51 protein-coding genes and 2 riboswitches (1 of these 53 only partly in view) are annotated in these 57,671 nt (G+C 38.1%); of the genes, 29 read left to right on the top strand and 22 right to left on the bottom strand.

Features of this window, described 5'->3' with window-relative positions:
- From PTQ27_RS10590 to PTQ27_RS10560, 7 genes are all read left to right on the top strand, one after another.
- Positions 1-460 carry the 3' portion of a LysE/ArgO family amino acid transporter gene (locus PTQ27_RS10590; protein ID WP_273748703.1) on the top strand. The gene continues 170 nt to the left of window position 1, outside the view, so the window shows 460 of its 630 coding nt (coding positions 171-630); the start codon falls outside the window, past its left edge; its stop codon occupies positions 458-460.
- Positions 461-574: 114 nt separating this feature from the next.
- Positions 575-1,627 carry a rod shape-determining protein gene (locus PTQ27_RS10585; RefSeq protein WP_273748704.1) on the top strand — a complete coding sequence of 351 codons (1,053 nt, stop codon included), beginning with the start codon at positions 575-577 and terminating at the stop codon, positions 1,625-1,627.
- Positions 1,628-1,730: 103 nt separating this feature from the next.
- Entirely contained in the window at positions 1,731-2,786 is a 1,056-nt protein-coding gene (gene mreC, locus PTQ27_RS10580; RefSeq protein ID WP_273748705.1) for a rod shape-determining protein MreC, read from the top strand.
- Positions 2,786-3,274: a rod shape-determining protein MreD gene (gene mreD / locus PTQ27_RS10575; protein WP_273748706.1), complete on the top strand. Its 489-nt coding sequence runs from the start codon at positions 2,786-2,788 to the stop codon at positions 3,272-3,274. Before mreC ends, mreD begins: the two co-directional genes overlap by 1 nt.
- A 19-nt stretch (positions 3,275-3,293) precedes the next feature.
- Positions 3,294-4,631, top strand: coding sequence for a replication-associated recombination protein A (locus PTQ27_RS10570; RefSeq protein ID WP_273748707.1), 1,338 nt, complete (start codon positions 3,294-3,296; stop codon positions 4,629-4,631).
- A gap of 83 nt (positions 4,632-4,714) precedes the next feature.
- Complete coding sequence (znuB, locus tag PTQ27_RS10565) at positions 4,715-5,500, top strand: zinc ABC transporter permease subunit ZnuB (protein ID WP_273748708.1); 786 nt, start codon at positions 4,715-4,717, stop codon at positions 5,498-5,500.
- 134 nt (positions 5,501-5,634) lie between these two features.
- Positions 5,635-6,435 carry a class II glutamine amidotransferase gene (locus tag PTQ27_RS10560; RefSeq protein WP_273748709.1) on the top strand — a complete coding sequence of 267 codons (801 nt, stop codon included), beginning with the start codon at positions 5,635-5,637 and terminating at the stop codon, positions 6,433-6,435.
- A 48-nt stretch (positions 6,436-6,483) separates the two neighbouring features.
- Here PTQ27_RS10560 and PTQ27_RS10555 read toward each other — a convergent pair whose 3' ends face one another.
- The 3 genes from PTQ27_RS10555 to efeO are packed head-to-tail and all read right to left on the bottom strand — an operon-like array spanning position 6,484 to position 9,135.
- On the bottom strand, positions 6,484-7,104 hold the full coding sequence (locus PTQ27_RS10555; RefSeq protein WP_273748710.1) for a Fe2+/Pb2+ permease: 621 nt from the start codon (positions 7,102-7,104) through the stop codon (positions 6,484-6,486).
- A gap of 7 nt (positions 7,105-7,111) precedes the next feature.
- On the bottom strand, positions 7,112-8,308 hold the full coding sequence (efeB, locus tag PTQ27_RS10550) for an iron uptake transporter deferrochelatase/peroxidase subunit (RefSeq protein WP_273748711.1): 1,197 nt from the start codon (positions 8,306-8,308) through the stop codon (positions 7,112-7,114).
- Between the two features lie 14 nt (positions 8,309-8,322).
- A complete protein-coding gene (efeO, locus tag PTQ27_RS10545) occupies positions 8,323-9,135 on the bottom strand; it encodes an iron uptake system protein EfeO (protein ID WP_273748712.1) in 813 nt (270 codons plus the stop codon).
- A gap of 176 nt (positions 9,136-9,311) precedes the next feature.
- On the opposite strand from efeO, the gene uvrB reads away from it, so the two are divergent.
- Positions 9,312-11,330: an excinuclease ABC subunit UvrB gene (gene uvrB, locus PTQ27_RS10540; RefSeq protein ID WP_273748713.1), complete on the top strand. Its 2,019-nt coding sequence runs from the start codon at positions 9,312-9,314 to the stop codon at positions 11,328-11,330.
- A gap of 98 nt (positions 11,331-11,428) precedes the next feature.
- On the opposite strand, the gene PTQ27_RS10535 is transcribed toward uvrB, so the two are convergent.
- Both PTQ27_RS10535 and zapB read right to left on the bottom strand, forming a co-directional pair.
- Entirely contained in the window at positions 11,429-12,010 is a 582-nt protein-coding gene (locus PTQ27_RS10535) for a thymidine kinase (RefSeq protein WP_273748714.1), read from the bottom strand.
- Positions 12,011-12,062: 52 nt separating this feature from the next.
- A complete protein-coding gene (gene zapB / locus PTQ27_RS10530) occupies positions 12,063-12,281 on the bottom strand; it encodes a cell division protein ZapB (RefSeq protein ID WP_273748715.1) in 219 nt (72 codons plus the stop codon).
- Positions 12,282-12,476: 195 nt separating this feature from the next.
- Here zapB and glpX point away from each other — a divergent pair, with 195 nt between their 5' ends.
- Complete coding sequence (gene glpX, locus PTQ27_RS10525; protein WP_273748716.1) at positions 12,477-13,496, top strand: class II fructose-bisphosphatase; 1,020 nt, start codon at positions 12,477-12,479, stop codon at positions 13,494-13,496.
- A 67-nt stretch (positions 13,497-13,563) separates the two neighbouring features.
- On the opposite strand, the gene PTQ27_RS10520 is transcribed toward glpX, so the two are convergent.
- Positions 13,564-13,887, bottom strand: coding sequence for a helix-turn-helix domain-containing protein (locus tag PTQ27_RS10520; protein WP_273748717.1), 324 nt, complete (start codon positions 13,885-13,887; stop codon positions 13,564-13,566).
- A gap of 218 nt (positions 13,888-14,105) precedes the next feature.
- Here PTQ27_RS10520 and pepP point away from each other — a divergent pair, with 218 nt between their 5' ends.
- From pepP to argA, 4 genes are all read left to right on the top strand, one after another.
- Positions 14,106-15,425 carry a Xaa-Pro aminopeptidase gene (pepP, locus tag PTQ27_RS10515; RefSeq protein WP_273748718.1) on the top strand — a complete coding sequence of 440 codons (1,320 nt, stop codon included), beginning with the start codon at positions 14,106-14,108 and terminating at the stop codon, positions 15,423-15,425.
- Between the two features lie 109 nt (positions 15,426-15,534).
- Complete coding sequence (locus tag PTQ27_RS10510) at positions 15,535-15,759, top strand: EexN family lipoprotein (RefSeq protein WP_273748719.1); 225 nt, start codon at positions 15,535-15,537, stop codon at positions 15,757-15,759.
- 57 nt (positions 15,760-15,816) lie between these two features.
- Complete coding sequence (locus PTQ27_RS10505) at positions 15,817-16,002, top strand: YegP family protein (RefSeq protein WP_273748720.1); 186 nt, start codon at positions 15,817-15,819, stop codon at positions 16,000-16,002.
- A gap of 144 nt (positions 16,003-16,146) precedes the next feature.
- On the top strand, positions 16,147-17,460 hold the full coding sequence (gene argA / locus PTQ27_RS10500) for an amino-acid N-acetyltransferase (protein ID WP_273748721.1): 1,314 nt from the start codon (positions 16,147-16,149) through the stop codon (positions 17,458-17,460).
- Positions 17,461-17,547: 87 nt separating this feature from the next.
- Here the strand turns inward: argA and ilvN are convergent, their stop codons facing one another.
- The 8 genes from ilvN to mazG form a co-directional block, all read right to left on the bottom strand.
- The gene (gene ilvN / locus PTQ27_RS10495; RefSeq protein WP_273748722.1) at positions 17,548-18,039 is read right to left on the bottom strand and encodes an acetolactate synthase small subunit; all 492 of its coding nucleotides are present in this window, start codon (positions 18,037-18,039) and stop codon (positions 17,548-17,550) included.
- Positions 18,032-19,753 carry an acetolactate synthase 3 large subunit gene (locus tag PTQ27_RS10490; RefSeq protein WP_273748723.1) on the bottom strand — a complete coding sequence of 574 codons (1,722 nt, stop codon included), beginning with the start codon at positions 19,751-19,753 and terminating at the stop codon, positions 18,032-18,034. Before PTQ27_RS10490 ends, ilvN begins: the two co-directional genes overlap by 8 nt.
- A 316-nt stretch (positions 19,754-20,069) precedes the next feature.
- A complete protein-coding gene (gene can / locus PTQ27_RS10485) occupies positions 20,070-20,750 on the bottom strand; it encodes a carbonate dehydratase (protein WP_273748724.1) in 681 nt (226 codons plus the stop codon).
- A 76-nt stretch (positions 20,751-20,826) separates the two neighbouring features.
- On the bottom strand, positions 20,827-21,600 hold the full coding sequence (locus PTQ27_RS10480) for a Nif3-like dinuclear metal center hexameric protein (RefSeq protein ID WP_273748725.1): 774 nt from the start codon (positions 21,598-21,600) through the stop codon (positions 20,827-20,829).
- 98 nt (positions 21,601-21,698) lie between these two features.
- Positions 21,699-23,621, bottom strand: coding sequence for a MacB family efflux pump subunit (locus tag PTQ27_RS10475; protein ID WP_273748726.1), 1,923 nt, complete (start codon positions 23,619-23,621; stop codon positions 21,699-21,701).
- A 53-nt stretch (positions 23,622-23,674) separates the two neighbouring features.
- Positions 23,675-25,072: an envelope stress sensor histidine kinase CpxA gene (gene cpxA / locus PTQ27_RS10470; protein WP_273771138.1), complete on the bottom strand. Its 1,398-nt coding sequence runs from the start codon at positions 25,070-25,072 to the stop codon at positions 23,675-23,677.
- A 58-nt stretch (positions 25,073-25,130) separates the two neighbouring features.
- Positions 25,131-25,871: a response regulator gene (locus PTQ27_RS10465; RefSeq protein WP_273771137.1), complete on the bottom strand. Its 741-nt coding sequence runs from the start codon at positions 25,869-25,871 to the stop codon at positions 25,131-25,133.
- A gap of 84 nt (positions 25,872-25,955) precedes the next feature.
- Entirely contained in the window at positions 25,956-26,738 is a 783-nt protein-coding gene (mazG, locus tag PTQ27_RS10460; protein ID WP_273748729.1) for a nucleoside triphosphate pyrophosphohydrolase, read from the bottom strand.
- Between the two features lie 303 nt (positions 26,739-27,041).
- Between mazG and accD the strand changes: the two genes are divergently transcribed.
- Together accD and folC are read left to right on the top strand one after the other, a co-directional pair.
- A complete protein-coding gene (accD, locus tag PTQ27_RS10455; RefSeq protein ID WP_273748730.1) occupies positions 27,042-27,953 on the top strand; it encodes an acetyl-CoA carboxylase, carboxyltransferase subunit beta in 912 nt (303 codons plus the stop codon).
- Positions 27,954-27,964: 11 nt separating this feature from the next.
- Positions 27,965-29,266 (top strand): bifunctional tetrahydrofolate synthase/dihydrofolate synthase, encoded by a 1,302-nt coding sequence (gene folC / locus PTQ27_RS10450; RefSeq protein ID WP_273748731.1) that lies wholly within the window; start codon positions 27,965-27,967, stop codon positions 29,264-29,266.
- Positions 29,267-29,334: 68 nt separating this feature from the next.
- On the opposite strand, the gene PTQ27_RS10445 is transcribed toward folC, so the two are convergent.
- The 7 genes from PTQ27_RS10445 to moaA form a co-directional block, all read right to left on the bottom strand.
- On the bottom strand, positions 29,335-30,531 hold the full coding sequence (locus tag PTQ27_RS10445; protein WP_273748732.1) for an amino acid aminotransferase: 1,197 nt from the start codon (positions 30,529-30,531) through the stop codon (positions 29,335-29,337).
- Between the two features lie 106 nt (positions 30,532-30,637).
- Positions 30,638-32,464 carry a tRNA(Met) cytidine acetyltransferase TmcA domain-containing protein gene (locus tag PTQ27_RS10440; protein ID WP_273748733.1) on the bottom strand — a complete coding sequence of 609 codons (1,827 nt, stop codon included), beginning with the start codon at positions 32,462-32,464 and terminating at the stop codon, positions 30,638-30,640.
- 6 nt (positions 32,465-32,470) lie between these two features.
- Entirely contained in the window at positions 32,471-32,953 is a 483-nt protein-coding gene (gene ybeY / locus PTQ27_RS10435; RefSeq protein WP_273748734.1) for an rRNA maturation RNase YbeY, read from the bottom strand.
- A 78-nt stretch (positions 32,954-33,031) separates the two neighbouring features.
- Positions 33,032-33,487 (bottom strand): molybdopterin synthase catalytic subunit MoaE, encoded by a 456-nt coding sequence (gene moaE / locus PTQ27_RS10430; RefSeq protein ID WP_273748735.1) that lies wholly within the window; start codon positions 33,485-33,487, stop codon positions 33,032-33,034.
- A gap of 1 nt (position 33,488) precedes the next feature.
- Positions 33,489-33,734 (bottom strand): molybdopterin synthase sulfur carrier subunit, encoded by a 246-nt coding sequence (gene moaD / locus PTQ27_RS10425; protein ID WP_273748736.1) that lies wholly within the window; start codon positions 33,732-33,734, stop codon positions 33,489-33,491.
- On the bottom strand, positions 33,727-34,203 hold the full coding sequence (gene moaC, locus PTQ27_RS10420) for a cyclic pyranopterin monophosphate synthase MoaC (RefSeq protein ID WP_273748737.1): 477 nt from the start codon (positions 34,201-34,203) through the stop codon (positions 33,727-33,729). Before moaC ends, moaD begins: the two co-directional genes overlap by 8 nt.
- 484 nt (positions 34,204-34,687) lie before the next feature.
- On the bottom strand, positions 34,688-35,713 hold the full coding sequence (gene moaA / locus PTQ27_RS10415) for a GTP 3',8-cyclase MoaA (protein ID WP_273748738.1): 1,026 nt from the start codon (positions 35,711-35,713) through the stop codon (positions 34,688-34,690).
- A riboswitch (molybdenum cofactor riboswitch) is annotated at positions 35,702-35,860 on the bottom strand. It overlaps the preceding gene by 12 nt.
- A gap of 165 nt (positions 35,861-36,025) precedes the next feature.
- Here moaA and PTQ27_RS10410 point away from each other — a divergent pair.
- The 3 genes from PTQ27_RS10410 to PTQ27_RS10400 all read left to right on the top strand — a co-directional run bounded on the left by PTQ27_RS10410 (position 36,026) and on the right by PTQ27_RS10400 (position 41,835).
- Positions 36,026-37,765, top strand: coding sequence for a LuxR C-terminal-related transcriptional regulator (locus PTQ27_RS10410; protein WP_273748739.1), 1,740 nt, complete (start codon positions 36,026-36,028; stop codon positions 37,763-37,765).
- A gap of 204 nt (positions 37,766-37,969) precedes the next feature.
- Positions 37,970-39,085, top strand: coding sequence for a NapC/NirT family cytochrome c (locus tag PTQ27_RS10405; protein ID WP_273748740.1), 1,116 nt, complete (start codon positions 37,970-37,972; stop codon positions 39,083-39,085).
- A 74-nt stretch (positions 39,086-39,159) separates the two neighbouring features.
- Positions 39,160-39,299, top strand: a riboswitch (molybdenum cofactor riboswitch).
- A gap of 49 nt (positions 39,300-39,348) precedes the next feature.
- Positions 39,349-41,835, top strand: a complete 2,487-nt coding sequence (locus PTQ27_RS10400; RefSeq protein WP_273748741.1) for a molybdopterin guanine dinucleotide-containing S/N-oxide reductase — start codon at positions 39,349-39,351, stop codon at positions 41,833-41,835.
- A 109-nt stretch (positions 41,836-41,944) separates the two neighbouring features.
- On the opposite strand, the gene PTQ27_RS10395 is transcribed toward PTQ27_RS10400, so the two are convergent.
- Positions 41,945-43,225, bottom strand: a complete 1,281-nt coding sequence (locus PTQ27_RS10395; RefSeq protein WP_273748742.1) for a citrate synthase — start codon at positions 43,223-43,225, stop codon at positions 41,945-41,947.
- 202 nt (positions 43,226-43,427) lie between these two features.
- On the opposite strand from PTQ27_RS10395, the gene icd reads away from it, so the two are divergent.
- The 11 genes from icd (at position 43,428) to PTQ27_RS10340 (ending at position 57,500) form a co-directional block, all read left to right on the top strand.
- Complete coding sequence (gene icd / locus PTQ27_RS10390; protein ID WP_273748743.1) at positions 43,428-44,675, top strand: NADP-dependent isocitrate dehydrogenase; 1,248 nt, start codon at positions 43,428-43,430, stop codon at positions 44,673-44,675.
- Positions 44,676-44,700: 25 nt separating this feature from the next.
- On the top strand, positions 44,701-47,307 hold the full coding sequence (gene acnB / locus PTQ27_RS10385) for a bifunctional aconitate hydratase 2/2-methylisocitrate dehydratase (RefSeq protein ID WP_273748744.1): 2,607 nt from the start codon (positions 44,701-44,703) through the stop codon (positions 47,305-47,307).
- A gap of 146 nt (positions 47,308-47,453) precedes the next feature.
- Complete coding sequence (locus tag PTQ27_RS10380) at positions 47,454-49,814, top strand: molybdopterin guanine dinucleotide-containing S/N-oxide reductase (RefSeq protein WP_273771136.1); 2,361 nt, start codon at positions 47,454-47,456, stop codon at positions 49,812-49,814.
- Positions 49,815-49,905: 91 nt separating this feature from the next.
- A complete protein-coding gene (locus tag PTQ27_RS10375) occupies positions 49,906-50,166 on the top strand; it encodes a DMT family transporter (RefSeq protein ID WP_353617599.1) in 261 nt (86 codons plus the stop codon).
- A 171-nt stretch (positions 50,167-50,337) separates the two neighbouring features.
- Complete coding sequence (locus PTQ27_RS10370) at positions 50,338-51,702, top strand: NtaA/DmoA family FMN-dependent monooxygenase (RefSeq protein ID WP_273748746.1); 1,365 nt, start codon at positions 50,338-50,340, stop codon at positions 51,700-51,702.
- 14 nt (positions 51,703-51,716) lie between these two features.
- Complete coding sequence (locus PTQ27_RS10365; protein WP_273748747.1) at positions 51,717-52,487, top strand: SDR family NAD(P)-dependent oxidoreductase; 771 nt, start codon at positions 51,717-51,719, stop codon at positions 52,485-52,487.
- 350 nt (positions 52,488-52,837) lie between these two features.
- Positions 52,838-53,803 (top strand): alpha/beta hydrolase, encoded by a 966-nt coding sequence (locus tag PTQ27_RS10360; RefSeq protein ID WP_273748748.1) that lies wholly within the window; start codon positions 52,838-52,840, stop codon positions 53,801-53,803.
- 114 nt (positions 53,804-53,917) lie between these two features.
- Complete coding sequence (locus PTQ27_RS10355; protein ID WP_273748749.1) at positions 53,918-54,319, top strand: DUF423 domain-containing protein; 402 nt, start codon at positions 53,918-53,920, stop codon at positions 54,317-54,319.
- Positions 54,309-55,403, top strand: a complete 1,095-nt coding sequence (gene rlmM, locus PTQ27_RS10350) for a 23S rRNA (cytidine(2498)-2'-O)-methyltransferase RlmM (RefSeq protein ID WP_273748750.1) — start codon at positions 54,309-54,311, stop codon at positions 55,401-55,403. The genes PTQ27_RS10355 and rlmM overlap by 11 nt, the downstream gene beginning before the upstream one ends.
- A gap of 91 nt (positions 55,404-55,494) precedes the next feature.
- Positions 55,495-56,307 carry a 4-hydroxy-tetrahydrodipicolinate reductase gene (dapB, locus tag PTQ27_RS10345; protein WP_273748751.1) on the top strand — a complete coding sequence of 271 codons (813 nt, stop codon included), beginning with the start codon at positions 55,495-55,497 and terminating at the stop codon, positions 56,305-56,307.
- 59 nt (positions 56,308-56,366) lie between these two features.
- Positions 56,367-57,500 carry a methionine biosynthesis PLP-dependent protein gene (locus tag PTQ27_RS10340; RefSeq protein WP_273748752.1) on the top strand — a complete coding sequence of 378 codons (1,134 nt, stop codon included), beginning with the start codon at positions 56,367-56,369 and terminating at the stop codon, positions 57,498-57,500.
- The last annotated feature ends 171 nt before the right edge of the window (positions 57,501-57,671 follow it).

The following is a 57,671-nucleotide window of genomic DNA, read 5'->3' as shown; positions in this document are numbered from 1 at the left end:
AGGAACGCTTATTGCAGAGTTACCTATTCTTAGCTTAGTAATATCGCTATTAGGGGCTATTTTTTTGCTGACTTATGGAAGCCGTTCTTTTATTAGTGTTTTTCGTAGTGAAGGGTACTTAAGTGCAGAAGGAGAAAATGCCTCCACACTAAAAAAAGCATTAATGATTACCTTTGCAATTACTTTTTTAAATCCTCACGTCTATATTGATACTGTCGTGATTGTCGGTAGTATCGGCGGAAAACTCAATTTTGATGAGAAAATGTATTTTTTAGCAGGAGCCTTAATTTGCTCATTTATTTGGTTTTTTGGTGTTGGATATGGTGCAGGTTTGTTGTCGCCTTATTTTGCAAAGCGTAGAACGTGGCAAATTTTAGATGCGATAACAGGTTTTATTATGTATTTTATTGCATTTAGCCTGCTTATTTATGCATATCAGTTAAGTCAGCAAATTTTCTAATACAACTTAAATTTTCATTGCTGAGCAGGGGCTTTTTTTGCTATATTTAACGACAATATTTTCGCACGAAAACGTGCTGATTTAATTGAACAATTTATTTTGACGGATTCTTTTATGTTTAAAAAATTTTTAGGGTTATTTTCAAACGATCTATCTATCGATCTCGGAACAGCAAACACATTAGTATATGTAAAAGGGCAGGGAATTGTTTTAGATGAGCCATCTGTTGTAGCGGTTCGTCAAGACCGTATGGGATCATTAAAAAGTATTGCTGCAGTCGGTTCACACGCAAAATCAATGTTAGGTCGTACACCTAAAAGCATTATGGCAATCCGTCCAATGAAAGATGGTGTTATTGCGGACTTTTTTGTAACTGAAAAAATGCTTCAACATTTTATTAAGCAAGTTCACAGTAATAATTTTATGCGTCCAAGCCCTCGAGTATTAGTTTGTGTGCCAGCAGGAGCAACACAAGTAGAACGCCGAGCAATTAAAGAATCAGCTATTGGTGCAGGTGCACGTGAAGTATATTTAATTGAAGAACCAATGGCAGCTGCTATTGGTGCGGGTTTACCCGTTCACGAAGCAATGGGTTCAATGGTTATTGATATTGGTGGCGGTACAACAGAGGTTGCAGTGCTTTCATTAAATGGTATTGTACATTCAACATCTGTTCGTATTGGTGGCGATAAACTTGATGAAGCAATCATTGCTTATGTTCGCCGTCATTTTGGTTCTGCTATTGGTGAAGCAACAGCAGAACGTATTAAACAAGAAATCGCAAGTGCAAAAATTGAATCTGATGAAGATATTAAAACAATGGAAGTGCACGGTCATAACCTTGCAGAAGGTGCTCCTCGTACATTTGAGCTTAATTCAAAACACGTATTAGAGGCAATAGAACAGCCTCTAAATGGTATTGTGGATGCGGTGAAAGCAGTATTAGAGCAATGCCCACCTGAACTTGCAGCAGATATTTTTGAGCGTGGAATGGTACTAACAGGTGGTGGTGCATTATTACACAATCTTGACCGTTTGCTTTCAGACTCAACAGGGGTTCAGGTTATTGTTGCTGAAGAACCTTTAACTTGCGTAGCTCGTGGTGGTGGTAAGGCATTAGAAATGATCGATATGCACGGCGGCGATGTGTTTAGTAATGATGAATAATTATAGCTTTTAATCAAATATTAAAATGAAGGTTGGCAATGGAGAAACTCTATTGTCAATTTTCATTATATATTCCTAATAAATTTCATATTATATTTCTCTAATGAAACCTATTTTTGCTAAATCGCCTTCGTTAGGCACACGTCTTATTATTGCGATTATACTTTCAATTATACTCATTATATCTGATGGGCGTAGTTCAGCAATGATTCAAGCACGCAATATGATGGAAACTGCAATAAGTGGATTATATTATTTTGCTAATACACCTCGTTCAATCTTAGATGGTGTCAGTGGTAATTTCATTGATAATAATAAATTACAGCTTGAAAATAACTTATTAAAAGAGCAGTTAAGAGAAAAAAATGCAGATTTGCTGTTGCTTGATCAACTCAAAGTAGAAAACCAACGCTTAAGACTCTTACTAAGTTCACCTTTACGTCAAGATGAATATAAGAAAATTGCCGAAGTATTGGCTGCTGAAATGAATGTATATCGCCAACAAGTCATTATTAACCAAGGTAGGCTAGACGGTGCATTTGTTGGACAACCTATTATTGATGAAAAAGGCGTTGTCGGTCAGGTTATTTCTGTTGGTGAAAAATCTAGCAGAGTGTTGCTATTAACAGATGTTACACACGCTATTCCGGTGCAGGTACTGCGTAATGATGTTCGAGGCATTATTAATGGAACAGGAGTAAATAATGAATTAGTTGTTGATAATTTACCTCGCTCAATAGATGTGGTTAAAGGCGATGTTTTAGTTACTTCTGGTCTAGGTGGACGTTTCCCTGAAGGTTACCCTGTAGCAGTAGTTGAAACTGTAGAAAATGATACAAAAAGTCAATTTGCTCGCATTGTTGCTCGACCATTAGCATCTTTTGATCGCTTACGTTACTTACTTCTACTTTGGCCGACTTCGGAAGAAAAAAGTTACACTCAAAGTTTATCGCCAGAGCAAGTTCGAGAAGTGGTAGAAGAACGTCGTAATAGTATGAATCCGTTTGAACGATTAAGACAAATGTCAAATAAGAAAACAGAAGTACAATTAGAATCAAAAGAAGAGATAATTGAAGCTGAGGATCCAACAGAAAATCCTGCAACGCATCCGGATGCGGAAATGAATGAAAGCTACCACATTGAGCAAGGAGCTGAATAATGAGAACAAATCCTATTTTTCAGCTACTTGTGCTAATTGCTATTTTTATGATTTCTTTTGTACTGGAAATTATGCCTTGGCCAATAGGATTTCAAGGGTTGCGTCCAACGTGGGTAGTGCTTGTTTTAATCTACTGGGCTTTGGCATTACCGAATAGGGTTAGTGTTGGCACCGCATTTATTGCAGGCATAGTATGGGATTTAATATTAGGTTCTATTTTAGGCATACACGCACTGGTTCTTTCTCTTGCCATCTATTTTGTTGCAAAATATCACCTTATTTTGCGTAACTTATCACTTTGGTTACAAAGTCTATTGGTAATAGCTTACATTATATTAATTCGTTTCTTAATTTTTGTAGTTGAATATCTACTACATAGTGCAGAATTTAATACTCAAGAAATACTTGGTGCGGTAATAAGCGGTGTATTATGGCCTTGGATTTTCTTATTAATGCGTCAAATTCGCCGTCAATTACGTTTACGTTAAAAAGTCAGCTGGAGATGAAATGAGCAGCCTATCTTTTGATTTTTCTGAAGATTTTCGACCGCTTGCAGCAAGAATGCGACCGCAGAATTTAAATGAATATATCGGTCAAACTCATCTACTTGCTGAAGGCAAACCGCTTCGTAGAGCGATTGAATTAGGCCATAGTCACTCAATGATTTTTTGGGGCCCTCCAGGCACTGGGAAAACAACCTTAGCAGAGATCATCGCTCACCATCTTGATGCAGAAGTAGAACGCATTTCTGCAGTAACCAGTGGAATAAAAGAAATTCGAGAAGCTGTAGAAAAAGCCAAATTAAATCGTCAATCTGGAAGACGAACTTTATTATTTGTTGATGAGGTTCATCGCTTTAACAAAAGCCAACAAGACGCTTTTTTACCTCATATTGAAGATGGCACAATTATTTTCATTGGTGCAACAACAGAAAATCCATCTTTTGAATTAAATAATGCGTTACTCTCACGAGCGAGAATTTATATTCTAAAACCACTGCAATCTATTGAAATAGAAAAAGTATTACAGTCAGCATTAACAGATAACACTCGAGGGTTAGGTAATGAAACACTGATTCTTGAAGATGATGTATTAAAGTTACTTGCCGATTATGTTAATGGCGATGCTAGATTTGCCCTAAACTGCCTAGAATTAATGGTGGATATGGCAGATGCTACAAAGCAAGGGAAAGTGCTTAATAAAGCATTATTGACAGAGGTTTTAGGCGAACGACAAGCTCGGTTTGATAAAGGTGGCGATCGTTATTACGATCTTATTTCAGCACTGCATAAATCCATTCGAGGCTCATCGCCAGATGGGGCATTATATTGGTATGCTCGCATTTTAACTGCAGGTGGCGACCCGCTTTATGTAGCAAGGCGGTTACTGGCAATCGCCTCTGAAGATATTGGTAATGCTGATCCTAGAGCAATGCAAATTGCTATAGCTGCTTGGGACTGTTTTACTAGGGTTGGGGCTTATGAGGGCGAACGAGCCATTGCACAAGCTATCATTTATCTTGCGGTTGCACCGAAGAGTAATGCGGTTTACCAAGCATTTAATGAAGCTAAGCATTTAGCAAAAGAAGCGAAAGATTATGATGTCCCAGAGCATTTACGCAATGCACCGACTAATTTAATGAAATCTCTAGGTTATGGAGAAGAATATCGGTACGCTCATAATGAGCCAAATGCTTATTCGGCAGGGGAGAACTACTTTCCGCCAGAACTCAAAGACACTCGTTTCTATTTCCCAAGTGAGAGAGGAATGGAAAAACAGATTAAAGAAAAAATGGCGTGGCTAACAACCCAAGATGAATTAAGTTCGGTTCAACGCTACAAATAATTTGCACAAGCGGTTAAATGTCACTATTTTTTTGCAAAATTTTCCAGAAAAACAACCGCTTGTTAGTTTAAGGTTAGTAATTTATGTTTGATATTTTATTTCCAGCTTGGTTAGCTGGTGTTTGCCTTGCTTTTATTACAGCTCCGTTAGGGGCTTTTGTTGTATGGCGAAAGATGGCATATTTTGGGGATACACTTTCTCATTCCGCTTTACTTGGTGTTGCACTAGGTATTTTTTTACAAATTGACCCTTATCTTGCCGTTATTGTAATGACAATAGTATTAGCATTGTTATTGGTTTGGCTAGAGCAAAAGACCAGTTACTCGGTTGATACGGTGCTAGGCATTATTGCACACAGTAGCCTCTCTTTAGGGGTAATTACTATCAGTTTGCTAGATAATGTACGAGTAGATCTAATGTCTTATCTTTTTGGCGATTTATTAGCAATTAATTTTAATGATGTGATTTTTATTGCAATAGGTGCAATCGCTATTCTATTTATTTTGACGATATTTTGGAAGCGATTGCTTTCAATGACGATTAGCCCTGAACTTGCTCAAATTGAAGGGCTAAATGTGGCTCGTTTGCGGTTATTATTAATGATTTTAACGGCATTGACTATTGCTCTGAGTATGAAATTTGTTGGTGCTTTAATTATTACTTCGCTTTTGATTATTCCATCAGCAACCGCAAGAAGATTTGCTAAAACACCAGAGAAAATGGTGCTGATTGCAATATTATTTAGTATTATTGCAGTTACGACAGGCTTGCTATTATCGGCTTGGAAAGATACACCAGCAGGGCCTTCTGTGGTGATTTGTTCAGGTGCTTTATTTTTATTATCTTTAATCAAAAAGGAAAATGCCTAAAAATAAAAAAGATATATATTATACAAATAAAGCATAATATTTGATTCAATTCCCATTGAAATTAAATCTCAAACTGTTTAAATTTAATTATTATTTTTTATTACCTCTATTATTTAAGAATTTAAGAAATTACTATGTGTCAATTACTTGGAATGAATTGTAATACTCCAACGGATATTACCTTTTCTTTTGATGGTTTTCGTCGCCGAGCAGGTGTAACAGATCATCATACAGATGGATTTGGAATTGCTTTTTTTGAAGGAAAAGGCGTACGTATTTTTCGAGATAACCGTCCTGGTGCATCATCACCAATGGCGGATTTAGTTGGGCAATATCATATCAAATCGCTCAATGTTATTTCTCATATTCGTAAAGCAACACGAGGCGATGTAAATTTAGAAAATACTCATCCTTTCATTCGTGAATTATGGGGCGAAAATTGGGTTTTTGCACATAATGGTACGGTGGAAGGCATTGAAATCTGTAAAAACTGTCACTATCAACCTATTGGTACAACAGACTCAGAAGCTGCATTTTGCCGTATGGTTTCTGAATTAAAAGCACTGCATCCAACAAAACCAAGTGAAAAAGAAATTTTTGATGCAGTAGTGAAAATTACCTCAAAAATTGCAGAACACGGTGTATTTAATTTTATTTTATCTAACGGGCATTGGATGATCGCACGTTGTACTACAAATTTACATTATGTATGTCGTAAAGCACCCTTTGGTAAAGCATTGCGAGATGATGATGTCTCTATTGATTTTAGCCAATATACGACTATTAACGATAAAGTGACTATCATCACCACCCAACCATTAACCAAAAATGAGAATTGGACGAAAATGAAAAATGGTGGTTATGTTTTCTTCAAAGATGGCGACTTACTATTTGAAATTGAGGGAACGCTACCAGAAGCTAAACCTCACGTATAACTTCCAAATTAAAATACCTAGCATCTGCTAGGTATTTTTTATGGCAGCCTATTTGATAACGAATTGACTGAATTCTTGCATAATATTGCCTAATTCAGTAACTCTCTCCTCAATTTTCAATAAGTCTGGCTTTTCAGCTGTTACTACAATTCGCATTAAGCCGAGAATACGTTCAAATTGTCCATAATGTGTTAGGCTCATTTCTCGTACCGACTTCTCATATTTCGCCCAGTTTTTACCAAAGTTACGAGCCGCTTGTTTGATCTTATCTATCTCTTTTGTTTGAGTTGCAAGATTTAGCTCAACATAAAGCGGTGTCATTTTCTCGATGAATTCTTGCTGTTTTTTCCGATAATCGACAGGGTTTTGCTCTTTTTCAAAAGCATATAAATTTTTAGCAAGCGTTTCTAAATTATCAGCATTGGGAGTTTTTATCGCTTTATCTAATGCTTCTTTAACCAGTACTCCTGCTGTAGAATCATTCTGTTCTATATTCAAAAAACTTTGCTCTAAAGCGGTCAAATTTTGCTGAGATTTTGCAAATTCGCCTTTTTTCATTTCTGCCATTGCATCGGAAAGTTGAATAAATAGTGGGCTAACATCCACTTTGGCAAAAGTGGTTGCTGAAGAAAAGAGTAGCGGAATAAGCCATAATTTTTTTAATTTCATTTTTACCTCACTCAACTAAGTCAAATAATGCCTTACCAAGGTAATCATTTTCATCTTTTACCCCAGCAAAACAAGCAAATAACCCACTGCCGATATGGGTGATGTATTCGTTCATTTTATCAATATTACCTAACGCATTTTGAATTTTAATAAATTGCTCCGGGCTTTGTTGAAATGAAATAAATAACAAGCCGGAATCAAATTGCCCTTTATCATCAATACCGCTGGAATAAGAGAACGAGCGGCGGAGCATTTTAACACCGGTGTTATGGGCTAGATGAGTATGGGAAATTTCCGGCATTATCGGGTTGCCTTTTTCATCTTTTTTAGTGAGATCGAGTTTTTCAAATTCGGTTTTATGCCCAAGCCCGGCTCCCGAATCACGGTATCTACCAAAGGTTTCTTCTTGAGATTGTAAGTGAGTACGATCCCAGGTTTCTAAAAACATTTTAATACGGCGAACGGCTAAATAAGAACCGCCTTTCAGCCAACCGTCTTGCTGAACCCAAACGACATTATCTTGATCTTTCAGGCTATCGGCATTTGCCGTTCCATCTTTAAAGGCAAATAAATTGCGTGGTGTATCATTATTTAAAAAGGAATTAAAGCCCATTTGCGACCATTTCATTTTCACTTCGCCACGGGCAACTCGCACTAAATTTCGTACTGCGTGAAATGCAACTTGCGGGTCATCGGCACAGGCTTGAATACAAATATCGCCACCGGTATATTCAGCTTGAAGTTGATCTCGTGGGAAGTGTGGCAAGTCTTGTAATTCCGTAGGCTTCAAATGTTCAATACCAAGCTTAGTAAAGAAACTTGGGCTAACTCCAAAAGTTAGGGTAAGATCAAAGGCATCTAAACTATCCGCTTCGCCTGTATCAGCAGGGGGAACATAGGCATTTTTACCATAAGGTTTAACATTTTTGCCTAGGGTTAAATTTTTGCTATATGCCGTCCAGTTTTTAAAGGTTTCTTTAATTTTTGAAATATCCGTTGTATCTAAATCAAGCACCAAAAAATAGATATGTTTTTGAGCCGGGGTCGTAATTCCTGTCTGATGTTTACCGTAAAAATCATATTGATTTTGAGATTTAGGTGTGAGTTGGCGTGATTCCAATCCAAAAGCAGGAGCAGACAATAAGCCTGCTCCTACTAATGCGGTATGCTTTAAGAAATCACGGCGAGAAGTTGTTTCTGCCATTGTTCTGCTCCAATCTATTTATCTAAAAGAACACCTAATTGTGCTAATGGTTCACCTAGTTGATTTACCGCTTCTGCTAAGGCTTTAATTTCATCTTTAGATAGTTTGTCGTAACCGATATAATCATAACCTTCTTTTGCTTGGTTGTGCTTATCTAACAACGCATTAACAGCAGCAAAGCGAGAAGCAATTTCTGCAGAAAGTTTTGCATCTACTTTTTCTAATTGAGGCTTAAAGAGCTCATAAATTTTTTCCGCCCCTTCAATATTCGCTTTGAAATCATAAAGGTCTGTTTTAGAGAAAATTTCTTCTTCACCGGTTACTTTAGTGGTGGAAACTTCATTTAATAAATCTACCGCCCCTGTAATCATCAATTCTGGTGTAACTTCAGCCGTTGGAATTTTTGCACGCAGTTCTTTTACATCTTTTAATAATTGGTCAGCAGTTTCTTTTGTGCCTTTGGTGGTATTTTGCTCCCACAATACTTTTTCAATTTTATGGAAGCCGGACCAATCATCTTCGGTTTTACCTTCTTCGGTTAAATCGGCAAGGCGGGCATCAATGCGAGGGTCTAAATCGCCAAAACTTTCGGCAATAGGCTCAGAACGCTCAAAATACATACGTGCAAGCGGGTAAATTTGTTTTGCTTTTTGCACATCGCCAGCTTCTAAATACCCGACAAATTTTTCGGTGTCTGTAACTAATTGGTCAATTTGTTCAACCACAAATTGTTTATAAGCTTCAGTTTCTTTTGTTAAATCTAACGCTGAAACTTGTGCCGCTAAGAAAAGAGAAGAGAGAGTAAAAGCAAGTTTTGTTAAACGCATAGCGATTTCCTTTTATCATAAAAACTGTGAGCAAATAATATTCTTATTGGGAATTGTTCTCAAACGCAATAATTTAATTTTGTGATCTTATTCACATTTTATTTTGCAAAATTCCACTAAAAACCGACCGCTTGCTTGTGCTAGAATGGAGTGATTTTAAAAAATTAGGATTTTATATGAGCAAGCAAGGCAAACCCTTTATTCTTCACAGCCCTTTTAAACCCTCGGGCGATCAACCGTCAGCAATCGCAAAGCTAACCGAAGGCTTAAACGATGGTTTAGCCCATCAAACGCTTTTAGGGGTAACTGGCTCAGGTAAAACTTTTACCATTGCCAATGTGATTGCCGAGCTTAACCGCCCGGCAATGGTGCTTGCCCCGAATAAAACCCTTGCAGCTCAGCTTTATGCGGAAATGAAAGCCTTTTTCCCAGAAAATGCGGTGGAGTATTTCGTCTCTTACTACGATTACTACCAACCCGAGGCTTATGTGCCTGCCAGCGATACCTTTATTGAAAAAGATGCTTCCATTAACGAGCAGATTGAGCAAATGCGACTTTCTGCCACCAAATCTTTCCTAGAACGCAGAGATACCATCGTAGTTGCATCGGTTTCTGCCATTTATGGTTTGGGAGATGTTGATGCCTATATGCAAATGATGTTGCATTTACAAGTAGGAGCAATTATCAACCAGCGAGAAATTCTGGCTCGGCTTGCGGAATTGCAATATACCCGTAACGACCAAGCCTTTCAGCGTTCGACCTTCCGAGTAAGAGGGGAAGTGATTGATATTTTCCCTGCCGAATCGGACGAAATAGCTCTTCGAGTCGAGTTATTTGATGATGAAATTGAAAACCTTTCATTATTCGACCCACTGACAGGGCATAGTTTAGGGCGAGTACCACGTTATACCATTTATCCGAAAACCCACTATGTTACGCCACGTGAGCGAATTTTAGAGGCGATTGAAAATATCAAACAAGAGTTGGTGGAGCGCAGAGAATATTTCATCAAAGAAAATAAATTGTTGGAAGAACAACGTATTACCCAACGAACTCAATTTGATATTGAGATGATGAATGAGCTAGGTTATTGCTCTGGCATTGAAAACTATTCACGCTACCTTTCGGGCAGAAAAGAGGGCGAACCGCCACCGACGTTATTTGACTATATGCCGTCAGACGGTATTTTAGTGATTGATGAAAGTCACGTGACTGTGCCGCAAATCAGAGGAATGTATCGAGGTGACCGAGCCAGAAAAGAAACCCTAGTGCAATATGGTTTCCGCCTGCCATCAGCATTAGATAACCGCCCGTTACGATTTGAAGAATTTGAACGATTAGCTCCGCAAACTATTTATGTTTCGGCCACCCCGGGGGCTTATGAACTAGAGAAAAATCCTGATGTGATAGACCAAGTAGTTCGCCCAACTGGTTTGCTTGACCCGATTATTGAAGTTCGCCCTGTGGCGACGCAAGTGGACGATTTATTATCTGAAATTCACAAACGGGTAGAAGTGAATGAGCGAGTGTTAGTTACCACGCTAACTAAAAAAATGGCGGAAGATCTTACCGATTATCTTGATGAACACGGTGTGCGAGTACGCTATTTGCACAGCGATATTGATACGGTGGAAAGGGTGGAGATTATCCACGATCTACGAATGGGAATGTTTGATGTGCTGGTTGGCATCAACTTATTGCGTGAAGGTTTGGATATGCCGGAAGTTTCACTTGTGGCGATTTTAGATGCCGATAAAGAAGGCTTTTTACGCTCGGAACGCTCACTTATCCAAACAATTGGACGAGCAGCCCGAAATCTAAACGGAAAAGCGATTTTATATGGTGATCGCATTACAAACTCAATGCAAAAAGCGATTCAAGAAACAGAACGTCGCCGTGAAAAGCAGATGGAATACAATCGCCAAAATGGTATTACACCACAAGCCTTAAACAAAAAAGTGGGTGAATTGCTGGATATTGGTCAATCTGATAAGCCAAAACGTGGCAAACAAGCGGTTAAAAAATCGGATAATTTTGCAAACGACTACAAACCGAAATCCCGTAAAGAGCTAGAAAAAGAATTGAAAGTATTAGAACAACAAATGCGAGATTTCGCCAAAGATTTAGAGTTTGAAAAAGCTGCGGCAACAAGGGATAAATTGCAACAACTAAAAGCCATTTTACTGGAAATTTAGTTAGGAAATTGGTTTTGATATAAACTGATGTAGCAAGGACAAGCGGTTATTTTCGTATTGAATTTTGCAAATATTCAAAGAAATATAACCGCTTATTTTTATAATTTACCGAGCTTTTCTTTATAGTGATAACGACAAACAGAGAGGTATCTATCATTGCCACCAATTTGGATCTGTTCTCCATCTTTAATGGCTTCACCTTTTTCATTTAGTCGAACAACGAAAAGAGCTTTCCTGCCACAGTCGCAGATAGTCTTAAGTTCTTCTAGCTCATCTGCCCAAGCGAGCAGGTAACGGCTTCCTTCAAATAATTCGGACTGAAAGTCGGTTCTTAATCCATAACAAAGTACAGGGATTTTTAATTTATCAACCACATCAGTAAGTTGATAAACCTGTGATTTTGTTAAAAATTGAGCTTCATCAATTAAGATACAGTGTAACGTTTTTTCTTTGTGAGCAATTTTTATTTCTTCAAATAAATCAGTTTCAGCATTAAATAAATTCGCTGCTTGAGAAATACCAATACGAGAACTAACTTTACCAACACCAAAGCGATCATCAATCGCTGCGGTATAAACAAGGGTATTCATTCCTCGCTCTTGGTAGTTATAAGAAGATTGAAGCAGAGTAGTGGATTTACCTGCATTCATTGATGAATAGTAAAAATAGAGCTTTGCCATATTTGATTTAAATAAAAACGGCTAAAATAGTTAGCCGTTTATAGTGAAGGGATTAAACGTTGTCGATTTGACCTAAAAGTGAACGTAAACGCTCTTGGAAGTTTTGTTGTTCAACTTTTAATTGTTCGTGTTCTGCACGTAATGTTTCATTTTCTTGACGAGCTGCGTCATTTTTACCTTTTAATTCTTCAACTTCTAATTGAAGTAATTGGATTGTTTCAACAGCTTGTTTAATTTTTTCTTCTAATTGGTCTAACACAGATAAAGACATAGTAAATTACCTCTAAAATAAGTATGAAAGTTGTAACGATTATACCTTAAATCTGACCTACTTTTTATAAAAAAGTTTGGATATTTGTACATTTTTATTCAAATGACTAATTTTTAGTAACGCACAGCTTAAGTTACTGATAAAATAGGGTTCTCTTCTTTTAAAGTTTTTCTTTCAAGAAACTAAGGAACAAAAATGAAACGAACTCTTTCTTTTGAATTTTCTCGGGTTACAGAGGCTGCTGCACTTGCAGCTTATTCTTGGCTTGGTCGTGGCGATAAAAATGCAGCTGACGAGGCTGCAGTAAAAGCAATGCGTTTTATGCTAAATCAGATGGAAATCCGTGGTGAAGTTGTTATTGGCGAAGGCGAGATTGATGAAGCACCAATGCTTTATATTGGCGAAAAAATTGGTTTATCTCGACTAGAAGATGAAGAAATAAGCATTGCGGTTGATCCTATTGACGGCACAAGAATGACGGCAATGGGGCAAGCCAATGCATTATCTGTGCTTGCAGCTGGTGGAAAAGAGACATTCCTAAAAGCACCTGATATGTATATGGAAAAGCTAGTTGTTGGGCCAGAAGGCAAAGGAATGATCGATTTGAATTTGCCATTAGAGCAGAATTTACGTCGGGTAGCGTCTAAAAAAGGAAAATTACTCTCACAATTAACCATCGCAATTCTTGCAAAACCTCGTCATACGCAAATTATTGCTGATGTACAAAAATTAGGAGTAAGAGTAATGGCGATTCCTGATGGCGATGTGGCTGCAGCGGTTCAATGTTGTTTGCCTGATGCCGAATTAGATTTATTGTATGGCATCGGTGGGGCACCAGAAGGTGTTGTTGCAGGTGCTGCCGTTCGTGCTTTAGGTGGAGATATGCAAGCTCGTTTAATTCCACGCAATCAGGTAAAAGGAAATAGCCACGAACATTTAACGGCAACAGAAAAGGAACTTTCTCGTTGCAATGAAATGAATGTACCAGTTAATACGGTACTTAAGCTTGAAGATTTAGTGCGTGATGATAACCTTGTTTTTGTTGCAACAGGTATTACAACAGGGGATTTACTAAAAGGTATTAGCCGTAAAGGAAATATGGCAAGTACAGAAACTTTGGTAATTCGTGGACGTTCTAGAACCATCCGTAAAATTCAATCCTACCATTATATTGATCGTAAAGATAACGAGCTTCTTTCCTTATTGGATTTATAACATTATGAGTTAATCGGGCAAATGCCCGATTTTTTTATATTCAAACTTAAATCAATACACTGTAACGTTAGTTGTTTTGTTGAGTATTTACAACGCATAAATTAAAGCCTAAGGTTTCTGCTACGGTACAAATTGTTTGAAATTTTACTTGGCTTGGATCTTTAAACAAACGTTTGAGAGTAGAAGTCGAAATTCCTGTTTGCATTTCTAGTGTTGCTAATTCAATCCCTAATGTTTTTCTTTGTACATTGAGCTGTTTTCCAAATTCTTCCAAATTATCTAATTTACTTCTTTCAAATAATTTTCGCTCTTCTTGCTCTTGTTTTAGTGCCTGTTTTCTTAATTGATTCAGCTGGTTAATCTGATTTTGTAATTCGACTGAAAGCTTCATATGATTACCTTTGAGCCTTTTGTGATTATTTTTTATTAAAATGGATTATATATAACCCAAATGCAGTGATGTAGGTTATATATAATCTTAGTTGGTTTTATTTTTATAATCAAGATCTCAAATATAAACCTTGTTGAGTTTTGCTTTGAGTAATATTCAAAAATTATCTGTGATAAAATAAATAAACTAAGAATAACTAGAGAGAAAATGAGGAAATTATGGATTTGGCTTATTTGGCTAAAATGCCACAGCAAGAATTTACGAATCGTCGTGAAAGCGTGTTTGAGCAGATGCAAGATAATTCGGCATTGCTTATTTTTACAGAGACAGAAAAACGTCGTAATAGTGACTCTGAGTATTTATTCAGACCAGATAGCCATTTTTGGTATTTAACTGGTTTTGCAGAGCCAAAATCAGCAATGCTTTTAGTGAAAAAAGAGGGGAAAACAGAGAGTATTATTTTTGTCCGTAAAAAAGACCCTCTAATGGAAACTTGGAATGGCAGACGCTTAGGTATTGAAAATGCTCCTAATGCGTTACAGTTTAACGCTGCATTTGATATTGATGATATTCAACATATACTTGCAAAAAAATTAGAAAATTTAACCGCTTGTTATTATGCAAGAGGGCTTCAAAGCTGGGGAGATAATATTCTTTTCTCTACTTTTGATAATATGGTTGAAAATCGCAAAAAAGTACCAAATACTTTAATTGATTGGCAGCCGATGTTATCTGAAATGCGGTTGATTAAATCAGAATTAGAGATTGCGTTGATTCAGCAGGCTTGTCATATTTCATCTATGGCACATATTAGGGCGATGAAACAAACTCGTCCGAATCGCTATGAATTGGAAATTGAAGGCGAAATTCAGTATGAATTCAGCCGTTTTGGAGCAAGATTCCCCGCTTATAATTCGATTGTGGCAGGTGGCGAGAATGCTTGTATTTTACATTACAATGAAAATGATCAACCGTTAAAAGAGGGCGATTTACTGCTTATTGATGCAGGGGCGGAATTTGCCTATTATGCTGGCGATATTACCCGCACTTTCCCGGTTAGTGGTAAATTTTCAACGCCACAAAAAGAGCTATATGACTTAACACTAAAAATGCAAACAGAGGCAATAAAATTATTGGTGCCGAATAGTTCTATTAAAGCAGCGAATGATAAAGCCGTTCAAATCTTAACGGAAGGTTTAGTCGAATTAGGTATTCTAAAGGGAAATGTAGAAGAGTTAATTGAGCAAAAAGCTTATCGCCAATTTTATATGCACGGTTTAGGGCATTGGTTAGGCTTAGATGTTCACGATGTAGGCGATTATGGAAATGAACGGGATAGACCACTACAAATCGGAATGGTATTAACTGTTGAGCCGGGTATTTATATTCCCAAAGATGCCGATGTGCCTGAACAATATAAAGGCATTGGTATTCGTATTGAAGATAATTTGTTAATTACCGAATATGGTAATAAAAATTTAACCAGCGGCTGCCCGAAAGAAATTGAAGATATTGAGCAAATTATGCAATCTGCTTAAGATTCATTAATTCGTAAAATTTTTGTAAAAAATAACCGCTTGTTTTGAATTTTTGCTGAATTTAACGTAAGCTTAGCTAAATTAAACAACATCAAGTTGAGGAGTAAATATGAAAAAAATAATTTTGTTATGTTTTAGCTTTATTTTTTTGAGTGCGTGTAATGAAAAGACACACACAGTTGATGAATTTATGAAAGATGAAAACTTAAGAAATTCATTTTTAGCAAAATGTGATAATGGTGAATTACATAATCAGGATTTAAATTGCCTCAATTCAAGAAAAGCTGAGCAAAATAAAACTATGCTAGACAGTTTAACTGACGATAAACTCTAACTTTATTGATAAAGTTACTTTTATTCATATTTTTATCACACACTAAGGAGTGTTAATATGTATTTTGAAATTTATAAAGATGCTAAAGGTGAATTCCGTTGGCGTTTAAAAGCCGGTAATCACGAGATTATCGCAACCAGCCAAGCTTATACAACAAAGCAAGGTTGCCAAAAAGGTGTTGATGCTGTTAAAAAAGTAACTCCTGAAACAGAAGTAAAAGATTTAACTAAAGTAGAAACATAATCGTTAAGCCCTAATTATTGAAATTAGGGCTTAATTTTGTATTTGGTTAAATAATTATGCATAATAAATGATTATTTATTCAATTAAATGGTTGCTAATTCCAATAAAAAGGATAATATAGAATCAAATTATAACGAGGATATTATGCACAACACAGAATTAGCGTTAGCTCAGTGGTTTAGACAATCTACTCCCTATGTTAATATGCATAGGGGCAAAACCTTTGTCATTATGCTAGATGGCGATGTTATTGAAAGCCCGAATTTTGTCAATATCATCAATGATATCAGTCTATTACATAGCTTAAATATTAAGTTGGTCATTATTTTTGGTGCGAGACCTCAAATTAATCGACTTTTAGCAGATAACCATATTGAGCCTGAATACTATAACCATATTCGTGTAACTAACCAGCAATCATTTGATTATGTCAAACAAGCTGTTGGTAAAGTCCATTATGATTTATTTGCTCGTCTATCGTTACGTTTACCGCATTCAGAAGTGATTAATGTAGTGAGCGGTAATATGATTTTAGCCCAACCGATTGGTGTGGTCGATGGGGTAGATTATGCATTAAGCGGTAGAATCCGCCGTATTAATATTGAAACTATTAAAAAACAGCTTGAACAAAATTCTATTGTTTTGTTAGGCCCTATTGCCCCTTCAGTAACCGGCGAGATGTTCAATTTACCCTTTGAAGATATTGCAACCCAAGTTGCAATTAAACTTCGTGCCGATAAATTAATCGGTTTTTGTGAAGAGCAGGGGATATTAGACGAAAATAGACAGGTTATTTCGGATATTTTACCGCAAGATGCTCAAAAACATCTGAGCACCTTGATTGAAGAGGGAAAATATCATACAGCTAAAGCTCGTTTCCTACAAGCAGCTATTAGTGTATGCCGAGAAGGAATTAAACGAGCTCATTTGCTAAGCTATAAAGAAGATGGCTCATTACTGCAAGAATTATTCTCTCGTGATGGTATTGGTACGCAATTCTCAATGGAAAACTCTGAAAATGTACGCATTGCGAACTCGAGCGATATTCCTGGCTTATTAGATTTAATCCGCCCACTTGAACAACAAGGTATTTTAGTGAAGCGTTCTCGTGAGCAGTTAGAAATGGAAATTACCCACTATACGATTATTGAGCGAGATGGGGTTGTCATTGCTTGTGCTGCATTGAATACTTATGCTGATGAAAAAATGGCGGAAATGGCTTGCGTGGCCGTCCATCCTGATTATCGAGATTCTTCAAGAGGCGACGTGTTACTTGAGAACATCCGTAAACGAGCAGAGCAACTAGGTATGGAAAAACTGTTTGTGCTGACTACTCGTACTACGCAATGGTTCCAAGAAAGAGGCTTTAAACTTGCTGACGCTCAAGATTTACCTCGCTATAAACGAGAAAATTATAATCAACAACGTCGCTCTAAAGTCCTTATTTTACCACTTTAATCCTCTCATTCTCTGTAAGTAGAAAGCTATAAAAAAATCCCTTTAATTAATAAAGGGATTTGCAAAATTTATCAGAAATCTGACCGCTTACAGAATGTTTTTATCGCCACGAGATAAGCTAATTACACCAGAGCGAACAATTTCTACAATGGTTGTTTCTTCTTTTACAGATTCAATAAACGCATTGAGTTTTTCTGTCGAACCAGATAGCTGGATGGTATAAAGTTTCGGTGTTAAATCGACAATTTGCCCACGATAAATATCGACCATACGTTTTAATTCATCACGAGAAGAGCCGGTTGCACGCACCTTAACTAATAAAACCTCACGCTCTACGTGTTCACAAGAGCTTAAATTACTTACTTTAAACACATCAATTAGCTTATGTAATTGCTTTTCAATTTGCTCTAAAACTTGCTCCTCGCCTTGTGCAACAATGGTCATACGAGAAAGGCTAGGATCATCTGTTGGTGCAACGGTTAAACTTTCAATATTAAAGCCACGTTGTGAGAAAAGTGCCACTACACGAGATAACGCACCTGATTCATTTTCTAATAATACGGCTAATGTTCTACGCATCTGTTCTCTCCGTTTTGCTTAGCATCATTTCATTCATCGCACCACCACGTACCTGCATTGGGTAAACATGTTCGGTTTCATCAACAAGAATATCAACGAAAACTAATTTATCTTTAATTGAAAAGGCCTCTGTTAGTTTTGCTTCTAGTTCAGAAGGATGGTCAATTTGGATACCTACGTGTCCATAAGCTTCCGCTAATTTAGCAAAGTTTGGAAGCGAGTTCATATATACCTGTGAATGGCGGCCAGAATAAATAATATCTTGCCACTGTTTTACCATTCCTAAAAAGCGGTTATTAAGGCTTACGATTACAACAGGGGTATCATATTGTTTGGCAGTTGAAAGCTCTTGGATATTCATCTGAATACTGCCATCACCCGTTACACAAACAACAGTAGCATCAGGGTGTGCAAATTTTACCCCCATTGCCGCAGGTAAGCCAAAGCCCATTGTGCCAGCACCACCAGAGTTAATCCAGCGACGAGGTTTATCAAAACCATAATGTAATGCTGCAAACATTTGGTGTTGCCCTACATCAGACGCAACATAAGCATCGCCATTGGTAAGTTTGTGAATCATCTTAATAACTTGTTGAGGTTTAATGACATCATTACTTTCCTCAAATGCAAGGCAATTTCGAGCTTTCCAACCATCAATTTGTTTCCACCAAGCGGTCAAATCTGTTTGGCTTTTTGCAAGATTCTCTTCACTTAATAAAGAAAGAAATTCATCTAATACATTTTTTGCACTACCTACAATAGGAATATATGCAGGAACCGTTTTTGAAATTGAAGCTGGGTCAATATCAATATGGATAACTTTAGCGTGAGGGCAGTACTTAGCTAAATTATTTGTTGTACGATCATCAAAACGAACCCCGATACCTAAAATTAAATCACTTTCGTGCATTGTATTATTCGCTTCAAAAGTACCGTGCATACCAAGCATACCTAAGAATTGCTTATCCGAAGCAGGGTAGGCACCAAGCCCCATTAGTGATGATGTAACCGGAAGATTTAATTTTTGTGCAAACTCAACAACTTCTGCAGAACATTCTGCACTAATTACACCGCCACCAATATAAAGGACTGGACGTTTAGCGGTTAATAAAGCTTTAAGGGCTTTTTTGATCTGACCTTTATGCCCTTGCACCGTTGGATTATATGAACGCATAGAAATATCCGTAGGGTAAGTATAAGGGTATTTATTTAAAGGATTCACAACATCTTTTGGAATATCAATCACTACTGGGCCAGGGCGGCCTGTTGAAGCAATATAGAATGCTTTTTTGATGATTTCTGGAATTTCTTCCGTATTTTTCACCAAAAAACTATGTTTCACTACTGGGCGAGAAATACCAATCATATCGCATTCTTGGAAGGCATCGCTACCAATTAGGCTAGACGGCACTTGACCAGATAAAATAACTAAAGGTACTGAATCGGTATAAGCTGTTAAAATTCCAGTAATGGTATTTGTTGCCCCAGGGCCTGAGGTAACCAGTACGCAACCGACTTTACCTGTAGAGCGTGCATAACCATCAGCCATATGAACGGCTGCTTGTTCGTGACGAACAAGTACGTGATTTAAGCCAAGCGTGTGAATGGCATCATAAATATCAAGTACAGAACCACCAGGATAACCAAAAACGTATTCAACGCCTTCATCCTTTAAGGATTGCACAATCATTTCTGCACCGGAAAGTTTTTTCATTGAATCCTCCAACAAAATAAATGCTATGTTTGCTTTTTAATATAAATGGATTGTGCAGTAAAAAAGAGAGACTGTCTAGATATTATTTGAGGCGTGTTAGTGTAAAAATGTAGTTTTAAATTCTTTTTAATCTTTAAAATGCAAACTTTAATAAAGATAATACTGATCACATCAGTGATTTAAACAATAAAATCTATATTTTATACTTTTTGCAAAATTAAAAACTTTTTTGATGTGAGCGAAAAATGAGAACTAAAAACGGCTATTTTTCATTTTTACTTGCAAAAAGTGAGTCAAAAATAGCCGCTTGTAGCAGTTAATTATTTTCTATAGATTCAAGTTTCTCATTTGCATCTGTCGTAATTTTAGCGATAGCATTTCGGTAAGTAATTTCTAAGGTTTCTTTGCTTGTTGCAATCACTCCTTGATCATTTAAAAAGCCATCTTTAACATCATATACCCAACCGTGTAATGAAAGTTTTTTTCCTCTTTCCCAAGCGGATTTAACAATAGATGAACGACCTAAATTATATACTTGTTCAGCAACATTAAGGCGAGTAAGTACATTTGAGCGTTCTTCGTAGGGTAAATTGCCTAATAAATGGCTATGCTTAAACCAAATATCTCGAATATGTAATAGCCAGTTATTAATTAACCCTAACTCTTTTTGAGCCATTGCTGCATTAATACCACCACAATTTGTGTGGCCACAAATAATGATGTGTTCAATATCTAATACATCGACCGCATATTGCACTACTGATAAACAGTTTAGATCAGTATGAATAACCATATTTGCTACATTTCTATGCACGAATAACTCGCCAGGCCCTAAGCCTGTTAGCTTTTCTGCAGGTACACGACTGTCAGAACAACCAATCCATAAATATGTTGGTTTTTGATGTTCAGCGAGTTCTTTAAAGTAATTGGATTGCTCGTCTTTCATCTTGGTTGCCCAAGCGTGGTTGTTGGCAAATAAGCGTTCAATTTGTTCCATAAATCCTCCTTTTTGATACGGCGATTATATGCTGAAATAACAGAGTAGAATAGTTAAAAATACCACCGTTGCTTAATTAGGCAGGGTTATCAATATCAATAAACTCTACATCTAAGCCATACTCTCGAGCTAGCCATTCGCCTAATGTTTTTATGCCGTCTCGTTCTGTTGCGTGATGCCCGCAAGCAAAATAATAAATGCCTTGTTCACGAGCAGAGTGGGTTGTTTGCTCTGAAATTTCACCTGAAATAAAAGCGTCTAATCCTTTGCTGGCGGCTAAATCAATGTAACCTTGCCCGCCACCTGTGCAGATTCCTATCGTTTTAATAAGCTTTTGTGGGTAAGCAGAGTGGAAGTCTCCGCATAATGTTGGCTTGCGATTTAGCACATTTTGAATTCGCTGAGCAAGTTCTTCTGCAGAAATCGGAGTTTCAAACTCACCATACATAGGAATGGAGTTTGGTTTTTCTTCTAAACCTTGTAGATTAATAATGCCTAGATTTTTAGCTAATTGTGCGTTATTACCAAGTTCTGGATGAATATCCAAGGGTAAGTGGTAACCAAAAAGATTGATATCATTGGTTAATAATTGTTTAATTCTTTTGCCTTTCATTCCTCGAATGCAAGGGTTTTCGCTTTTCCAAAAATAGCCGTGATGAACTAAGATGGCATCGGCATTTTTTTCAATCGCTTGTTCAATAAGAGGCAATGTTGCGGTAACACCAGTGATAATTTTTTGGATCTCTCTTTTGCCTTCGACTTGTAAGCCGTTTGGGGCATAATCGCTAATCGCTTGACTATTGAGCTTCGTATCAATAATTTTTTCTAATTCTAAATTAGTGACTGACATATTGTCTCCTTATTATCTTTTTTAAAGATAAGCGGTAAAATTTAATTAAAAATTTACCGCTTGTAATATTATTTAATTTGAAACATTAGCACTGACTATTATTCTTGGGCTAGAGCTGTAATTGGGTTTAATTTTGAAGCATTTCGAGCAGGAACATACCCAAAAACAATACCAATTAATGTTGAGCAAACTACTGCCACAACAACAGATTCAGGCGATAGTACCATTTTAAAATCTGAACCTAGGGTATTAAATGCGGTAATAATAGCACCTGCTAATAGAATACCGATAAGACCACCAATTAAACAGATGAACATTGCTTCAATCAGAAATTGTTGCAATATATTTCGTTGTTTTGCACCAATGGCCATTCTAACACCAATTTCTTTAGTCCTCTCTGTGACAGAAACAAGCATAATATTCATCACCCCAATGCCACCTACAATAAGAGAAATTAAAGCAATAGAAGAGATGAGTAGCGTCATTGTATTAGTGGTACTGGTTATTGTCTGTTTGATGGTGTCGCTGTTCATAATAAAAAAGTCTTTTTTGCCGTGTCTTGCAATAAGTAACTCGGTAATACTTTTTTCGGCAGTTTGACTTTCTACATTATCTTTAATTTTAACGGTTAAAGCATCAATCTGTTTTGCACCAGAAATACGTTGCATAATAGTGGTATAAGGGGCCCAAAGCGTTAAACTGCTTTGGTTCATATTATTTGATTGTTGGGCAACACCAATAATACGTAGTGGTTTTTTATCGACTAAAATAATTTGCCCTTCAACAGGTTCATTTAAGCCTAAATCTTTTTTGGTATTAGGATCTATGACGATAACCTGAGCTACACGTTTGACTTCTTCATCAGTGAAAAAACGTCCAGAGAGCAATTTTAATCCTTTTACATCTATATATTGCTCCCCCACACCTCGTACAGAAGCCGTTACAGCAGAATTACCGTAAATAAGCGTTGTACTTATATTGCTAGAAGGCGTCGTACTTTCGACATAATTTTGTTGAGCTAGTGCGGCCGCATCGCTAATCGTTAAGTTCTTAGTGAGGTTTGCCCGTCTATCGCCAAAACCAGTACCATTATAAATATCCATTGTATTTGTGCCTAAGCTATTGATATTCGATAAAATACGCTCTTGCGACCCCCGCCCGAGAGCAACGACAGAAATAACCGAGGCAATGCCAATAATAATACCGAGCATTGTCAATATTGCTCGCATTTTGTGATCCATCACGGCACTAATGGCCATTTTAAAAGACTCTATAAGTTGGTCAAAAAAACGGGGTTTTTGATGTGCTGTTTTTGTAAGTTTTAAATCGGTAGAGTAAGCTTTTTGGCGTTCATCACGCACAATTTCGCCATCTTTAATTTCAATAATACGGCTGGCTTTGGCAGCAATATTCGGGTCGTGGGTAACCATAATAATAGTATGACCTTCTTGATGAAGATCTTCTAATATCTCCAGAACAGTATCGCCACTTTTAGAATCTAAAGCCCCGGTTGGTTCATCGGCTAGAATAATTTCGCCACCATTCATTAATGCTCGAGCAATACTGACACGTTGTTGTTGGCCACCAGATAATTCATTTGGTCGATTTGGGGTTTTATCGGCAAGTCCTAGTTTATCGAGTAATTCATCAGCTCGCTTTTTACGTGAAGAACTATCCATTCCTGCATAAATAGCAGGCAAAGCCACATTTTCATTGGCAGATAGAGCAGAAAGCAAGTTATAGCGTTGGAAAATAAAGCCAAATTTTCGTTGGCGTAAATCGGAAAGCTCATCAGCAGTCATTTGTTGCGTTTCTTTACCATCAATGCGACAAATGCCCGAACTTGCCGTATCTAAACAACCAATTATGTTCATTAGGGTAGATTTACCTGAACCAGATGCACCAATAATGGCAACAAAATCACCTTGTTCAATAGTAAGATCAATATCTTTTAAGATATGAGCTCGGTTTTCACCCGAGCCAAAATATTTATTTAGTTTTTCAATTTCAATTAATTTCATAAACAAGAGGTTATTTTCCGTTTTGAATTAAGGCTTCATAAGTTTCAGCAACGTTAGATTATTTCTTGTGTCCAAAGCGGAATACGTAATTCAACTTTTAGTCCACCAAGCTTACTTTTTTCTACGGCAATATTTCCTTTATGTTGCTGAATTGCATTATGTACAATAGCAAGCCCTAGTCCTGTTCCACCTGTTTCTCTCGCTCTTGCTTCATCTAAACGGTAAAAAGGTTTAAAAATATTGTCATATTCCAGTTCAGGAACACCATCTCCATCATCTTCAACGGTCATTATTAATGTTTCATCTTCAAGATTCATTGAAATGTATAATCTTTTTCGTGCATATTTTTGCCCATTGCGAATTAAATTTTCTAATGCACTGGCTAAAGTATCTAAATTACCATTAATAAAATAATTTTCTGGTTCTTTTATATTTTGATTGACGATAAGTAAAATATTTTTTTGAGATGTTTCAAATTTAGCATCATCAATAATATGGCTCCAAATTTCATTAATAGGGAAGATACATTTATTCATCTGGTAACTTAGTTGCTGACGAGAGATAGCAAGAAGATCCTGAATCATTTTATCTAATTTATGCACTTCATTTTCAATGCGTTTTATTTCATTTGTTTCGCCAGTCTTACGACGTAAAAGGGCGAGTGCTAGTTGTAATCTTGCTAAAGGTGTTTTTAATTCGTGCGAAATATCAGAAATCATTCTCTGCTGTTGGCGAGTTAATTCCTGTAAACTTGTTACCATATGGTTAAAGCTTCGGCCTACTTCTCGAATTTCATAAATCCCTTCTGTCTCAAGCTTTGGATTTACTACTAAATTACCTGATGCAATGGTATTTGCGGTAATAGCAAGCTCTCTTACCGGTTTTGTGATTTTAAATGATAGCCAGAATAAAAAGGGAGCACCAATCAACATTAGAAAGGCAATCATTACAAATGAGGAGTCTAGGATCATATTAAGCCATTCTTCCTGTGCATCAACCGCCTTGATAAAGTATTGGTTATAGGTATTATCAGAAGATTTAACCATAAATGGGCCATAGACTTCGCTATTTTCAAAGCGACGTTGTAACGGCTCTTCAGTACCTCTAGATTGATAAATAAAGGTTTGTAATACTCGTAGGTTACTTTGGTTTATTCCGCTTAAAATGCCTGAGTTTTTATCTTCAAGAATAACATCAAAGCCATTAGCTGTTTCGACAGATAAATTTCGCTCAAAGATTTCATCAAGATCTAAAGTCTGTTCGGTTTGTAGGCTTTCATTTTGGAAAAAGATTTGCTCTTTTAACGAAATTGGTGAAAATTCTCTTGCATCAAATTTAGAGAAATTAGAAGCTATTGTTGATAGTAATATCAATAAAAAGCCATAATAAGTAACTAATTTATATGCAAGACGTTTTCGTGGTATTAAGCGTTTTTTGAGTTGATTTGGCATAATTTGTTATTAAAAATATTAAAATCCCTAGTTGTGAGGAAGGGATTTTAATAAAGAGTTATTCTTCTGTGACTAATAAATAGCCCCTACCTCGTAATGTTTTAAACCAAGGTAGATTATCTTCTCTTGGTGGCAGTTTTTTACGAAGGTTTGAGATGTGCATATCAATAGCTCTATCATAAGGTGTTAAATATTTACCTAAGATTTCCATACTTAGACGTTCCCTAGATAATACTTCTCCAGGATGACGCATTAAAATGTGTAATAGAGAAAATTCGGTGCCCGTTAAATCTAATACTTCGCCTTCATAAACAACCTGCTGGCGTCCACTATATAGAGTTAGGCCACTAAATTGTAAGGTTGTTGATAAATTATCTTCAGTTTCTTCATTTTGTGGAGAGAAGCTAGATTCTTCATCTTGTATTAATACGGGCTGAGTAGCGGCTCTACGTAGAATTGCTTTGATTCTAGCGATAAGCTCCCTATCATTAAATGGCTTAGGTAAGTAATCATCTGCACCTAGTTCAAGCCCTAAAATACGGTCAATATGCTCGTCTCTGGCACTTAGCATTAAAACAGGAATAGAATATAGTTCTCTTAATTTTTTTAACGTTTCAGTTCCATTCATAATAGGCATCATTACATCTAATAACACTAAATCATAATGATTTGCCCCTAGCTCGTTTAATCCTTCTTGTCCATTATGGGCTACAGTTATCTGAAACCCTTTTAAAGTAAGTAATTCAGTCAGCAAGTCCGTGAACTCAATATCATCATCTATTAATAAGATTTTTGACATAATAAATTCCTATATAATAAAGTATTGCCGTTTTGAAGTGACATATAAATTTGAATTTTTCGATTATATATCAACCTTAATTCATTATTCTACTGTTTTTATTTGTGCCCAAATAGCATCTAATTCGACAAGGGAACAATCATTTACTGATTTCCCCGCATCTTTAACCGCTTGTTCGACTTTTCTAAAACGTTTCTCAAATTTTAAGTTGGCATTGCGTAAGTTTTCTTCCGCATCGGTTTGGTAATGGCGACATAAATTGACCGTTGCAAACAGCAAATCCCCTAATTCTTCCGCAAGTTCTGCTTTACGTGTAGGATATTGAGCCATTTCTGCTTTCACTTCGTCCAATTCTTCTTCTACTTTTGCTAAGACACCTTCGGGATTATCCCAATCAAAGCCGACTTTTGCACAACGCTTTTGTAATTTATTCGCTCGAGTTAAGGCTGGAAGAGCAAAAGGGAGGTCGTCTAAAATAGAATTGTGCTGTTGATGTTTGGCATCATTCGCTTTTTGGGCTTCCCAACTTTTTAATGCCTCTTCACTATTTTCCGCTTTTACATCGCCAAATACGTGAGGGTGGCGGTAAATGAGTTTATCGTGAATGTCACTGACAACATCATCAAAGGTGAAGGAACCTTCTTCTTTGGCTAATTGGCTTAAAAATGCCACTTGAAGTAATAAATCGCCTAGTTCTTCTCTTAATGCTGAGCGATCTTTCGTATGAATAGCTTCAGCCACTTCATAAGTTTCTTCTAATAAATGCGGTAACATTGAGTCGAAATCTTGTTTTAAATCCCACGGGCAACCGTGTTTGGGGTGGCGAAGTTGGTTCACTACTTCAAGAAATTGTTCAATCGTTGCCATATTTTATCCTTTTACAAGCGGTGATTTTTTGAGGAAATTTTGCAAATTCTAGCATATAAACCGCATTTTGCTTATAATAAGCCGTTTTAATCAAGAAGGTGTGAAAATGGCAGCAGAAAAATTAACCAAAAAACGTTTAATTCAAATTGTGGTAATGTTAGTCATTCTCTTGATTGCATTTTTTTATCGAACATATACACACGCTTAGAGATCTGATATGTCAATAAAACATATCCAAAGCAGGTAAATTATGCTTTAATAGCAAGAATTTGTTATCCCATACTCAATCCCAAAGGAAGAAAAATGAGCTGGTTAGAAAGAATTTTAGGTAGAGATTCATCCTCATCAAGTAGTACAAAATCTAAAGTACCAGAAGGTGTTTGGACAAAATGTACAAGTTGTGAACAAGTATTATATAGTGAAGAATTACAACGCAATCAGTATGTATGTCCAAAATGTGATCATCATATGCGTATTGATGCACGTACTCGTTTATTAAATTTATTGGATAAAGACAGTGCAGTTGAAATTGCCGCAGACTTAGAACCACAAGATGTATTAAAATTTAAAGATCTAAAAAAATATAAGGATCGTTTAAGTGCCGCTCAAAAACAAACGGGCGAGAAAGATTCTTTCATCGTCTTAGCAGGTAAATTATATGATATGCCTGTGGTAACTGCCTCATTTAACTTTGAATTTATGGGCGGTTCTATGGGTTCTGTTGTTGGGGCAAAATTTGTTAAAGCAGCAGAAAAAGCCTTAGCAGAAAAAATTCCATTTATCTGTTTTTCAGCATCTGGCGGGGCTCGTATGCAAGAGGCATTATTCTCACTAATGCAAATGGCAAAAACCAGTGCGGTATTGGCTAAAATGAAAGAGCAGGGTGTGCCGTTTATTTCGGTATTAACAGACCCAACTTTAGGTGGTGTTTCTGCAAGTCTTGCAATGTTAGGCGATATCAATATCGCTGAACCTAAAGCCTTAATCGGTTTTGCCGGCCCTCGTGTTATTGAACAAACCGTACGTGAAAAATTACCGGAAGGCTTCCAGCGAGCCGAATTCTTATTAGAACACGGTGCGATTGATATGATCGTTCCTCGTAAAGAGATGCGTGATACGTTAGCTCGTGTTTGTGCCAAATTAACTAATCAACCAACACCATTTAAAGTTGCAGAGTTAGTGGTTGAAGATGTTGAGCAAACTGAGCAAGCATAATTGAACATCTAATGAATACATTAATTACTCCTAAAGCCACGGATTCTTTGGAAACGTGGCTTTCCTATTTAGAGCAAGCTCATTCAAAGCCTATTGATATGGGCTTAGCACGTATAAAATCTGTTGCAAAAGCGTTAGATTTATTAACTCCTGCACCTTATGTTATTACTGTGGCAGGCACAAACGGTAAAGGCTCAACCTGCCGTTTGCTTGAAGTCGCTTTATTAAAAGCCGGCTTTAGTGTTGGTGTATATTCTTCCCCTCACTTAATTCGTTATAACGAGCGAGTAAGAATTAACGGTGAGTTATTAGAAGATACAGAACACGTAAAATCATTTGCAAAAATTAACGAAAATAAGACCGCTTCTCTCACTTATTTTGAGTTTAGTACGCTTTCTGCTCTCGAATTATTTAAGCAAAATAAGGTTGATATTGCCATTCTTGAAGTCGGTTTAGGTGGGCGACTTGATGCCACAAATATTATCGCCCCAAACCTTGCGATTATTACCTCTATTGATATCGATCACGTTTCGTTTTTAGGCGATAACCGTGAAGAGATAGGGCGAGAAAAAGCAGGCATTTTCCGAGAAAATATCCCTGTGATTATTGGCGAACCTGATTGCCCTAATTCAATAAAAGAAATTGCTAAATCGTTAAATTGTCACGCTTTTTATCGAGGAAAAGAATGGGATATTGAAATTCGTCATAATTTATTGCAATGGCATTCCAACGAACAATCTTTCATTGATCTGCCTATGCCACTTATTCCGATGCCTAATGCTGGCACAGCAATTGCGGCATTATTGCAGTTACCGTTTAAGATAAGTGAAGAGATCATCCGATTTGCTCTAGAAAACGCACAAATGATAGGCCGTTTTCAACAATTAACGGACAAAGATTTTGCAAAATTCAGCCAAAAGCGACCGCTTGCAAAAGTGATTATTGATGTTGGACATAATCCTCACGCTGCACGCTACTTGGCAGATAGGCTAACTGAGTTCAAACAGCCGAATCAGAAAATTTATGCAGTATTTAGTGCGTTAGAAGATAAGGATTTATCAGGCATTGTTGAACCGCTAAATGCTATTATTGATGAATGGTACTGTGCTGGGCTGGATTGCTGGCGAGGGCAAAGTAGCGAAATGGTGTTTGAAAAATTGGTAAAAGTCTTGCCAAATTCAACCGCTTGTTACTACCAAACCGTGCCAGAGGCAAGCCTCACATTGTTTGAAAAAGCAACTTCACAAGATATTGTGCTTGTATTCGGCTCATTCCATACCGTTGCAGATTTTATGCTATGGTTGGAAAAATAAAAAACCTACAAATAAAGATAAAAAATGCCAGCATTTTCGCTGGCATTTTCATACTTGGCTATTTGGAGTTAAAGCACTTTCACAATCGCATCGGCTAATCTTTCGATATTTTCGCTAGTAATACCGGCTACATTGATACGACCTGAACGTACTGCATAAATCGCAAACTCATCTTTTAATCTATCTACTTGCTCTGGGCTTAAACCACTAAATGAGAACATACCGTTTTGTTCGGTAATAAATGAGAAGTCTTGCGTTGCCCCTTTCTCTTTTAATAATTGAACTAGCTGGGTACGCATAGCTTTAATGCGGTTACGCATTTCGTCTAACTCTTCAATCCATTGTGCTTTTAAAGTAGGATCTGCCAAAGCAACGGCAACCGCACTGGCACCGTGAGCCGATGGGTTAGAGTAGAGTACACGAATAATAGATTTAATTTGTGTAAATGCACGGTTTGCATCATCAGCATTGTCTGCAATTAAGGTAAATGCACCAACCCGCTCGTTGTATAAACCAAAGTTTTTAGAGAATGAGCTTGCCACTAATAATTCACGGTTGTTTTTCACAAATGCACGTAAACCGTAAGCATCTTCTTCTAAACCATTTGCAAAACCTTGGTAAGCAAAGTCAAATAATGGTAACCAGCCTTTTTCTGCAGATAATGCCGCTAATTGCTCCCATTGTGCAGGAGTTGGGTCAATCCCTGTTGGGTTATGGCAGCAGCCGTGTAATAACACCACATCGCCGGCTTCTGCTTGGCTTAAATCAGCAATTAAATTATCCCAATCTAATCCGTTAGTTTCTTTATTGTAGTAACGGTAGCCTTTAACATTTACACCAACAGCATCAAAAATACCATTGTGGTTTGGCCACGTTGGGGTAGAAATCCACACATTTTTCGCACTGGTATGACGCTTAATAAATTCAGCAGCAATACGTAATGCCCCTGTTCCGCCTAAACTTTGAGCCGTTTTTGCACGCCCAGAGGTAATCACTTCAGCCCCTTCGCCAAATAATAAGGCTTGTGTTTGAGCATTAAAACTTTGCACACCGTCAATGGTCAAGTAAGTTTTACTCATTTCGCTATCTAATAAGCGTTTCTCAGCCTCTTTTACGGCTTTAACAATAGGGGTTTTACCTTCGTCGGTCATATAAACCCCGATTCCAAGGTTAATTTTACCTGTACGATTATCGGCTTTGAACGCTTCACCTAAACCTAAAATTGGGTCTGCCGGAGCAGCTTGGATATGACTAAACATTGACATCTGTGATCCTCTTAAGTATTAAAAACAAAACAGTGAATTTATACGGCTAAATGAAAAAATTAGCAAGAGCAAAACATAAAAAAATTGATTAAATCAATAAATTATTTTAATGCTTTTGTGTTTTTAGAAATTCTTGAACGATTTTTCGGTATTTTTCAGCTTCCGCTTTTGAAATATTGCTGCTATGAACTTGAAATTCTTCTAAGGAAGAATAAGCAAAATAAAGCCGTTTTAAACTGACATAAACCGCTGAAAATGATCGATTGCCTTCTGCAAAAGCTGTTAGATTGTTTATGTCCCGAGAGCTTAAACAGTATTCCGCAAGCGGTTGAAATTGGCTGAAATGTTGCAATTCATCATAAATTTCCGTGAAAAATGGCTGAAGGGCGAAATCTCTGGCAAAGGCTTGGGTTGCCTGCTGTGCAAATAGCTTTCCTTGCTCCGAAACCGGGTAAAGCATCATTGCACTTTGATAACCGCTACTTGCTTCTTTATTCGGTGTGATTTGCACAAGCCGGAAACCGCAAGATTGCCAAAAGGCGTAGAGTGGAGCAGTTAGCCCAAAGCTCACAGAGATAAAATCAAGCGGTCGTTTTTCTACCGAATTTTGCAAAATAAACTGAGAAATCAACCGCTTGCCAACGCCTTGATGTTGCAATTCAGGCTTAACGGCAATACGAGAAATACGCAGTGAATGTAATTCACAGGCTTGCGGTAAATTGCCTTGGAAACAGAGATATTGAGCGACTAAACTGCCTTGTGGACGCCGTTCGCCTCGCCAGATTGCCTGAGTGAGTTCTGCGTCTAATCCCCCTTCGTACATTGCCCAAATACCACCAATCAGTTGCTTATTTTCATAAGCACGATGTAAAACCTGATTTTCGCCATCAAATAAACGACGTAAATCCGTTGCGGTGGTTTTGTAATGGGCTTGGGCGAGCAGTTGATAAAAATCAGCTATTTCGCTTTTGCTATCGGTTTCAACAAGCAATAAGAGTTTATTTACAAATTGCTCAAGAGGATCGTTTTCTGCCCAACGTAACGGCTTAGTCAGCTGCCATAATTTGTTTGAACGAGTAAGTTGTGGCAAAAATTTAAGGGAAAACCCACGTCCTGTGCCTTCATAATTTTGTGTTGTTGTCGTTAAAACCACTTTATCAAAATAGTGGCAAAGCTGATGTAGCATTGGTAAGGGCAGGCTTGCCGCCTCATCAATAAAAAGCCATTGATGAGGAGAAATAGCCTTGTTTTTCACTTGCTCAATTAAATTATCAGGGGCAAAAAAAGGAATTTCTACTTCTGCCGAACGCCAAAAACTCGGTAAAGCGGATTGAGAACGAGCGGTAATCAATATTTTATGTTGTTTGGCTAGAGTTGTCGCAAGCCAGCCAGCAAGGGTAGATTTGCCACGCCCCCGAGGAGCGGTAATTAAGTGAATATCGGCAGGCTCAAGCGGTAGTTTTTGTAAAATAGTTTGCTGTTGCTCGGTTAAAGTTATTTTGCAAACTTTTTCTTGAATTTGACCGCTTGTAGTAGGTAATTCAGTTAAATTACTCTTAATTTCAAAACCAAATTTTTTCACTAATTGTTTAAAATATTGGTAGAAATGAGGGCTAGAAATCGGTTGATTTGAGTTCCAACGTAACGCATCAAAATCTAGCTCGTTTTCTAAATTATGCCACTGTGGGCAAAGAAGGAATAAAGTGCCATTTTCTTGAATAGTACCAGCCAAAATAGCAAAGGCTTCAAGATTGAAATTTACCCCATTTTCCGCTTGCATATTATAAAGTGCGAACGGGTATTCTCGCCCTAATAGGCTTTTAGCATTAGAAAATGGTATGGCTTTTAGATGATTGTTTTCAGGAATGTAAAAACAGCCTTGTTTTTCAAGGCTGAAGGTATTTGATTGAGTAATAATAGCTAACGAGCGCATCGTAAATTATTCTTTCTCGGAAATATACGGATCTTTATAGCCCAAACTTTGCATAATTTCGGTTTCTAGGCTTTCCATCTCAACCGCTTCATTTTCTTCAATATGGTCGTAGCCGAGCAGGTGCAGTGTTCCGTGAATAGCCAAATGAGCCCAGTGAGATTCCAGAGAAATACCTTGCTCTTGAGCCTCTTTTTCCACGACTTGACGGCAAATAATTAAATCGCCCAACAAAGGTAATTCAATGCCTTCTGGCATTTCAAATGGGAAAGAAAGCACATTGGTTGGTTTATCTTTACCACGATAAGTTAGATTTAATTCGTGACTTTCTGCCTCATCAACAATACGGATTGTGATTTCTGTTTCTGGAAAATCTTCGGTTTGAGCTTCAAGGCTTAATGCTCGTTGTACCCAATGGGTTAATTGTTCAACGGTCGGAAGATTACCTTGCTTTTCACTGGCAATTTGTAAATCAATAATCGGAGCAGTCATTCTATTTCTTCTCTTTTAATCGTTATTACCTAATAAATTCCCCTCCTTAAAAAGAGGGGCTAGGGGAGATTTACTAGATTATTTCCATTTTTGGGCTTCTTGTTGGTCGCTCTCACGCCCTTCAATCCAGCGTTCGCCATCTTGTGTTTGTTCACGCTTCCAAAAAGGAGCTTTGGTTTTTAAATAATCCATAATAAATTCATTTGCGTGGTAGGCATCACCACGGTGGGCAGAACTTACACCCACTAGCACAATTTCATCGCCCGTATTGAGTTGCCCGATGCGATGGATAACGGCAACACGTTGTAAATCCCAGCGGCTACGTGCTTCATCAACAATTTCTTGCAAGGCTTTTTTCGTCATTGCAGGGTAGTGTTCAAGGTATAAGCCCGATACATTATCGCCTAAATTCATTTCACGCACTTTACCGATAAAAAGCGTGGTTGCCCCTACGCTGTGGTGTTCGCTTAACCAGCGGTAAATCTGGTTTTGGTCAAATTCCGCTTCTTGTACTTCAATAACGGTAGAGTTCATTTTAACCCCCAGTTACCGGTGGGAAAAAGGCGACTTCATCGCCATCTTTAATTTCAGTTTCAAGAGGGGAAATTGTTTGATTGATTGCTACCAATAATTTGCCTTTTTCCAGTGCCAGTTGCCATTTTTTACCCTGTTGGCTTAAATGCTCACGCAACTCATCGGCGGTTGCAAATGTTGCCTCTACCTCTAACATATCTGTTGCCACAAGCTCACGCACTTGGGCGAAAAATAATACTTTAATCAACGTTGAAATCTCCTGATTTACCGCCGCTTTTATGCAACAATCTTACATTCTCAATAACCATATCTTTTTGTACAGCCTTACACATATCGTAAATTGTGAGTGCGGCAACGCTGGCTGCCGTTAAAGCTTCCATTTCCACCCCTGTTTTACCTGTGAGTTTACAGAGTGATTCAATACGCACTTGGTTAGTTTCGGGTAATGCCTCAAGTTGAACTTCTACTTTAGAAAGCAGCAAAGGGTGGCAAAGCGGAATAAGCTCCCAGGTTCTTTTCGCTGCTTGAATACCAGCAATGCGAGCAGTGGCAAAGACATCACCTTTGTGATGATTTCCATTAACGATCATTTGCAAGGTTTCTGCATTCATTCTGACAAATGCTTCGGCACGAGCTACTCGTACCGTTTCTTGTTTCATTGAAACATCAACCATATTGGCTTCGCCATTTTGGTTGATGTGGGTGAAGTTGGTCATTGTTTTTTCTCTTTTAATTTTACTAAATTCTTGTTACTTTCTTTGCTTGTGCAAAGAAAGTAACCAAAGAAAGCACACCCTACTTCACCGCTATTCTTCGCTTTATTTGAATTTGCTTAACAAAAAAATTTAAAACTCGCCAACGTTGTTGGCTCAGACACTAAATTTTTTCTACAAATTCAAAGACGCTCAGGCGGTTCAGAAGGGAACCCAATAGGGCAATATCAAGCGGTCATTTTTATTCAAAAATTTGCACAATCTTAAATGATATGCCATTTGCCCCTATTTTCCGCCGTAGTGGTTGCGTAAACTTTTGAGGACAACTTTTCTTGTTTGAGCTTGCATAGCAAGCGAGTTTGAAAAGTTAGTCCCAAAAGTTAGCAACAAACGGAGGAATAAGGAAAATTTGGGGTCGCCTTTCTTTTGGTTACTTTTCTTTGGCGAAGCAAAGAAAAGTAACATAATCAAAACGCTTGGTGGTCGTTTAACCACCAATACTTGCTAAATTATTTCTCACACCACTATCCCCAATATGCAAATAGTGATGCTCACGTTTACCTTGTAAAGCGGATTTTAATCTTGCCTCGAGTTGAAATTGTTGGTCATCTCGCTCAAGTAAATCTCGGATATCAATCCCTTCTTCGCCAAATAAACAAAGATGAAGTTTGCCTAAGGCGGAAACCCGTAGGCGATTACAAGAGGCACAGAAATTCTTTTCATAAGGCATAATTAAGCCGATTTCGCCTTTATAATCTGGGTGTGAAAGCACTTTTGCCGGCCCATCGGATAAAGCTTTCGGCTGTAGTTGCCAGCCTTCTCGGATTAAACGTTCCATCACAGACTGCCCAGAAAGATGTTGAGCTTTAAAAAACTCATCCATTTCGCCTGTTTCCATCAGCTCGATAAAACGCATTTGAATTGGTTTATCTTTAATCCAAGCAAGGAATTTATCTAGCTCTGGGGCGGTGTATTGTTTCATCAATACCGCATTGACTTTTATTTTTTCGTAGCCGATTTCAAAGGCTTTATCAATACCTTTTAGAATAGATTGCAGTTTGTTTTCGCCTGTGATGAGCTGGAATTGGCGAGTATCAAGGCTATCCACACTCACGTTAATATTTGTGATCCCAGCTTGTTGCCAGAGTTCGACATCTCGCTCCATACGGTAGCCATTAGTGGTTAAAGCCACTTTACGAATACCTTGCGTTTGGGAAATGGTATGTGCAATTTCAAGGAAATCTTTACGCAGAGTAGGCTCTCCGCCGGTAATACGGATCTTTTCTGTGCCTAAATTAGCGAATGCTTTAGCAATGCGTTGAATTTCATCAACTTTTAGAAATGTCTGCTTGTGCGAAGGCGGTCGATAGCCATCGGGCAAACAGTAATTACAACGGAAATTACAAACATCGGTAATTGATAATCGTAAATAGGTATATTGACGCTGAAAACGATCAACAAGCCCAGAAACAATATCATCACCCACATTTTTAATTGGGATAATAGATTGCATTTGACACCTTTCTAAACACGAGAGGATAACTCATTTCTAAATTATCCTTTGAACAGTTTATAAAACTGTTACTGGCATAAATTCCATATCGAAAATTTGTCTTTAATTTTTAGAGTTAGGAAATAATGCTCGGAGTCTTAAATAAAAAATTGTTTTTATTCTATTGTGATAAAAATAATAAGGCAAGAGGTATATTAAAATTGTCGCTTATTCTTATAAAATATTCTAATTTCTTCTTCTTTTGATTTATATCATTTAAATAAAGGTTGAATTTTGTTATTTTAAATTACTAATTTCGAGTTAGAGGAAAAAATGATTAATAACAATCAATGGTCTTGTTTGGTGAATAAGCAAGGGGAGGTGTTAGAATGGGAAGATAAAGCGGGGGCAGAATATTTAGCAACACTTCCTCAAATTTGCCTCTATGCTCAATCCTTACTGCATTCTGATAAAAGTGCGTTACAATTTTATTATTGCTTGGAAAACAACCAATGGCTTAAATTGGTTTTAGAATATTATAAAGATTTTGTACTGATTCACGCACAAAAGACAGAATTACCCTTTGAGTTGAGCAAGCGAGAAATTGAATTGCTTACATTGGTCAGTAGTGGGTTAAGTAATGAAGAGATCGCTAATGCACTGAGTATCAGTAAGCGTACTGTTGATAAGCATATCGAAAATATTTTTGCTAAAACCAAAACTGAAAGCCGAACATTATTAGCCATATTTGCTATTACAGAAAATCTAATCTGCTTACCCACACCTGGGCATTTAGAGCACTCTCCTTTAGCTACCTTTAAAATAGAGCAATTAGCAAAACAGCTTGAAACGAAAAAACAAGCGGTTGAATTTACTGAAAAAAATCTATTTTCTATCAATAATAACTACCATAGACCAATTATTATCGGTGTGCCTTATGTTGAACACGGCATTGGAGAAATTGATACTCGAGAATTACTCAATGGTACTCAGCTGGCGGTAGAATGTATAAACCGACAAGGTGGTATTAATGGGCGAGAATTACAAATTGCGACAGCAGGTTTTTGTGTTAAGGATAAAGCAAGTATTCTTAATGCTTATAATGCCTTATTAGATCAAGAAGTAGATGCAATTTCTACCGCTTATGCCTGCTATTTGCCTGAAGTCCACGAGCTGATTGCAACTGAAGGTATTCCTTATTTACATATCGCCACACACAGTGGCTCAAACAAGTTGGCACAAAATTTACCGAATAAACGTATTGAGAATATGTTTCAAGTCTGTGCCAGCGATGTAACCTATGGCTCGGGGGTTTCCCGTTTTCTACAATATTACCGTTATCATTATGCTAATTTTATTCAGAATAAAACGGTAATGGTGGTGTCGGTAAAATGGCAAAAAGTAGATATTGGCATTGAAAATCTAACTTTTAGTTTGCGAGAGCAAGGGTGGAAAGTTGAGCAAGTGGAAATTGCACAAGAGCCTAATATGTATGAAAATTTGATGAAACAAGTACATAACCAATCGCCGTCTATTATTGTGCTGGCTTCTTATTTTGCTGAAGATATCGTGAATTTTCATCAGAATTTTATTCAAAATCCGACTAACGCTATTATTTACAGTATTTATGCTCCTTCTGCATTTTTACCGCACGAACAACTCTGCGAAGGAGTGCTTTGGAGTACCAATAGTGGCTTAAGTGAGAATTTTCTTGGTAAGCAATTTAGCCAGCATTATGAGCAGTTATTTGGCAGACAACCAACTTACTCACAAGCCAGTATTGCTTACGATCAAACCAATATTTTAGCTAATGCGTGGAAGCAAAGTGTTTCGCCTCGCCATTTTAAAGCGGTATCGAATGTTATTCGCTCGCAACCGCATTATGGTGTAAATGGCACTTATTATTTCAATACCGATAGCCAAACAGGGCTTACGTATCCTGATAGTAAAGATTTATCAATTAGCCTGCCACAACTTATTTATCAGATACAAAAAGGCAGAAGTGCCGTAATTGCCCCTGAATTATTTGCTGATTCACAATTTGTATTACCACCTTGGTTTTCTTATAAATAACATTTCATTTTTTAACGCTATAGCGAGGTGAGTTATAGCGTTTTTTGTTATTCATCTCTCAAAATGACTTTAAATTATTTGCTTTAGATCAAACTCAAATCACTCTTTTGGGTTAATACGTATTTTTACTTATTTTAGTACCTCTTAGGAGTTAATAGAATTATCTCGTCTTTAATTTTTAGTATTTTAAGTGGGGGTAGTTTTATGTCGAAGATAAAAAAAACAGCAATAGTTATTGGCATAATGGGATTAGGTGCAGCAGTTTTAGGTGGAACGCAATATGCAATGAAAGCAACAAGTACACCTGAATTTTGTGTAAGCTGCCATTCAATGACACATCCGCAAGCCGAATGGGAAGGAAGTGTTCATTTCTCTAACCGCAAAGGTATTCGTGCGGAATGTTCTGATTGCCACGTTCCACAAGATGGTCTGCATTACGTCAAAGCAAAAGTGATGGCATTAAAAGATGTATGGCATACCTTTGTTACTAATAAATTACCCGATCAAGAAGCTTATGAAGCTCATCGTTTAGAAATGGCTCAACGTGTTTGGGCTGATATGAAAGAAAATGACTCGATGACGTGTAGAAGCTGTCATAGTTTTGAGGCAATGGTAATTTCTGATCAAAAAGAAGCAGCACAAAAAATGCATAAGTTAGCCCAAGAAACTAATCAAACTTGTATTGATTGCCATAAAGGGATTGCACACTTTATGCCAGATATTGAAGTTGATAGTGCTGCAAGTTTGGGGGAATTAACCAAACACGCTGCTGAGTTTAATGCAAATGATAAAACACTCTATTCTTTAGTAATGAATAATGCCCAAATGACAGCAGGTGGTTCAGCACGCTTACTTCCCTTTGCAGAGCTACAAAACTGGCGTGAAGATGGCGATAACATCGTAGCAACTGTTCACGGCTGGCAACAAGCAGGGGCAGAAAGTGTTGTCTATATGGATTTAGGTAAACGTATTATGGTTGCTTTACTTGGCGATGAAGAAAAAGGCAAAGTGAATGTTATGAAGACGGTTTTCGATGAAGTTACCGCTTCTGATTGGAAAGAGATTAATTTTGAAGTCAATCTACCAAAAACGGCAGTAACGGCGAATTTGAAAGCCTTAAATGATTTCGGTAATAACTTAAATGAAAGCCATTGTAGTGGTTGCCACTCGCCAATCGGTGCGGATCACTATACCGCTAACCAGTGGATTGGGGTAGTCAATTCAATGAAAGATAGAACATCAATGAGTGCTGATGATGTACGTGCAGTTACTATCTTCTTACAGCGTAATGCGAAAGATATTAAAGGTAGTTCGCACTAAAAATCGGTGTTAGCCCTTAGGGTTGGCACATCATAATGCGGTTGGTTGCAGAAATTTCATTAAAATCGACCGCTTGAAAATCCAGACACCGAGCTTGTGAGCCTAAGTCTTAGGATATGGTAGCAAGCCGAACAACGAAATTTTCTTTGTTCCAAGGATAATTGGGAAACTGACTATCCTCTCGTATTTAGAAAGGCGTCTTTTGTTAGGGGTTATTATTCTTTTTAACAGCCCCTTAACTTGACTCAAAAAGTGAGGAGACTATGAGTAAACAAGAAAAAATTAACAACAGCCGTCGTGGATTTTTAAAAAATTCATCATTAGGTTTAGCAGCTAGTACTGGCTTTGCTACAGGTACAACAGGTGTAGTTGGTTCATTAGTTTCAACAAGTGCTAAAGCTGAAGGTATGAAAACTGTTGTCACAGCTGCCCACTGGGGGCCTTTAGGTGTAGTTGTTGAAAACGGTAAAGTGGTAAAATCAGATTCTATTTTTGAAGTTTCTGTACCTAATGAATTACAACACGTTGTAGCTGACCAAGTTCACGGCGAAGCTCGTGTGAAATATCCGATGGTTCGTCGTGGTTACTTAGAAGGCAATAAAGATACAACTTTACGTGGGCACGATGAGTGGGTTCGAATTTCTTGGGATAAAGCATTCGAGCTAGTTCACGGCGGTATTAAATCTGCTCGTGATGCTTACGGTGCAACTGGGATCTTCGCCGGTTCTTATGGTTGGTATAGTTCAGGTTCATTACACGCTGCCCGTACTTTATTACACCGCTATATGAACTTAACCGGTGGTTTCGTTGGCGTAAAAGGTGACTACTCAACAGGTGCGGCACAGGTAATTATGCCACACGTACTCGGGACTATTGAGGTATATGAGCAACAAACCAGCTGGGAAGTGGTGCTTGAAAGTAGCGATATTATCGTGCTTTGGTCTGCAAACCCATTGACTACCTTACGTAATGCCTGGACATCATCTGACCAACAAGGTATTGAATATTTCAAAAAATTCAAAGAAACGGGTAAACGCATTATCTGTATCACACCTGAACGCAATGAATCGGCAGAATTCTTAAATGCGGAATGGGTGCCAGTAAATACAGGTACAGACGTTGCGTTAATGCTTGGTATCGCACATACTTTAGTCAGTGAAGGTAAGCACGATAAAGCATTCTTACAAAAATACACTGTAGGCTATGATAAATTTGAAGAATACTTATTAGGTAAAACAGATAATCAAGCAAAAGATGCAGAATGGGCGGCAAAAATTAGTGGTGTGCCAGCCGATAAAATCAAACAATTAGCAGCAGATTTTTCATCAAATCGCACTATGTTAATGGGCGGTTGGGGTATGCAACGCCAACGCCACGGCGAACAAACTCACTGGATGTTAGTGACTCTTGCTTCAATGCTTGGTCAAATCGGCTTACCGGGTGGTGGTTTCGGTTTAAGTTACCACTATGCTAACGGTGGTGTTCCAACAGCAACAGGTGGTATTGTCGGCTCAATTTCAGCAAATGCTGGTGGCGATGTAGGCGAAAAAACGTGGTTAGATGATACATCTAAAGCCTCATTCCCATTGGCCCGTATTTCTGATGCTTTATTGAACCCAGGTAAAACCATTCAATATAATGGTACAGAAATCACTTACCCTGATATTAAAGTGATTTACTGGGCAGGTGGTAACCCATTAGTTCATCACCAAGATACCAATACAATGGTAAAAGCGTGGCAAAAACCAGAGTTAATTGTCGTGAATGAATGTTACTGGACACCAACTGCTCGTATGGCGGATATTGTCTTACCAGCAACAACAAGTTATGAACGTAACGACTTAACAATGTCGGGCGACTATTCAATGATGAATATTTTCCCAATGAAACAAGTGGTTGAGCCGCAATTTGAAGCGAAAAGTGATTACGATATTTTTGCTGAGCTTTCAAAATTAGCGGGTGTGGCAGAAAAATTCACTGAAGGTAAATCTGAAATGGATTGGTTGAAAGGTTTCTATCAATCTGCTTTTGATGCTGCACGTAAAAACCGTGTGATTATGCCTAACTTTGATAAATTCTGGTCAGAAAATAAACCTGTTACTTTCAAAGTAAGTGAAAAAGCGAAAAAATGGGTGCGTTATGAAGAGTTCCGCAACGATCCTCTTCTTAGCCCATTAGGCACACCATCAGGTAAAATTGAGATTTACTCTGATGTAATTGCGAAAATGAACTATGATGACTGTAAAGGTTATCCAAGCTGGATGGAACCAGAAGAGTATGCAGGTAATACAACGGCTGAAGCACCGCTTGCGTTAGTAACACCGCATCCATACTACCGTTTACACAGCCAATTAGCCCATACTTCACTACGTAGTAAATACACCGTAAAAGATCGTGAGCCTATCTTAATTCATAAAGATGATGCAGCGGCTCGTGGCATTGCAGATGGCGATATTGTGCGAGTGTTCAATGGCCGTGGACAAGTGCTTGCCGGTGCGGTGGTAACTGATGGTATTATCAAAGGTACTGTGGCAATTCACGAAGGTGCGTGGTATGACCCTGCAGATCTTGGTCAAAGCGAAAAACCATTATGTAAATTTGGTTGCCCGAACGTATTAACCCGTGATGAAGGCACTTCAAAATTAGCACAAGGTAACTCGCCAAATACCGCTATCGTCCAAGTGGAAAAATTCACTGGCGAAGCACCTGAAGTAACGGTATTTAGTGAACCTAAATATACACAAGCGTAATTAATTTTAATTTAAGATGAAAAAGGCACAGAATTTAATATTTTGTGCCTTTTGTTTATTGCTTATAAGCTATTTACAAGCGGTTAAATTTCTTCAACTTTTTGCAAAATTACTCTTTATCCATTTTTTCAAATGGGCGTTCTGTATAGCCTGTATAAATTTGGCGAGGGCGAACAATTTTGATATTGCCTTGTAGATACATCTCTTTCCAGTGTGCAATCCAGCCGACTGTTCTTGCAAGAGCAAACATTACCGTAAACATAGAGGTTGGAATACCAATGGCTTTCATTACAATGCCTGAATAGAAATCGACATTAGGATAGAGTTTATGCTCAATAAAATATGGATCGCTTAATGCAATACGTTCTAGCTCAATCGCCACATCAAATAATGGGTTATCAATATTTAATTCATTTAATACTTCGTGGCAGATTTTACGCATCACTTTTGCACGCGGGTCGTAATTTTTATAAACACGATGCCCAAAGCCCATTAAACGGAATGGATCGTTTTTGTCTTTCGCTTTAGCAATAAATTCAGGGATTCTATCTACCGTTCCAATTTCTTCGAGCATATTAATACAAGCTTCATTTGCACCGCCGTGTGCTGGCCCCCAAAGTGATGCAATACCTGCCGCAATACAAGCAAATGGGTTAGCACCTGATGAAGCTGCGGTACGTACTGTGGAAGTTGAAGCATTTTGTTCGTGATCAGCGTGTAAAATAAAGATTTTATCTAATGCACGTTCTAAAACCGGATTAACCACATAAGGTTCGCAAGGGGTTGCAAACATCATATAGAGGAAGTTTCCTGCATACGAAAGATTATTCTGAGGGAACATAAAAGGCTGTCCGATAGAATATTTATAACACATTGCAGCAAGGGTTGGGATTTTAGCAAGAAGACGAATAGCGGTAAGTTCTCGGTGGGCTTGATTGTTCACATCAATAGAGTCGTGGTAGAAGGCAGCAAGAGCACCACTTACCCCACACATAACTGCCATTGGGTGAGAATCTCGACGGAAACCGGAGAAGAATTTGGTTAATTGTTCGTGAACCAGAGTATGTTTTTTCACAAGCTGAACAAATTCTTGATATTGTTCCTTGCTTGGACGCTCACCAAATAGAAGGGTATAACCCACTTCTAAATAATCAGCGTTATTGGCTAACTGATCGATAGGGTAGCCACGGTATAATAGTACTCCTTCATCGCCATCTACATAGGTAATATTTGACTGACAAACGGCAGTACAAACTAACCCTGGGTCGTAGGAGAACAATTTATGTTTTGCAAAAGGTTGAATATCGATGGTTTTATAACCTAAACTACCTTTTTGCATACTGAGCTCTAGCTGTTCGCCAGATTCTAGTGTTAATGTTGCTTTTGACATAGGACACTCCTTTATTTTTATATTTACCTCTCAAAATTACCATTATTTAAAGTATAAAAACAACTCTTTTTACGGATAATTTATCAACAAGTTAAAAAAATGTGATCAACTTCATAATATTTTTTCTCTTTATTTACATTTTCTTATTTACTGTTTATAGTTATTTCATTCTTATCTCTTTTCGTCAATTCAGGAGCAAAAAATGCAAACACAAGTCAAAATTCCACAAGGCGAAACAATTCAATTAAATCAAGACAGTTCATTGGTTGTACCTAATAATCCTATTATTCCTTTTATTGAAGGCGACGGCATCGGTGTTGATGTTACCCCAGCTATGCAAGCGGTACTTAATGCAGCCGTTGAAAAAGCCTATCAAGGAAAGCGTAAAATTGCGTGGATGGAAATCTATGCGGGGGAAAAAGCAAATCAAGTATATGGTGAAAATACTTGGTTACCAGATGAAACGCTCGAACTTATTCGCCAATATCACGTGGCGATTAAAGGTCCGCTGATGACCCCGGTGGGTGGCGGTATTCGTTCACTAAATGTGGCGATGCGTCAAGGCTTAGATTTATATAACTGCTTACGCCCAATTCGCTATTATGACGGCACACCAAGCCCAGTAAAATACCCAGAACTTATTGATATGGTTATCTTCCGTGAGAATTCAGAAGATATTTATGCAGGTGTTGAATGGGTTGCAGGATCAGTCGAAGCAAACAAAGTCATTGAATTTTTACAACAAGAGATGGGTGTGAAAAAAATTCGTTTCACTGAAGATTGCGGTATTGGCATTAAACCTGTTTCAAAACAAGGTACACAGCGTTTAGTGCGTGCAGCCTTACAATATGTGATTGATAATAACCGTAAATCACTTACTTTAGTGCATAAAGGTAATATTATGAAATTTACCGAAGGTGCATTTAAAGAATGGGGCTACCAAGTTGCTAAAGAGTTTGGGGCAGAATTAATTGATAATGGCCCTTGGATGCGTTTAACCAATCCGAAAAATGGCGAAGAAATTATTATTAAAGATTGTATTGCTGATGCATTTTTACAAGAAATTCTACTACACCCAACCGATTATGATGTGATTGCAACCCTTAACTTAAATGGCGATTACATTTCTGATGCCTTAGCTGCACAAGTGGGTGGTATCGGCATTTCACCAGGGGCGAATATTGGGGCTGAAGCAGCAATTTTTGAAGCAACACACGGCACTGCACCGAAAATTGCAGGGCAAAATAAAGGCAACCCAGGCTCGTTAATTTTAAGTGGAGAGATGATGTTACGCCATTTAGGTTGGACAGAGGCGGCAGATTTAGTGGTGAATGCAGTTTCTAAAACCATTGCCAATAAAACCGTTACCTTTGATTTTGCTGAAATGCTAGATGGGGCAACATTGCGTTCAACGTCAGAATTTGCGCAAGATATTATTGCAAATATGTAATTTATATTAGTGGGGGATGTCAGCAATGGCAAATTTTATAGAAAACTATCAACAACAAGTTGATGAACGTGCAGAGTTGGGAGTTGTACCAAAACCATTAACTGCGGAGCAGACAGCTCAATTAGTTGAATTATTAAAAAATCCTGAACCGGAACAAGCGGTCTTTTTATTAGATCTTTTTACCAATCGAATTCCGGCAGGGGTTGATGAAGCCGCCTATGTGAAAGCAGCATTTTTAGCTGATATTGCAAAAGGTTCGGCAACCTCGCCTTTAATCTCACCTGTTCATGCCGTAAAACTATTAGGCACGATGCAAGGCGGTTATAATATCGAAACCTTATTAACCGCATTAGATAACCCAGAACTTGCACCAACAGCCGTTGAGGCATTATCAAAAACATTATTAATGTTTGATAATTTCCACGATGTAAAAGAACGAGCGGAGCAAGGCAATCAATTTGCGCAACAAGTTTTAGAATCTTGGGCAAATGCTGAATGGTTTACCTCTCGCCCGAAACTTGCTGAAAAATTAACGGTTACCGTATTTAAAGTAACAGGCGAAACTAATACTGACGATCTCTCTCCAGCACAAGATGCGTGGTCTCGTCCTGATATTCCATTACACGCATTAGCAATGCTAAAAAACGAGCGTGATGGGATTACTCCCGATGAAAATGGGCATACCGGCCCAATTAAGCAATTAGAAGCGTTAAAAGAAAAAGGCTTTCCGCTTGCTTATGTTGGCGATGTTGTCGGCACAGGTTCATCTCGTAAATCAGCAACTAACTCAGTACTTTGGTTTATGGGAGAAGATATTCCTTATATTCCAAATAAACGAGCTGGTGGGGTAGTATTAGGTGGTAAAATTGCCCCGATTTTCTTTAATACGTTAGAAGATGCAGGTTCCCTACCGATTGAAGTTGATGTAACCAATCTTAATATGGGCGATGTGATTGATATTTACCCGCATCAAGGCAAAATTTGTGCTCATAATTCAGATACCGTACTGGCAGAATTTAAACTTAAAACAGACGTATTATTAGATGAGGTGCGAGCAGGTGGTCGTATTCCACTCATTATTGGTAGAGGCTTAACCCATAAAGCGAGAGTTGCTTTAGGCTTGCCAGAAAGTGATGTTTTCTTAAAACCACAAGCTGTTTCTGAAAGTAATAAAGGTTATACGCTTGCACAAAAAATGGTAGGCAGAGCTTGCGGTGTTGAAGGCGTTCGCCCGGGGCAATATTGTGAGCCAAGAATGACGTCTGTCGGTTCACAAGATACCACTGGTCCAATGACAAGAGATGAATTAAAAGATCTCGCTTGTTTAGGTTTCTCGGCAGATTTAGTCATGCAATCTTTCTGCCATACCGCAGCTTATCCGAAACCGGTTGATGTGGTAACACACCATACCTTACCTGATTTTATTATGAACCGTGGCGGTATTTCATTACGTCCTGGCGATGGTGTTATTCACTCTTGGTTAAACCGTATGTTATTGCCTGATACGGTCGGCACAGGGGGGGATTCTCACACCCGTTTCCCTATTGGGATCTCGTTCCCAGCAGGTTCTGGCTTAGTGGCTTTTGCGGCCGCTACAGGCGTAATGCCACTTGATATGCCGGAATCAGTCTTAGTGCGTTTTTCAGGTACTATGCAACCTGGCATTACCTTGCGAGATTTAGTACACGCAATTCCTTATTATGCTATTCAACAAGGTTTACTCACTGTTGAGAAAAAAGGGAAGAAAAATATCTTCTCTGGCCGTATTCTTGAAATTGAAGGCTTAGAAGATCTAAAAATCGAACAAGCATTTGAGTTATCAGACGCATCAGCAGAACGTTCTGCCGCCGCTTGTACGATTAAGCTTAATAAGGAACCGATTATTGAATACCTCAATTCTAATATCACCTTGTTAAAATGGATGATTGCAGAAGGGTATGATGATAAACGCACCCTTGAGCGTCGAATTGCTAATATGCAGGCTTGGTTAGATGATCCTGAATTATTAGAAGCCGATGAAAATGCAGAATATGCAGCCATTATTGAGATTAATTTAGACGAAATCAAAGAGCCAATTGTTTGTGTGCCTAATGACCCAGATGATGCTCGTCTGCTTTCTCAAGTGCAAGGCGATAAAATTGATGAAGTCTTTATCGGCTCTTGTATGACGAATATCGGGCATTTCCGTGCGGCAGGTAAATTACTTAGCCAAGCGAAAGGTGAGTTACCAACTAAACTTTGGATTGCACCACCAACCAAAATGGATGCCGGCTTACTGACAGAAGAAGGTTATTATAGCATTTATGGTAAAAGTGGTGCCCGTGTCGAAATGCCAGGTTGTTCATTATGTATGGGGAACCAAGCTCGTGTCGCCAATAATGCAAATGTGGTTTCAACTTCCACCCGAAACTTCCCAAACCGTTTAGGGCAAGGGGCAAACGTCTATTTAGCCTCGGCGGAATTAGCGGCTGTTTCAGCATTATTAGGTAAGTTACCAACACCAGATGAATATCTCTCTTATGTTGAAAACTTACAAAAAGACAAAGATGATATTTACCGCTATATGAATTTCGATCAGATTAATAGCTATGTTAAAAAAGCAGATAATGTGATTGTGCAAGTAGCCGTATAGCTTTTCTAAATTAGCCCACCTCAATAAAATGAGGTGGGCTTTGTTTTTGCAAAATTTAGTAAAAAAATGACCGCTTGTAGTTGCAACTCGTTCTCCATTCAAGTAAATTCCCTCGCAAAATATCAAATCATAAGGTAATCATTCAAATGGATTTAACACAACAATTAGAAAAAGGGAGATTTGTTTCTCTTGAAAAACCCGCAAACACTATTACTACCGCAGCCCATTGGGGAGCATTAAATGTTACCGTTGAAAATGGCAGAGTCGTTAAATCAGAAGGTAGTCTGCTAAAACAACATCAAAATGAATTACAAGATGTTGTTGCTGATCAGCTTTATAGCCCTGTGCGAGTGAAATACCCAATGGTTCGTAAAGGCTATTTAGAAGGGAATAAAGATACCACCTTACGTGGACGTGATGAATGGGTCAGAATTTCTTGGGATAAAGCCTTCGATTTAGTCGCAAACGAGATGCAACGAGTTCGTCAGCAATATGGTAGCGAGGCAATTTTCGGCGGTTCGTACGGTTGGTATAGTTGCGGATCTCTCCACGCCTCTCGCACGCTATTACAACGCTATTTGAATGTAACGGGCGGTTTTATTAACACTAAAGGCGATTATTCAACAGGTGCGGTGCAAGTAATTATGCCGCACGTGGTGGGGAATATTGAGGTTTATGCTCAACAAACCAGCTGGCATACTATTGTAGAAAGCACCGAATTATTAGTGATTTGGTCGTCCAATCCGCTTAATACACTGCGTATTGCTTGGACATCTGCCGACCCTGAAGGCATTGATTATTTAGCAAAACTTAAAGCAAGTGGTAAACGTATTATCTGTATCGACCCAGTACGTAGCGAAACTTGCCAATTTTTAGAGGCAGAATGGTTGCCGATTCATACCGGCACAGACGTTGCTTTAATGCTGGGCATTGCTCATACCTTAATTAATGAAAACAAGCACGATAAAGCCTTTTTAGCGAATTATACCGTCGGTTTTGAACAATTTGCCGATTATGTGCTAGGTAAAACTGATAATCAGCCTAAAACAGCAGAGTGGGCAAGCCAAATTTGTGGAATCCCAGCAGAGACGATTCAAACCTTGGCAAATGCGTTTGTTGAAAATCGCACTATGTTAATGTCTGGCTGGGGATTACAACGCTTGCAACACGGCGAGCAAAGCCATTGGATGCTTGTTACTTTAGCCGCAATGCTTGGGCAAATCGGCTTACAGGGTGGAGGCTTTGGTTTAAATTATCGCTATTCGACCGATGGTTTAAGTATGCATTCCGGTATTCGCTTAGGGGCAATCAATGCTGGCAAACCTAACCCGAATATGCCGTTCTTCCCCGTAGCTCGTATTGCCGATGCCTTATTAAAACCAAATCAGCCATTTGATTACAACGGGCAAACCTTGCATTACCCTGATATTAAATTAGTTTATTGGGCAGGGGGCAATCCGTTTGCTCATCACCCAGATACTAATTATTTGGTTAAAGCGTGGCAACAACCTGAAACGGTCATTGTGAATGAATGTTATTGGACGCCAACCGCACGAATGGCAGATATTGTATTACCTGCGACCACAAGTTATGAACGTAACGACGTCACGGTTTCTGGTGATTATGTGGTAAAAAATATTATTCCAATGAAACAAGTGGTGGAACCGCAATTTGAAGCCAAAAATGATTACGATATTTTTGCAGAACTAGCCAAACGTGCTAGCAAAGAAGCGGAATTTACTGAAAACAAAAGCGAAATGGAATGGTTGGAAGAGTTCTACCAAATCGCCTTTGAAGCAGCTAAAAAAGCAAATACACCGCTCCCTACTTTTAAAGAATTTTGGACTGAGAATAAAGTCTTAGCCTTTAAAGCAGAACAAGAGCAAGGCAATAGTTTTGTTCGCTATCAGGATTACCGCAAAGACCCCGTTCAGCATAAATTAGCCACCCCGTCGGGCAAAATTGAGATTTTCTCACAAATAGTTGCGAATATGGGGTATGACGATTGCAAAGGACACCCAATGTGGTTGGAGCATCGTGAATATGCAGGCAAAACGACATCAGCCGAGCCATTGGCTTTAGTTACGCCACATATTAAATACCGCTTGCATAGCCAGCTCTCCTATTCTTCGCTACGCCAATATTACGAAGTAAACGGCAGAGAACCTGTGTTAATTCACACCCAAGATGCTGCAGAACGAGGCATTACAAGCGGTGATATTGTGCGAATTTTTAACAAACGAGGGCAAATCTTAGCTGGGGCAGTCGTAACCGACGGCATTATTCAAGGTACAGTCGCTCTTTATGAAGGTGGTTGGTACGACCCGCAAGATTTAGGTTCAACATCGCCCTTATGCAAAAATGGAAACCCAAATGTATTAACTCACAATGAAGGATCTTCTAAGCTAGGGCAGGGGAATGCCCCTAATACGACAACGGTTCAAGTCGAAAAATTTATTGGTGATGCACCAAAAGTCACGGTTTTTGATGAACCAAGCTATATTTAGAGAATAACAAGCGATAATTTTTTACAAAAATTTTACAAAACATTACCGCTTGTAAAATTATATCTTTTGATATTTTTGAATAAAGTAATCCATTACAGCCCTGACATTACGTGGTGCTTTTTGTGGTGTGCCATATATTTTGGCAATAGTATTAGCCGTTAAGCATATTGGAACAGCAACAGTCGCAGTTATTTTTGGACAATTATTAATGAGTTTACTGATTGATAATTTTGGTTGGTTTGGTAATCAAGCGATTAATTTTTCATTTACCCGTCTTATTTCGACTATATGCCTAGCAGTTGCACTATATTTTATTTACTCAAGTAATAAGTCTCGAGCTAAAAATAATTAAAGTGTACCGAGAACCGTTTGGAAAATATTATTTTTCAAGCGGTTTATTTTTATATTATAAACTCATCTAATCTTTCCAAATTTAGAAAAAATCTTTCCAAAAACAGCCATTCTTATATCAAATTTAAAATCATATAATCATTCCACAATTTCATAGATTGAGGATACGATAATGAAAGATTACTTAGATAACTCAAATAAAAAAATGAAACTCGCTTTACAACTCGTTTCTGGATATGGCGGTGAATTCCAATCTTGGCGTTTACCTGACAGTAATGAACGTGCATATACCGATATTGATTTTTATGTAGAAATGGCAAAAACCGCAGAAAAAGGGAAAATTCATACATTATTTATTGCGGATACCCCATCTTTTGGTGGAGCAGGCGGTGGTACAGATATTTCTACCCGTTCACCTGCTTTTCCGCTTGAGCCAATGGTAATGCTATCTGCTGTTGCCTATGCTACGCAAAAAATTGGTATGGTGGCAACGTTTTCTACAACTTACAACCTACCATACAATTTAGCTCGTCAATTAAAAACACTAGACACCTTAAGTAAAGGACGACTGGGTTGGAATGCGGTAACAACTGGCACAAGAGAAACAGCTTATAACTTTGGCGATGCACCTCTCCCAAATACGACGATACGTTATGAAATGGCTCACGAAATGATAGAAGCAGTACAAACGTTGTGGGGAGGCTTTAGTGAAAATGCCTATATTACAGACAAAACTACAGGTATTTTTGCTGATATGAGCAAAATTAAGCCTGCTTTTTACAAAGGTAAGCATTACCAAGTTAAAGGTGCATTACCCATTCCCGCTACACCACAGGGGCAACCCCCTATTTTTCAGGCTGGCCCAAGCCCTGAAGGAATTGAGCTTGCAGGGCGATTTGCAAGTGGAGTGTATGCGAATCCATTTACAATAGATGAAGCTAAAGCTTATCGAAACATATTAAAACAAAGTGCTATTCGATATGGTAGAAATGCTAATGAGATTAATATGTTCTCCGGATTTATGTTTACCATTGGCGATACTTATGAAGAAGCATTAGCAAGACGATATAAGCTTTTAGATTTTATGAGCAAAGAGGAATTTGAAGGACAAATCCGTTATTTATCTGCAATGATTGGGGTAAATCTTCATAAACTAGATGTGAATAAACCTTTGCCTGAATCCTTACAAAATCAAGCAATACCACATCCTCAAGATCCTCGCTCACCTAGAGCTGTAGAGCTTATCAAACAAGGAATGTCTCCTAAAGAAGTGCTAGCAAATGGTGTAATTAACTACCATCCCGTAGTAGTGGGTACCCCAAAAGATGTCGCTGATTTTATGGAAAAATGGTTTAAAGCAGGAGCGACAGATGGCTTTTCGCTTGCTCCAGACAGCCAAAAAGGAGTGAAAGATTTTGTAGAAAAAGTGGTACCAATTTTGCAAGAACGAGGAATTTATCATACTGATTATGAGGGCTCAACTTTACGAGAGCATTTGGGTGTAGCTTATCAATATAGCGTAACAAAAATCCATTAACTAAGGAGAATAAAATGGGGCGATTAGAAAATAAAGTTGCTATTATTACTGGATCTGCTAGTGGTATGGGCGAAATAACAGCACGTGTTTTTGCCAGAGAAGGAGCTAAGGTAGTGATTACAGACGTGCAACAAACTGCTATAGAGAATTTGGTTACAGATCTTCAAAATCAATATGGCGATGTGGCATTAGGTATTGTGCATAATATTGCAGAGCAAGATTCTTGGGAAAATGTCACTAAAGAAGTTATTGATAGATTTGGGAAAATCGACATTTTAGTCAATAATGCTGCCATTGGTGGAGCTGACTGGAAATATGAAGATGCCTCTTTAAGTGAATGGCAAAAAGTAATGAAAGTTAATGCCGATGGTGCTTTTTTAGGCATTTGTGCTGTTGTTCCTTATATGAAACAAAATGACATCAGTGCTATTATTAACATCAATACCTTAGGTGTACACGTAGCAGGAGAGGGTATTGCTGGACTTTCTTACTCTGCCTCTAAAGGTGCTGTTGATGCTTTAACTAGAGCGATGGCTTCACGATTAGGCAAATACAATATCAGAGTAAACTCTGTTTCGCCTGGTCCAATTTTAACACCTATGGCAAAACAATATTCTAGTGAAGAAAAGCTAGCTGAAATAGCAAGCTTTAACCCATTAGGCCGAATGGGAGACCCACTTGATGTTGCTCATACCACACTATTTTTAGCAAGCGATGAAGTCAAATTTATCACAGGTGCAGAAATTCTGGTGGATGGGGGTTTTAAGATTCATAAGCCTCTGTAAATACAGTTAAAATTAAACCTCAAACATCGTTCTAAATGAGCGATGTTTGAGGTTGTCTATCCATATTAATGCCGAACTTTATTGGAACGTACTATTTTTTCATTGCATAAAAACTCCATCACACAATCCGCCCCAAATTCATCTCATTAGCGATACTGCTCGCCCCATTCGTACAAATTATCCAAAGTCGGCATCAAAAATATCCCTTATCTGCATAGATAATTTACAGTTTTTCCTCAAATTACAGCTTTTAATATGAATAATATTTAAGGAATTGGATAATTTTTGTAAAATCAGAAAAAAGGAATGTTTATAATAAATATATCAGTACTCTAAATAGGAAATACCCTATGACGACCTACCGCACCGCTCATTTATTAGCACCTGAATATCGAGATATTTCAGCAAATGAAGTTATTCCTGCCGAATCATTTAATTTAGACAATATTCGTGAAGTGCAAAAACAATTAATCGCACAAGCAGACAAAGATCCTATTCAGCCAGATAGTAAATGGATAGCTCCCGCTAAAGGCAATCAACCAGCAGTAGATATGTATGTGTATTATCCAAAAACGAGACATACATCAACAGCGTTGCCTGTGATTTATTATTCACACGGTGGCGGTTATGTTATGGGGAATGCCAGACTATCTAGCCCAATGTTGTTTGCAATAGCTGAAGAAACGGGGGCTGTTGTTGTGAGTTTGGAATATAGGGTTGCGAGCGAAACACCGTTCCCCGCTCAAATTAACGATGCTTATTATGGCTTATCTTACCTTATTGAAAATGCTGATACTTTAGGGATCAATAGAGATAAAATTGTGCTAATGGGGGAGAGTGGTGGCGGTGGTTTAACTGCTAATTTAAGCCTGATGGTACGAGATAAAAATACCTTTTCTGTGGCAGGTCAAGTACTGATTTATCCGATGTTAGATTGCCGTACTGGTGGTGAGCATTCGTTATATCAAAGCAAATTTACCGGTGAATTTATTTGGACACCCACCCACAACCAAACCGCTTGGCAGATTCTTCGTGGTAGTCAAAATATAGCCCAAAATCAGATTAGCTATTATTCGGCAAGTTTGGCAAGTGATGTCAGCCATTTGCCCCCAACTTGTATTATTACAGCCAGTATGGATTTGTTTGTTAATGAAAATTTGGATTTTGCCAACCGTTTAATTGAGGCTGGCGTGCCAACCGAACTACATATTATCAGCGGTGTTTATCATGGTTTTGATCATCTCGCCCCGAATTTGCCACAAGCACAAAATCTATTTAAGTGGAGAAATGAAGCGATTCAGCGAATGATTGCTTAAATTATTTACCTGAGAAACTATTTCCTTTTAAACTTTTTGCACAATTTCATCGCTTATGAGCATTGAGAATATGCTATAGTAAGCACTTTTATTTAGTTAGAAAACGATCCTTTTATGAAAAATAAATTTGTTGCAATAGCAGCTCTTAGCGGTTTATTTACCGTCGCTTTTGGGGCGATTGCTAGTCACGCATTATCAGCTCAATTATCAATTAAAGCATTGGGCTGGATAGATACCGGTATTAAATATCAAATGTTCCATACGTTGGCTATTCTTGCCTTAGGTTTATTTCAAATTGCAAATTCTGTGCAAAATCCACCCGCTTGTAGAGCAAAAGCCTTCAACTTAATTGGTGGCAGTTGGGCATTAGGTATTCTTTTATTCAGCGGAAATCTTTATTTGCTTGCTTTAAATATACCGACAATTCATTGGTTTACACCGATTGGTGGTTTGAGCTTTATGTTTGGTTGGTGTGTATTACTTTTTGTAAGTTTGAGAGGGCGAAATGTTCAATAAACTAGCTCTATATTGCCGTGCAGGGTTTGAAAAAGAAGTAGCAGGGGAGATTACCGATAAAGCAGCTCAATTAGGCATATTTGGTTTTGCTAACTTAAAAGAAAATAGCGGCTATGTGATTTTTGAGTGTTATCAAGCTGGCGATGCAGATAAGCTTGCAAAAGAATTAAAATTTGAGCAGTTTATTTTTGCTCGCCAAATGATAGTAGTGGGTGATTTACTGCAAAATTTACCTGAAAATGACCGAATTTCGCCGATTTTAGCTCAATTTGCAGAATTTAATCCTCGCAACAGCTCAGATATTTTTGTCGAAACGCCAGATACCAATGAAGCGAAAGAGCTTTTAACATTCTGCCGTAAATTTACCGTGCCACTGCGTTCAGCCCTGAAAAAACAAGGTTGGCTTGGTAAGCCTGAAAGTATGAAAGGGAGTGTAAGTTTGCACATTCTCTTTGTTCGTTCGGGGGCGTGCTATGTCGGCTATGCTTATAATCAGAATAAATCGCCATTTTTTATGGGCATTCCTCGATTGAAATTCCCTGCTGAAGCACCAAGCCGTTCTACTTTAAAATTAGAAGAGGCAATTTTAACTTTTATTCCACAAGCAGAAGAGAAAAAACGTTTTAATGATTCGATGACAGGTGTAGATCTTGGTGCTTGCCCAGGTGGTTGGACGTATCAATTAGTAAAACGTGGTGTGTTTGTTTATGCGGTCGATCACGGTAAAATGGCAGCTAGCTTGCACGAAACAGGCAGAATAGAACATTGCCCTGAAGGCGGTTTTAAATTCCAACCGCCTAAACGTAAGCAAATTGATTGGCTTGTGTGCGATATGGTTGAGCAGCCAATGCGAATTGCTAAACTTATGGCGAAATGGTTAGTAAATGGTTGGTGTAGAGAAACAATTTTCAATTTAAAACTCCCAATGAAAAAGCGTTATCAAGAAGTTCAGCTTTGTTTGCAATATTTGGAAGAAGAGCTAGAAAAACACGGCTTTTGGTTTAACATTCAGGCCAAACATCTCTATCACGACAGAGAAGAGATTACCGTACATATTGCGGTAATGGGGAAAGCAGATAAATAGTCTGCAAGCGGTAAAAAATTCACAAAATTTTGCAAAATTCTTGTAAAATTCAACCGCTTGTAATAATAAACACAACAAAAAAGGAAAGAATATGACATTAAAAATCGGAATCGTCGGTGCCGGCGGTAGAATGGGGCGTAATTTGATCACTGCAGTACAAAATGCTGAGGGAGTAGAGCTAGGTGCGGCTTTTGAGCGTAAAGGTTCAACATTAGTAGGAGCTGACGCAGGCGAGTTAGTCGGTGTTGGCAACTTAGGGATAGCCGTTTCAGATAATGTAGAGCAAAATGTAGATAAATTTGATGTGTTAATTGATTTCACTCGCCCTGAAGGTACATTAGAGCACATTGCTATTTGTGTGAAACACAACAAACAAATGGTTATTGGCACCACAGGTTTTGATGATGCAGGTAAAGAAGCAATTCAATCTGCTTCTGAAAAAATTGGTATTGTATTTGCATCAAACTACAGCGTTGGTGTGAACTTAGTGTTTAAACTGTTAGAAAAAGCAGCTAAAGTGATGGGCGATTATTGTGATATTGAAGTGATTGAAGCCCACCATCGCCATAAAGTTGATGCTCCGTCTGGCACGGCATTATCAATGGGTGAACATATTGCGAAAACCCTTGGCCGTGATTTAAAAACGCACGGTGTATTTGAGCGAAACGGTATTGCTGGCGAGCGTAAACGTGATGAAATCGGCTTTGCCACCATTCGTGCCGGCGATGTGATTGGCGAGCATTCTGTTTGGTTTGCTGATGAAGGTGAACGTGTGGAAATTGCACATAAAGCCTCAAGCCGTATGACTTTTGCCAACGGGGCAGTGCGTGCTGCAAAATGGCTAAACACCAAACAAAGCGGTTTGTTTGATATGACAGACGTTCTGGATTTAAATAATTTATAGACTATTGCTAAGTATCGAGAATCCCTTATTCAAAATAGGGGATATATAAAGGAATAACAATGACAAAATTCAACAACATCGAAACCACCTTAGTACAAATGGGAAACCGTACTGACCCAAGAACTGGGGCAGTCGCCACCCCAATTATTTTATCAACTGCTTATGGTCGTGATGGCTTGGGGGAATCAACCGGTTGGGACTATACTCGCACTAAAAACCCAACTCGAGCCGTGTTAGAGCAGGGAATTGCCGATTTAGAGGGCGGAGACGCAGGGTTTGCAATGTCGTCTGGAATGGCAGCTATTCAACTAATTATGTCTTTATTTAAAGGCACTGATGAATGGATTATTTCAAGTGATGTTTACGGCGGATCTTACCGTTTATTTGATTTCAGCCATAAAAATCACAACACCTTAAAGCCGGTTTATGTCAATACGGCTGATTTAGTAGCGATTGAAGCAGCAATTAACCCAAATACAAAAGCGATTTTTGTTGAAACACCTTCTAACCCTTTAATGGAAGAATGTGATGTTGCAGCGATTTCTAAAATTGCGAAAAAGCATAATCTAATGTTAATTGTGGATAATACATTTTTAACACCAGTATTATTCCGCCCGATTGAACAGGGGGCAGATATTGTTGTTCATAGTGCGACCAAATATCTTTCTGGTCATAATGATGTATTGGCTGGCTTAATCGTTGCGAAAGATTCTGAAGCAACTAAAGTAAATGGTCAAAACTTAACTGAACGCTTATTCTATTTCCAAAATTGTGCTGGTGCGGTACTTTCACCATTTGATTCATACCTTGCGGTTCGAGGCTTAAAAACACTAGCATTACGTATGGAGCGTCACCAATCAAATGCAACAGAATTAGCTAAATTTTTAGCAGAGCAGCCTGAAATTGACAGCGTACTTTATTCAGGAAAAAGTGGAATGTTATCTTTCCGCCTACAAAAAGAAGAATGGGTACCAAAATTCCTTAAAGCAATGAAATTGATTACCTTTGCAGAAAGTTTAGGCGGTACAGAAAGTTTTATCACTTATCCAGCAACGCAAACCCATATGGATATTCCAGAAGCAGAACGTATCGCACGAGGCATTACCAATAATCTATTAAGATTTTCTGTGGGTTTAGAACACGTTGAAGATATTAAGGCTGATTTATTACAAGCATTTAAACAGCTGAAATAATTTGTCTTATTTACCTTTCAAGAAAACCATTTCGTATGAGATGGTTTTTCTTTATACTCTATTTAACATAATCTACGTTATGCGAAAGTTCAACTGGAATTAATAATATTTAAATATGCAGAGATAAAACCTATTTTCTAGATAAATTCCAATATTTATAAAATAAGTTGC

Origin of the sequence: Mannheimia cairinae, from assembly GCF_028649535.1 — a bacterium.
Lineage (GTDB): Bacteria > Pseudomonadota > Gammaproteobacteria > Enterobacterales > Pasteurellaceae > Mannheimia > Mannheimia cairinae.
This window is presented reverse-complemented; position numbering and strand designations above follow the sequence as displayed.

Coding starts and splice junctions, on each gene's coding strand:
- PTQ27_RS10400 (WP_273748741.1), top strand. CDS start 39,349: ATGAGTAAACAAGAAAAAATTAACAACAGCCGTCGTGGATTTTTAAAA.
- PTQ27_RS10480 (WP_273748725.1), bottom strand. CDS start 21,600: ATGTCAGTCACTAATTTAGAATTAGAAAAAATTATTGATACGAAGCTC.
- cpxA (WP_273771138.1), bottom strand. CDS start 25,072: ATGCCAAATCAACTCAAAAAACGCTTAATACCACGAAAACGTCTTGCA.
- PTQ27_RS10410 (WP_273748739.1), top strand. CDS start 36,026: ATGATTAATAACAATCAATGGTCTTGTTTGGTGAATAAGCAAGGGGAG.
- ybeY (WP_273748734.1), bottom strand. CDS start 32,953: ATGACTGCTCCGATTATTGATTTACAAATTGCCAGTGAAAAGCAAGGT.
- mreD (WP_273748706.1), top strand. CDS start 2,786: ATGAGAACAAATCCTATTTTTCAGCTACTTGTGCTAATTGCTATTTTT.
- PTQ27_RS10555 (WP_273748710.1), bottom strand. CDS start 7,104: ATGAAATTAAAAAAATTATGGCTTATTCCGCTACTCTTTTCTTCAGCA.
- PTQ27_RS10405 (WP_273748740.1), top strand. CDS start 37,970: ATGTCGAAGATAAAAAAAACAGCAATAGTTATTGGCATAATGGGATTA.
- PTQ27_RS10380 (WP_273771136.1), top strand. CDS start 47,454: ATGGATTTAACACAACAATTAGAAAAAGGGAGATTTGTTTCTCTTGAA.
- moaE (WP_273748735.1), bottom strand. CDS start 33,487: ATGAACTCTACCGTTATTGAAGTACAAGAAGCGGAATTTGACCAAAAC.
- PTQ27_RS10360 (WP_273748748.1), top strand. CDS start 52,838: ATGACGACCTACCGCACCGCTCATTTATTAGCACCTGAATATCGAGAT.
- PTQ27_RS10340 (WP_273748752.1), top strand. CDS start 56,367: ATGACAAAATTCAACAACATCGAAACCACCTTAGTACAAATGGGAAAC.
- PTQ27_RS10395 (WP_273748742.1), bottom strand. CDS start 43,225: ATGTCAAAAGCAACATTAACACTAGAATCTGGCGAACAGCTAGAGCTC.
- PTQ27_RS10490 (WP_273748723.1), bottom strand. CDS start 19,753: ATGAAAAAACTTTCCGGTGCAGAAATGATTGTGCAATCCTTAAAGGAT.
- mazG (WP_273748729.1), bottom strand. CDS start 26,738: ATGGCAACGATTGAACAATTTCTTGAAGTAGTGAACCAACTTCGCCAC.
- efeB (WP_273748711.1), bottom strand. CDS start 8,308: ATGGCAGAAACAACTTCTCGCCGTGATTTCTTAAAGCATACCGCATTA.
- PTQ27_RS10475 (WP_273748726.1), bottom strand. CDS start 23,621: ATGAAATTAATTGAAATTGAAAAACTAAATAAATATTTTGGCTCGGGT.
- dapB (WP_273748751.1), top strand. CDS start 55,495: ATGACATTAAAAATCGGAATCGTCGGTGCCGGCGGTAGAATGGGGCGT.
- efeO (WP_273748712.1), bottom strand. CDS start 9,135: ATGCGTTTAACAAAACTTGCTTTTACTCTCTCTTCTCTTTTCTTAGCG.
- acnB (WP_273748744.1), top strand. CDS start 44,701: ATGGCAAATTTTATAGAAAACTATCAACAACAAGTTGATGAACGTGCA.
- PTQ27_RS10585 (WP_273748704.1), top strand. CDS start 575: ATGTTTAAAAAATTTTTAGGGTTATTTTCAAACGATCTATCTATCGAT.
- PTQ27_RS10355 (WP_273748749.1), top strand. CDS start 53,918: ATGAAAAATAAATTTGTTGCAATAGCAGCTCTTAGCGGTTTATTTACC.
- ilvN (WP_273748722.1), bottom strand. CDS start 18,039: ATGCGTAGAACATTAGCCGTATTATTAGAAAATGAATCAGGTGCGTTA.
- uvrB (WP_273748713.1), top strand. CDS start 9,312: ATGAGCAAGCAAGGCAAACCCTTTATTCTTCACAGCCCTTTTAAACCC.
- rlmM (WP_273748750.1), top strand. CDS start 54,309: ATGTTCAATAAACTAGCTCTATATTGCCGTGCAGGGTTTGAAAAAGAA.
- pepP (WP_273748718.1), top strand. CDS start 14,106: ATGGATTTGGCTTATTTGGCTAAAATGCCACAGCAAGAATTTACGAAT.
- PTQ27_RS10365 (WP_273748747.1), top strand. CDS start 51,717: ATGGGGCGATTAGAAAATAAAGTTGCTATTATTACTGGATCTGCTAGT.
- PTQ27_RS10535 (WP_273748714.1), bottom strand. CDS start 12,010: ATGGCAAAGCTCTATTTTTACTATTCATCAATGAATGCAGGTAAATCC.
- PTQ27_RS10570 (WP_273748707.1), top strand. CDS start 3,294: ATGAGCAGCCTATCTTTTGATTTTTCTGAAGATTTTCGACCGCTTGCA.
- znuB (WP_273748708.1), top strand. CDS start 4,715: ATGTTTGATATTTTATTTCCAGCTTGGTTAGCTGGTGTTTGCCTTGCT.
- can (WP_273748724.1), bottom strand. CDS start 20,750: ATGGAACAAATTGAACGCTTATTTGCCAACAACCACGCTTGGGCAACC.
- PTQ27_RS10465 (WP_273771137.1), bottom strand. CDS start 25,871: ATGTCAAAAATCTTATTAATAGATGATGATATTGAGTTCACGGACTTG.
- PTQ27_RS10560 (WP_273748709.1), top strand. CDS start 5,635: ATGTGTCAATTACTTGGAATGAATTGTAATACTCCAACGGATATTACC.
- mreC (WP_273748705.1), top strand. CDS start 1,731: ATGAAACCTATTTTTGCTAAATCGCCTTCGTTAGGCACACGTCTTATT.
- zapB (WP_273748715.1), bottom strand. CDS start 12,281: ATGTCTTTATCTGTGTTAGACCAATTAGAAGAAAAAATTAAACAAGCT.
- PTQ27_RS10440 (WP_273748733.1), bottom strand. CDS start 32,464: ATGCGCTCGTTAGCTATTATTACTCAATCAAATACCTTCAGCCTTGAA.
- folC (WP_273748731.1), top strand. CDS start 27,965: ATGAATACATTAATTACTCCTAAAGCCACGGATTCTTTGGAAACGTGG.
- PTQ27_RS10445 (WP_273748732.1), bottom strand. CDS start 30,531: ATGTCAATGTTTAGTCATATCCAAGCTGCTCCGGCAGACCCAATTTTA.
- PTQ27_RS10510 (WP_273748719.1), top strand. CDS start 15,535: ATGAAAAAAATAATTTTGTTATGTTTTAGCTTTATTTTTTTGAGTGCG.
- PTQ27_RS10370 (WP_273748746.1), top strand. CDS start 50,338: ATGAAAGATTACTTAGATAACTCAAATAAAAAAATGAAACTCGCTTTA.
- PTQ27_RS10505 (WP_273748720.1), top strand. CDS start 15,817: ATGTATTTTGAAATTTATAAAGATGCTAAAGGTGAATTCCGTTGGCGT.
- moaC (WP_273748737.1), bottom strand. CDS start 34,203: ATGACCAACTTCACCCACATCAACCAAAATGGCGAAGCCAATATGGTT.
- moaA (WP_273748738.1), bottom strand. CDS start 35,713: ATGCAATCTATTATCCCAATTAAAAATGTGGGTGATGATATTGTTTCT.
- glpX (WP_273748716.1), top strand. CDS start 12,477: ATGAAACGAACTCTTTCTTTTGAATTTTCTCGGGTTACAGAGGCTGCT.
- icd (WP_273748743.1), top strand. CDS start 43,428: ATGCAAACACAAGTCAAAATTCCACAAGGCGAAACAATTCAATTAAAT.
- argA (WP_273748721.1), top strand. CDS start 16,147: ATGCACAACACAGAATTAGCGTTAGCTCAGTGGTTTAGACAATCTACT.
- PTQ27_RS10520 (WP_273748717.1), bottom strand. CDS start 13,887: ATGAAGCTTTCAGTCGAATTACAAAATCAGATTAACCAGCTGAATCAA.
- accD (WP_273748730.1), top strand. CDS start 27,042: ATGAGCTGGTTAGAAAGAATTTTAGGTAGAGATTCATCCTCATCAAGT.